This window comes from Pantoea sp. sgz302252, assembly GCF_042610525.1.
GTDB lineage: Bacteria > Pseudomonadota > Gammaproteobacteria > Enterobacterales > Enterobacteriaceae > Erwinia.
The window spans coordinates 55,354-111,978 of record NZ_JBHDVM010000012.1; the positions used below are offsets into that span (position 1 = coordinate 55,354).

The window sequence follows — 56,625 nt, forward strand, 5'->3', positions numbered from 1 at the left end:
ATAAATAATATGCAGCTGCTCTGGCGAGACGCTGCGCACGTCTGCTTCGACTATGCCTTCGTTGGCTTTGTAGCCGCGGAAGTAAATAGCCACCTCGCCGGTTTTCAGGCGCTGCACCATTTCGCCCGTGGTCAGGCCGATTTTAAGCTCGTCGAAATGAATCTCCGCGCGGGCGATATCGCGTCCCGCCGCATCCCAGACCACGCGCGCGCTGATACCTTCCAGAGCGTTAAGGTTCTCAATAAAAGGCGTCATTTTTTCTACCATCTGCGCGCCGGTTACTTTCGGCTGCTGCAAATAGTTTTCAATGGCCTGCGTCAGCCCCAGAATGCCCTCTTTGCCGACTTTCATCGCCCGGCCAATCCCTGACGACTGGCGCCTGACCCATTCTACGTACTGCTTGCGCCCCATCACCAGCCCGCTGGTCGGCCCTTCGATAGCTTTAGCGCCGCTGTAGATCACCAGATCCGCGCCGTATTGGTAGTAGCGCTGCAAATCTTCTTCCGCTGCCGCATCGACAATCAGCGGCACGTTGTGCTGGCGTGCCACGATAGCGGCCTGTTCGACGCTCAGATGACTTTTCTGCACGCAATGGTGCGATTTGATATAGAGAATGGCGGCCGTCTGCGGCGTAACGGCGGCGGCGAGCTGCGCGGGCGTACACTCGTTGGCATAGCCAGCCTCTACCAGGCGTCCACCGCCCAGCGCAACCATGGTGCCGACCGGCGCGCCGTAATTCACGTTATGGCCCTTAGGCGTCACGATATCGTGAGGCACGCTCAATGGCGCAGCATGAAGGTTATCCAGCAGCCAGTCGTTGTCTTTGACTATCACCGCCGCTACGGACTGCGCGATACCTGCCGAGGCGCAGGAAACCACTACCGCATCCTCGCAGCCCAACAGTCCGGCGATATAAGCACCGGTTTTCTCCACCAGATCTTTTATCTCGAAATAGTGGTCAAGACCGTATTTCACCGTTTCTACTACATCAGCAGCAGGGGTAGAAACGCCCAGAATGGTCATGCGTCCCGAAGCGTTAATGACCTGCTTTAAGCCATATTTCTCATAAATCGAAGACATGATGCTTTTTTCCTTCCTCGGTAATACGCCATTGCCCGCCGACGATGGCGGCCAGCGGCAGCAGCTGTTTCTCGCCCGTAACCGATTCGCCTTCCGAATCCGTAAACAGAACTGTGGAGTCGCGCAGGTCAAAAATAGTCAGATCCGCGTCATAACCTACGGCGAGACGTCCTTTTTGCGCCAGCCGCAGCCCTTGCGCCGCGTTGATAGTTACGCAATCGACAATCTGAGCCAGCGTCATACCAACGCTGAAAAATTTAGACATCACGTGCGCCAGCGAGCGAACCGGGCCGTTGAGCCGGTTGCGGCAATAGATATCGGAGCTGATAGTGTGCGGCAGAATGCCCTGCGCGATAGCTGCGCGCGCTACCTCGAAGCTGAAGCTGGCCGTACCGTGGCCTACATCCAGCCGTACGCCGCGCTGTAGGGCGCGATGGACAGAGGCGCGCAGCTCGCCTGCTGGCGTCAGGATACGGTTCGGCTTGCCGTTGTAGCAGTGGGTGATGATATCGCCGCTGCCCAGCAGATCGGCTATTTCATCCAGATCCGGCGGATTGTTGCCGATATGCACCATCAGCGGCAGCTCGTTGTTTTCCTGCTGGATCGCCTTAGCCTCCAGCAGCGGCCGCACGCCGTTTTTTCCTACCACGCTGCTGCTGATACGCGCTTTAATACCGAGAATAAAGCCCGGCAAACGCTGCACTGCATCACGAACGCCGACGCGATCTATTTGCGACATATCCGCCAGTTCGTTTTGCGTGACGATACCGGTGCGCGCGATATTTAGTAACGCATAGACCTGAGTGCTGGCGCTGCGGGTTAGCTGATAAAAATCGTCGATATCGTCTGCGCCAGTACTGCCCGCATCCACAACCGTCGTTACGCCAGTAGCAACGCCGATAGCGTCGGCCTCGTCGTGATAAATCGGCGATTTGGGATAGCAATGCACGTGCGAATCGATCCAGCCCGCGCTCAGGTAAAAACGCCCGGCTAAATCGTACTCGCGCGCTGCTGGCTCACTCACCTCGCCCAGCGCGGCAATTTTGCCAGCTTCAACGGCGATATCGGTCAGGCTGCCGTCCGCAAGGCGCGCGTGACGAATAATAAAATCATACATAACAGGCTCCTCTCACCAGCACTTAAAGCGCGACCGGGAAAAAAGCGCCCAGCAGCATGGCACCCAGAATAGCGCCGCCGGTAATCGGCTTGTTCCAGAGATAAAACAGCAGCGCGCCGATTAGCGAGCCGAGGCCGATAGGAATAGAGGCGCCCATCGCTGAGAGAATAATCAGCGGCCCCAGAAAGCGTCCGGAGGCGTTGCCTGCGCCCATCATCACATCGGCGCCATAGGTAGAGTCGCTGTTGTTGATGGTGAATTTACGCGCGAGGATAATCACGTAGCCTATTGCCAGGCCGAGGATCAGCCCGGTCAGCAGCGAGGCGGCAAAGTTCGACACGGGAAAAATAATGCCTGCGCCCAGCAGCAGCGCCGGCACGCCAAGCCCGACGCCGGTCTGGATAGCACCGCCGATATCCAGAATCCCTACCAGCGAGCCTTCGATAATACGGGCAAACAGAAAGCTCGCGCCGAAAGCCGCTACCGCGCCATAGACGCCGGTTTCCATGCCGGCACGCAGCATAGAAACAAAGGCAACCTCGTTAAAAGCGCCAAGCCCGTAGACGTAATACATATGCGTTCCGGCGAAAACCCCGGCGGAAAGCAGGCCGACAAAAATCGGGAAAGACCAGTCGGCGTACCAGAAACCGCTTTTTGACTCTTCCATCTTGTTTTCTCCTTATTTTCCGCTCAGGGAGTTGTGGATCAGCGACAGCCAGTCCGGCACGCCAAGCCGGAAGGATTCCAGCATTTTCATATCGAAACCGCGGAAGAAGCCGCTCAGCACAAACAGCAGCACGATGGCGAACATCATTATTTGGGTAACCCGGTTCCAGCCGCTCTCTTCTACGCCTTTGCCGATCAGGATCCCCAGCACCAGGCCCGGCACGGCGTTGCCCATAATCAGCTGCGCAAGGCCACCGAAGATGGTGGCCCAGAAGCCCGATTTTTTACCGGCGTCGATTGCCGCCAGCCAGAAGATCACCGGCATCACGGTGTTAACCAGCAGGTTTGCCGCAGGCACCAGAACTTTGACTGCCGTAACCTGCAACGCAGCCGGTACGGCCGAAGCGGTGGAGTTAAGGAAAGCGACTACGATCATGCCGATCAACCCACAGGCGATCGCCATCTTTTTAGGATCGTGTAGCGTTTCCGCCAGGTTGCGGTTTTTGATCATTAGCGCCGCCGCGCCCCAGTTGGGGATAATGCGGTGATCGACATCCTGGGTAAAAGATCCCGCTGCGACGGAAGAGGCCCAGGCGTTAAAAAAGAAGCCCAGGCCAAACGAGAAGTGAGAAGCCGGATCGCCTTCGCAGGAGTTAAGTTCGCCCAGCGTACGGAATGCGCCCATGCCCTGCGTGGTTGGCGCGTGAAACATGCGAGCGGCACCCGCGCCAACGCCTACGCCGACAAGGCCGCCGATAATCAGAGATTTAAAAAGAATAATTAAAAACATCACACTTTCCTTTCAGGCTTGCGCCAACGTTTTTAAGTTATGTTTGCCCGGCTAGCGCGTGAGGAAATTAATTTTATCGACGTCGATAGCGCTCACGCTGACGGTAATTTCCAGTTCGATGCTGTAACTCCGTCGTTCCCTCGCCAGAAAGAAGAACAGGAAGCGCTCTTTGCGTACGCTTTCCCGCGCCTGCACCACCCGGACTTCCTGCGGTTCAATGCGCAGCAGAACCTTGCCAATCGTCTTTAGCAGCGTGCTCTGAACCCGGCTCAGGGCATCGGCAAAAGCTTTTTCCTTGCTGTCGCCTTTGCCGCTGACGCTGACGCTGGTGGTAAATTGCTCTTTCATTGCTCAGGCGCCGTGCTTTTTATGCCAGGCCTGCACCAGCCGCTCGCCCAGCTCTTCTTTGTCCATAAAGCCGAAGCCGAGCACGTTCGCCCCTTCGTTGATGGCGGTAACGCCTTCATCTACCGAGCGCATGCCGTATTTTGCTTTGTAGCCATGTTTGGTCTGGGCGGTGATTGCGCCCGCGCCGCCGCTGCCGCAAAAAGAGATGCCGAAAGTGGCGTTTTCCGCTTTCATCACGTCGCCCAGCTTCATATCCGCCGCCACGCCCGGCACCACCACGGCTTTGCCGCCTGCTTTCTCTACGCCTGCCGCGACCTTCTGCCCTTTTCCTAAGCGATCGCCGATAACCACAATGATTTGCGACATGTTCTAATCTCCAGTGAGTGAAATTACCGTTCGTTTTCTTTTGCCACTTCGAAATGCACGGAGAGCAGCCAGGCCTCTTCCTGCGGCAGATTGCCGAAGAGATCCACCACCTGGCGGGCCAGCGCCATCGACTCAGGCGAAATATCTTCAAAGAGTTCAGCCTCGACTTCCGGCAGCGGTTCGCCGGTTAGCGAGCGCAGCGCCATCGCCCGCACGTGCGAAGTCAGCATTTGCTGCTGTACGGCGTTGGGATAGATATGACCGGCGGCAAACAGTTCGTTGATCTGCGCCATTACCCTGTCGGCCAGCGCCTGAATTGCGCGCTCCTCGTCGCCTTTTTCCATCGCCGCTGCTCCGTTGTTCACGCCATGCCCCTTATTTTTCCGTTCCGTACCAACCTTATTCACGAAAAAATAAATTAACGCCGGGAGGCGGCTCTTTGTAGCCCGCCTTTTTCCGCTTCGAAGCGGAAAGAAGTCCGCCACGCCCGTAACCCTTCACAAAACGGTTATTCGGCACGGTAAAAGCATAAAAATGGAAGGTAAATCACAGTACTGGCGGAAAAAGACCAGAGCGAGGCTGCGGCTAAAAAAGAAGTTTTACGTTATGTGGCGGGAAAATATAGGAATTAGTTATGACAGCAAGGCTGCCGGAAATAGATTGAAGCGCGCGTTTAAAAATCTGGCGGGATTATTTAATTACTGGAGTTTTTTAGGCGAAAGATAAAAAAGAGGCGCCAGCTGCGCCTCAGACTGCTGGCAAACCTAAACCGTTTCTGGACTTTGGCTTTTATCTACCGCAACACGGTAGTTCGATAGCGGCAGAGGCTGAGCGGATAAGCGGACCGTTTGGCGCATGGACACGCTAACCGAGCTTACACGGATGTATTTACAGCGTGTCCGTGTTCCGCTCTGCCTCTGCTGCTCTGCTACTGATTTAAACGCGACCTGGGGTTTGTCATCAACCTCAGGCGCCAGCTGCGCCTCCCGTTATGCGCTTACTGCCCGGCGATTTTCATTTCCGGGATCAGCACCGAACCACACTGAATATTGCTGCGGGTTTCGATATCGCTGCCGACCGTGACCATATTGCGCCACATATCCTTCAGGTTGCCCGCGATGGTGATTTCACTTACCGGGTACTGGATTTCGCCGTTTTCTACCCAGAAGCCCGCCGCGCCGCGCGAGTAGTCGCCGGTGATGCCGCTGACGCCCTGGCCCATCAGTTCGGTTACTACCAAACCAGTGCCCATTTTTTTCAGCAGTTGCTCAAAGCTGTCGCCCTGGCCGTTGATGCGCCAGTTATGGATACCGCCCGCGTGACCGGTACTTTTCAGTCCCAGCTTGCGCGCCGAATAGCTGGTCATTAGCCAGGTTTGCAGCACGCCATCTTTGATAATCTCGCGCTGTTCGGTGCGTACGCCTTCGCTGTCGAACGGCGAAGAGGCCAGCCCTTTCAGCAGGTGCGGCTGCTCCTCAATCGTCAGCCATTCTGGCAGGATTTGCTTGCCCAGCGAGTCCAGCAGGAAGGTTGATTTACGGTAGACGCTGCTGCCGCTGATAGCGCCGACCAAATGGCCGAACAGTCCGGTAGCCACTTCTGCCGCAAAAATCACCGGCGCTTTCATAGTCGAAAGCTTACGCGGCGAAAGGCGCGCCAGCGTGCGGCGGGCGCACTCTTCGCCGACCCACTCTGGCGATTTTAGATCTTCAATAGCGCGGCCAATGGTATAGGCGTAGTCACGTTCCATATCGCCGTTGGCTTCTGCGATTACGCTGCCGGAAATCGAGTGGCGGCTGGATGAATATCCCTGGATCATGCCGTGGCTGTTGCCGAATACCTTGATGCCGATATGGCTGTTAAAGCTGCCGCCTTCGGTATTGGTAATACGCTTGTCGGCTTTCAGCGCGGCCTGTTCAGCGCGCGCCGCCAGTTCGATCGCCTTGTCGGGATCGATATCCCACGGATGGTAAAGATCCAGATCTGGCGCATCAAAGGCCAGCAGCTCACGATCTGCTACGCCCGCGTAAGGATCCGCTGAGGTATAGCGAGCGATATCTATCGCCGCCTGCACGGTGCGTGCGATTGCTTCTGGGCTGAGATCGGTAGAAGAAGCGCTGCCTTTACGGTTCTGATGATAAACGGTGATGCCTAAAGCACCGTCGCTGTTGAACTCGACGTTTTCTACCTCGCCGTAGCGGGTGCTGACGCCAATGCCGGTGGTTCTGGTGACGGCCACTTCCGCCCCATCGGTGCCGGCTTTAGCCAGCTCGAGTGCTGTCGCGACCGCCTGTTCGAGGGTCTTACGCTGTTCTGCAACTTGGGAGAGTAATTTCATCGACCTACCATATAATTAACAGAGGGCTTCTCTGGGTATAAGCCACCAGATTTCCGAGCTCTTCAGGGGTTAAGGTTTACCTGAGTCTAACAGACTCAGCGAACAATTTCGCAGTAGCCTGAGTTTCCTGATAGCATTAGCCTCTTTTTTAGGGAGCCTCCCATGAGCAAACAGCCTGACGACTGGCTAGATGATGTACCGGATAATCAAGAAGAAGACGACGAAGAGATTATCTGGGTCAGTAAAAGTGAAATTAAACGCGATGCCGAGGAGCTTAAGCGCCTGGGTGCCGAGCTGGTGGAACTGAGCAGCAACTCGCTGGACAGAATTCCGCTGGATGAGGATCTGCGTGCCGCTATTGAGCTGGCGCAGAAGATCAAGAAAGAGGGACGCCGCCGCCAGCTACAGTTAATCGGCAAAATGCTGCGTTCGCGCGATGAAGATCCGATCCGCCAGGCGCTGGATAAGCTGAAGAACCGCCACAACCAGCAGGTTGCGCTGTTCCACAAGCTGGAGATGCTGCGTGACCGCCTGATTGCAGAAGGCGACGATGCGATGGCAGACGTGCTGCAGCTTTATCCGCAGGCCGATCGCCAGCAGCTGCGCTCGATGATCCGCAACGCCCAGAAAGAAAAAGCGACCAATAAGCCGCCGAAAGCCACCCGTCAGATCTTCCAGTATCTGCGCGAGCTGGCCGAAGCCTGATAACGCTGCGGGTTCGTTTACCCGCAGCGCTAAAGCCGACCCGCTGTTGCCTCAGGCCAGCCTGTCCAGCAGCTTCTGATGGATCCCGCCGAAACCGCCGTTGCTCATCACCAGAATGTAATCGCCTGGCTGCGCCGTTTTGGCGATCATCTCGACCAGAGTATCCACGTCTGCGCTCCAGTGCGCGGGCTGTACGCAGGCCTCTGCCACTTCCGCAACCTGCCACGGAATATGGTGCGGCTGTAGCAGGAATACTTCATCTGCCCGACCCAGTGCAGGCGCGAGATCGTCTTTGCTGACGCCCATTTTCATGGTGTTGGAGCGTGGCTCCAGCACCGCCAGAATACGCGCTCTGCCACCAACCTTGCTGCGCAGCGCGGTCATGGTCGCCAGGATAGCGGTAGGATGGTGGGCAAAATCGTCGTACACCTTGATACCGTTGGCTTCGCCGCGCAGCTCCAGACGGCGGCGCGCGTTAATAAAGTCGTCCAGCGCTTTGGCGGCATCTTCCGGCTTTACGCCGACGTGACGCGCGGCGGCGATAGCCATCATGCCGTTATGCATGTTGTGCTCGCCCACCAGCGACCAGTTTACTTCCCCTACACGTTCGCCATCCAGCCAGACTTCCCAGTGCGAGGCATCCGGCGTAAGTTTCTTCGCCTGCCAGCGCCCGTTTTCGCCCGCGCTCTCCTGCTCGCTCCAGCAGCCCATGGCGATCACCTGCTTCAGGTTGCTGTCGTGCTCCGGCACAATGATCCGACCCTGGCCCGGCACAATGCGCACCAGATGATGGAACTGACGCTGAATAGCTTTTAAATCGTCAAAAATATCCGCATGGTCAAACTCAAGGTTGTTGAGGATCAGCGTACGCGGGCAGTAGTGAACGAATTTAGAGCGCTTGTCGAAGAAGGCGCAGTCATATTCATCCGCCTCGATCACGAAGAATGGGCTTTTTCCTAAAGTTGCCGAAACTTCGAAGTTCCCCGGTACGCCGCCGATGACGAAGCCCGGCTCCAGCCCGCACGCCTGTAAGATCCATGCGGTCATGCCCGCCGTGGTGGTTTTTCCGTGTGTTCCCGCAACAGCAAGTACCCAGCGGTCGCGCAGCACGAAATCGTGCAGCCATTGCGGCCCGGAAAGGTAGGGAATATTACGCTCCAGCACCGCTTCGACACAGGCGTTGCCGCGGGTCATGGCGTTACCGATAATCACCAAATCCGGCGCGGGATCGAGCTGGGAAGCATCGTATCCCTGAATTAAATCAATGCCTTGCTTTTCTAAAAGCGTGCTCATCGGCGGATAAACGTTGGCATCGGCGCCGGTCACTTCATGGCCCAGCGATCGGGCCAGCATTGCCAGACCGCCCATGAATGTGCCGCAGATACCGAGGATGTGAATACGCATAAAAGGTCCGTTTACTGAAAGGGTCGGTGCACAGTGTAGCGTCCTCGTCGTGCGGAAGAAACGGAATTTGCCCTATGTTCTTTGCCCTTCATTCGGCTAAACTGCCCCGGTATACGTTGGCAGTTTGTTTAACAAGCTGCTGTTCAACCGCAGATTCAGGGATTGTGTTATGAAAACGTTAGGCGAATTTATCGTCGAGAAGCAACACGACTTTCCTCACGCCACAGGTGAGCTGACGGCGCTGATTTCAGCTATCAAGCTGGGCGCGAAGATCATTCACCGCGACATTAACAAAGCGGGCCTGGTGGATATTCTGGGCGCCAGCGGCGTGGAAAACGTGCAGGGCGAACAGCAGATGAAGCTCGATCTGTTTGCCAACGAAAAGCTGAAGGCGGCGCTGAAGGCGCGCGGCATTGTGGCCGGTATCGCTTCTGAAGAAGAAGACGAAATCGTGATTTTCGAAGGCGTTGAAAACGGCAAATATGTGGTGTTGATGGATCCGCTGGACGGCTCTTCCAACATCGACGTCAACGTTTCCGTCGGTACCATTTTCTCTATCTACCGCCGTATTACGCCGCCAGGCACGCCGGTAACGGAAGAAGATTTCCTGCAGCCGGGCAGCCAACAGGTTGCGGCAGGCTACGTGGTCTACGGTTCCTCTACCATGCTGGTTTATACCACCGGCTGCGGCGTTCACGCTTTCACCTACGATCCTTCGCTGGGCGTGTTCTGCCTCAGCGCGGAAAAAATGGCTTTCCCGGAAAAGGGCTACACCTACTCCATTAACGAAGGCAACTATATTCGCTTCCCGCAGGGCGTGAAAAAGTATCTTAAGTTCTGCCAGGAAGAAGATAAGCTGACCCGCCGTCCTTATACATCACGCTATATCGGCTCGCTGGTGGCGGATTTCCACCGCAACCTGCTGAAAGGCGGCATCTATCTCTATCCAAGCACCGCCAGCCACCCGCAGGGCAAGCTGCGCCTGCTGTATGAGTGCAACCCGATGGCGTTCCTGGCCGAGCAGGCCGGCGGCAAAGCCAGCGACGGCAAAAACCGTATTCTGGATCTGGTGCCGGAGACGCTGCACCAGCGCTCGCCGTTCTTTGTCGGCAACACCGATATGGTTGACGATACCGAACGTTTCCTGCGCGAATATCCGGACGCGTAAGGACGCAGCCAAAAGCTAGCCAGGGCGATCTCCGGATCGCCCTTTCTTTGTGCCGGATTTATAGCTAACACGCGCCGTTAACGGCCATACTGGAGCATTCCGAAAGCCCAAAAAGGGGGAATACTTTTATATCCAGTTGGCTATAATGTGCGTCACTTGATTTAAGACGATTAAAGGAATTCACCATGAGTTTAAACCAGGTTCCAGCGGGTAAAGATCTGCCAGAAGATATCTACGTAGTGATCGAGATCCCGGCCAATGCCGATCCAATCAAATATGAAGTAGATAAAGATTCCGGCACGCTGTTTGTTGACCGCTTCATGTCTACCGCCATGTTCTATCCGTGCAACTACGGCTACATCAACCACACGCTGTCTCTGGATGGCGATCCGGTAGACGTGCTGGTACCAACTCCTTATCCGCTACAGCCGGGCTCAGTGATCCGCTGCCGTCCAGTGGGCGTGCTGAAAATGACCGACGAGTCTGGCGAAGACGCCAAGCTGGTTGCGGTTCCGCACACCAAGCTGACCAAAGAGTACGATCACATCAAAGATGTGAACGACCTGCCGGAACTGCTGCGCGCGCAGATCACCCACTTCTTCGAGCAGTATAAAGCGCTGGAGAAAGGCAAATGGGTGAAAGTAGAAGGCTGGGATAACGCTGAAGCAGCGAAAGCGGAAATCGTTTCCTCTTTCGAGCGCGCTGCGCAGAAGTAAGCTTTCCGCTGCTAAAAAAACGCCGCTCAACGAGCGGCGTGAGGTTGATGGCGAAGTATGCCGGTGCAGGCTCAGGAGGGTCTGTGTCTTCCGCAAAGACGCAAAAAACGTCTTCCATGACAGCTCAGTACGGGCCGTCCATGGCCCGTAATGCTTTGCTCCAGCTACAGGCCCTCCATCGCTTCACGTTAGTCAGCAGTCTGACGCCGCTCAACGAGCGGCGTTTTTATTTGTGGCTGTCAGGAAAAAAATGCTCATCCATAAATTCCGCCCAAAGCCAGGGAAGCTTTTGCGGAAAATCGCTGATTTCGGTGCCTGTCTCGCGCGCGGCAGAGAGCAGCGCATCGCCCCAGGCGTCCGCCATCAGTTCAGGAAGTTCACTTTTCAGACTGGGGTTACGGTTCAGCCTGCGCACGATTTTACGGCGCTGTTCCGCTATCGTAAGCTGCCAGCTGCGCCCTCGATAAGCTGGTTGATATTGCCATTTCAGCAGGTGCATAAACAGCACCTCCAGGCGTGATTCCAGTTCACGGCGCTCGCTGTTTCCCATGCTTCTTATTTCCTCAAGCAGGTTCCTTGTGTCCAGCTGTTCCAGATTGCCAGCCTGCAGCAATCCTGCCTGTTCCAGCGTCCAGCCGTAAAAGTCACTTTCGTATTGAGAAGCCATGGTTTTCTCTGCTAAAGAATCAATATTGATAGCGGGAAGTTTGTCAGAGCCTGCTATTGCCGTCAAAACCTCTGTTCGTTTTTTGCGCGGCACGCCGCAGTAAACAGGCGAAAAAAAACGCCGCTCAACGAGCGGCGTTTTTATTTATATCAAGCGAGTCAGGCAGGATCCTGGTTATCCCGCAGCAGCCAGTCTCCGCTGGCTATCCGCTGCTTGCCTTCTACCGAACGCTGATAAACATAGAGCCAGGCGCTGCCGTAAGGCGTTTGCATCAGCTCGCGTTTATACTCGCCGCCTTTGGTTCTGAGCGCGTCCAGCTCGCCCAGCGTCGAGGCGTCTACCCGGTAGACCTCACAGTAAACCTGGCCGCTACCCGCGACGACGCCGGGATAGTGGCCCAGGTTGTATAACTCGTAGCCGTCGATCAGATGATCGCCCAGCCACTGCCCGTTGGTCATCCAGTGACTGTTGCCTTGCTTGCGTCTCAGGCTGCCGTAGACAATTATTCGCATTGCTAGAACTCAAACTGATAAAGCACATCGAGGGCCTGGTCTACGCCAGACACCGCTTCCAAATAGAGTTTAGGCATCAGGCGATAACGCAAGGTTAAAGTCGCCAGTGAATCAAATATGCCAACACCATATTTTACCTGTAGACCTGGCAGTACGTAGCCGCTGACCTGAACCTGCTGGCTGTCGCCGACGCCCGCCGTGTCCAGCGCCAGGTTACTTACGCCGAAGGTCTCCCCGATTTTACCCACAACCTGCCCACTTTGTGCAAGCCCTAATCCCACAAGCGCCGAGGTTAATGCGCTGCTGTCGCTGCCCGTGGCATCCAGGCCCTGTCCGCGCAGCAGATAAGAGAGCGCTTCCTGCTGCGACATGGCCGGATCGGAGAAGACCTCCGCTTTCGGCTCGTCGGCAAGGCCGGTAACGCGCACGCCTGCCGTAACGTCGTCTTCTGTGGCTTCCGGGTTACGAATTGCCTCGATATTAAGGTAAGGCTGATTCGCCGGGCCGGAGAACTGCAGCTCGCCTTTACGCACGATCAGATCCTGGCCGTAAGCGTGGAAGCGCCCGGAAGGAATGTTGATCTGACCGTTCAGGCCAAGCCCGCGCTTATCCTGCGCCAGCTTAAGATCGCCGTTCAGCTTCGCTTTCAGGCCAAAGGCGCTGAGCCGCACATCGTCGCCGACATGGATAATCAGGTTGCTGTTAATGGGAATAGCGGTGCTTTTCGGTGCAATTGGCTTGAGGTTCTCATCCAGCAGCACTTCGTCCGAAGAGACGCCCACTGCGCTTTCTGGTACTTCCTGCACCGTGACTCGCGCCCAGGGGATATCGACACGGCCGTTCAGGTTAAACGCCTGCGGCGTCGCCTCAAACTCCAGATCCGGCGAGACGTCCATCCGGATCATTGGCGGCACCGTCACGCGGATTTTACTGCCCTTAGCGGCAATGCGTGCGCGCCAGGCATCCAGCTGCGCCCAGTCCGCATCGCCGCTGAGCGCCAGCTGCCCTTGCGAAGTCTCAATCAATCCCTGTAGCGTCGAGCTCATGCCGTTAAACACCATATTCAGGTTGGCCCCGGTCAGATCGACCGGCATAAAGCTGCCGTCCACATCCACGTTCTTCAGGCCGAGCTGGCCGTAAACCTGCGGTTTTTGCAGGCTGCCGCCCAGGCGCAGCGCGCTGTTGAGCATGCCGGCCACTTTTTCGCCCTGCATCAGCGCCGGGTTAACCAGCGCCAGGTCGATGTTTTTGATATTGACGTTGCCGGACAAGCCGCGCTTGTTCTGCGGGTCGCTGATCTGCACGTTGCCGTCCAGCTGGCCGTTTTTCGCCAGGCGGATCAGCCAGTCCAGCTGGGCGCGGCCGTTACGCAGCGCCGCATTCAGGTTCAGCGTATCAAAGGCTAATGGCAGCGTGTTGCCGTCTACGTCCTGGGCAACCTTCACACCGTTACCCTTCAGCGAGACGCGGCCCTGCGGCAGGCCGCCCTCTTTTGTCCAGCTGACGTCTGCATCGCCGCTAAAGACGCCGCTGAGCTGGGTTTCCTCTGGCAGGAACGGCTTCACCATTGCCAGATCAAAGCGGTTCAGCGTCACTTTCGCATGGCCGGACGGGCCAGCCTCAATGGTTTGCGGCACGCAAAGCTCGGCGTTGGGGTTTTGCCAGCAGTGCGGGCCAACCGAAACCGTCTGGCTGCTGTTGAGATAGTCCAGCGCGATAGCGCGCGTCAGGCGCCATTCACCCACCGGCGTATCGAAACGGGTGTTGTTCAGCGTGCCGCGCCAGCGCTGCTGGCTGCGATCGAAGCTGCCGTTGAGCTGTAGCTGCCCGGAAACCGGCTCGCCGTTGACCGTTAGCTTCAGCTGGTGCGCTTTTTCATCGCCGCTGGCATCCAGATCCAGCCGGTCGATCGCCAGCGAATCCTGTTTCAGCCGATCCACTCGCAGCGCCACTTTGCCCTGGATTTGCTCGCCCGATTTCACATCGCCCTGTAGCAGCACGCGAGCGATGCTCATCGCTTGCCAGCGTAAGCCTGTGGCGGTGAGATCGGCCAGCAGCTGCGGAGTTTTCAGATCGCCGCGCGCCTTGATGGTGCCTTTTGCCACGCCGCCCAGGCCCGGCAGCGCGTTGTCCAAATGCTGCGCATCAATATCGGCGTCCAGCGCCAGCTTGTCGCCAAGCGAGCCTTTCAGATCGATATTGTTGCGACCAAGCACCAATTTAATGCCGGGAATATCCCACTGGTTATAGCTGTTGCCGTAGAGCGAGCCATCCGCGCTGACCGCGTTCTGCTTAACGTTGCCGCGCAGCTTCAGCTCCGGTACTCGCATCTGCCAGCTACCGCCATACAGGCTGCCGCGCGTGGTAATTTTGCCTTCCAGCTTCGCGGGCCAGTCCGGATATTGCCGTGCGGTGTTAATGCCGTTAAGCGTCAGCTCGCTGCGCCAGCTGATCGCCTTGCTCCAGTCCACCAGCGCTGTCAGATCCGTGGTGCCTTCCAGCGCCGCCAGCCGCAGCTTATCCAGCGAGAACTGCTCCACGTTGCCTTTGCCGTCCAGCGTCAATGTGGCAGGCGGGATCTGCTGGCCGCGCAGCGCGGTTTTCAGCGACATTACGTAGTCTGTGGCTTTGCCTTTAAAGCTAAAACTGAAGTTATCGGCCTGGTACTGCGTTTCACCCGTCAGCGGCCAGCGTAGCTGCGCGCTTTGCAGCGTCATCGCCAGTGGCAGACCCGCTTCCGCCAGCTGCGTCTGCGCATTCAGCTGCGCTCTGACCGGGCCGGAAAGGTTTAGCGCCAGATCCAGCTGCTCGCGCAGGCCGCCGCCTACGGTCATTTTGATCTTCTCGCCTTTGATCGGATCGACGTTAAGCGAGCTGGTCAGATTGAAGTTCACCGGCCAGTTGGCGGCAAGCTGCGCCTGGCCGCTGGCGTTAAGCTGGCCCTGCGGCGAATCCACATCCAGGGTCTCCAGCCGCAGCAGGCGATCCTGAGTTTGCGCCTTCACCAGCAGGCGCGTAATAGCGATATCGGTATCGCCCGTAATGCGTAGCTGCTCGCCGAGAATCTGCTGAATATTCACGTCCAGCGGCATTTTAAAGTCGGGCAGATCCGGCAGCAGCGGCTTAGCGAACATCTCCTTCAGCGTTTCGCCTAATGGCGGCTCTTCTGCTTTGGGCTGCTCTATTTTCGGCTGCACGACCTGTTCATCTGCTACTTTGGCCGCCTTCGGCAGCGCGATCAGCAGCCCCTGAATATGGGTCGGCGTTAAGGTCAGCGCGCGCTGCTGCCAGCCGAGGCCGGAAGTAAAGTCCGCCAGAGAGATCGCCGTATCGTCTACTTTGACCGTGATGTTATGCAGCGCCAGACGGCGCAGCGTAATGGGATAAGGCGTGCTGAGATCGCCGGATGACTCATCTTCTTTGCTTTCCGGCGCGGCCGGCCCCAGCTTTTTGCTGTCTACCACTACGCTGGCATCTCGTAGCGCCAGGTCGTTAACGCAGAAAGCTCTGTTTTTCAGGCAGCCCAGATTCAGCGCCAGATGAAATTCGCCGGCGTTCACCGTGACGCCCGGCATCTCATACTGCACGCCCTTCAGGGTCAGGTTGCGCCAGCCGCCGCTGACTTCTTTGATCGCCAGGCCCGGCACCCAGCGGGCCGCACCGTTCAGCACTAAATGCAGGCCGGTGGTGGTGCCGATTAAAAACGCCACGCCGCCCAGCAGGACGACCAGGAAAATCAGGATGCCAATAAGGACCTTTTTCCAAAGCTTCATAGTTCAGGCCCCAAACCGATATAAAACTGAATGTCACGATCTTCGCTGTCGCCGATCGGGCGGGCGATATCCAGCTTGATCGGCCCAACCGGCGACTGCCAGCGCACGCCGAAGCCTGCGCCGGTTTTAAAATTGCTCTGCTTGATGTCGTTAACCGCTTCGCCGGAATCCACGAATACCGCGCCCCACCATTTGCCGGTCACGTTGTACTGGTACTCTACCGAGCCTGTCGCCAGCTTTGAGGCGCCGGTCAGCTTGCCGTCATCGTCGCGCGGCGAGATGCCTTTGTACTTGTAGCCACGAATGCTGCGGTCGCCACCGGCGAAGAAGCGCAGATCGGGCGGTACGCGATCAAAATCATTGGTTTCTATCCAGCCAAGGTTGCCGCGCAGCACAAAACGGTGTTTATCCGCCAGCGTGCGGATCCAGACGTTTTGCGCCTGCACCACGGCGAAATCGATATCTGAAGCCCAGGTAGTGTCGGAGACATCCAGCGAGTAGCGCTGCGAGTCGCCCCATGTCGGCATCAGGCCGCCGCGCGAGCGGGTGCGGTTAATGCTGACGCCAGGATAGATCAGCATGGTGGTATTGGTGACGTTACCCTGAGTAAAGTGATCCAGGCTCCAGTGCAGGTTAATAGCGCGCTGCCAGCCGGTAGAGGATTCCCAGTAGCGCGAAGCGGCCAGCGTGGTGGAATCCGCTTTAGTATCGTTGAGATCCGTTCTTTTCAGGCCGCCCTGTAGCAGGTAGTACTGTTCCACCGGATTTTTCAGCAGCGGAATTTTATAGCTGAAGTCGAGCTGCTGCTCCGGCGCGGAAATATTGGCGCTGGTGGTGAAGCTGTGGCCGTAAGAGTTTACCCACGGCCTTTTCCACGTCGCTTTCACCCTTGGCCCGACATCGGTAGAGTAACCTACGCCTGTCTCGATGGTATTTTCCGTGCGCGGGCTGACCACACCGTGTAGCGGCAGGATTTTGCTTTTACGCGCCTGGTCGAACTGCGGCGCCACCACTACGGAGTTAAACCAGCCGGTTGAAGAGAGCCGACGGTTCAGCTCTGCCAAATCTCGCGAGCTGTAGTAGTCGCCCTTTTTAAAGGGCACCAGATTTTGCAGATACTCTTCGCGGATTTGCGAGCCTTCAAAGCTGACGTCGCCGAAGCGGTAGCGCTGGCCGCTGTCGTAATCGATATCCCAAAACGCCTCGCGCCGCTCGACGGAAACGCCCAGCTGGCTTTTACGGTAGTCGCCGTCGAAGTAGCCCTTGCGCAGCGCCAGGTTGCTGAGCGAGCTTTTAAAGCTGTCATAGTCGCCGTGATTAAGTACGCCGCCGATTTTGCTTTTACCGCTACGCACCAGCGTTTGATAATCTTCGTCGGTGCGGGCTTCGCCGCGAATAATCACCGTTTCGCCTGCCAGCTTCACCGGCTGGCCGGGATCGACTTTGGTCAGCAGCACCGGTCTTTTACCGCCCGCAGGCGGCGGCTGTAGCTCAAATTCAATATCCGGCTCGTAGTAGCCCAGCGCCTTAAGCCCTTCCTTAACCGCTTCGCTAACGCGCGCGCGAAAACGCCCATCGGAGGTGACTTCCTCGCTGGAGATGGTGGACAGTCTCGCCCGCACGTTTTTTTGTAGTTCCCCGGTCAGGCCTGTGACCTGCAGGCGCACCGTGGCCGCCTGAGCGACGGGTGCGGCTGCGATCAGACCTAACATGCAATAGACGTGAATTCGTGGCACGCTAACTCCTGATATTATTGCCGCCCTCCAGATGGGCGCAACGGCTGAATCTTCCCAATGGCCCGCTTAAGCATGGCAACTTTTTACGGGCTCAGCGGCTCTTTTTATTCGAAAAGCCGAAATTTGCGTTATTGTGTGCAAACAATCGCCAGGTTACAACCGGCTATCGTATGGGAATGTTACGCCAGGTCAGCTTAGTCCCCATACTCGGATAAATCTCACTGCACCGGCCGCGTAGCGCCGCAATTGTAAGCAATCTTCACCGCGGCTATAATCCACAGCAGCGGCCGGATAGCGGCCAGCTTAACAGTTTTCTGCTCCGGTTAACGGCGCAGACATTTTTGGCACGGATAGCCCGTCGCCGCCGAAGGATACAGGAAGTACGCCGCGCCATGCGCTGCCCAGGCCAAAAATGACAGGTAATCAACTTAAGGCCTGCTTTAGCGCGCTTTCCACCGAAAGCGCCCAAACCGGCCATTTAATGGATGTTTTATGTTAGACAGCTTGCTTGTCATCTTAATGCTGATAGCCATCAGCTCGTTTTTTTCACTTTCAGAAATCTCTCTGGCAGCCTCGCGCAAAATCAAGCTGAAGCTGCTGGCGGACGAAGGCAACATCAACGCGCAGCGCGTGCTGAAAATGCAGGAAACGCCCGGCATGTTTTTTACCGTGGTGCAGATTGGCCTCAACGCCGTCGCCATTCTCGGCGGTATCGTCGGCGATTCCGCTTTCTCGCCCGTGTTCCGCACGCTCTTCGACCGTTTTACCGGCCCGGTACTGGCGGAGCAGCTAAGCTTTATTGCCTCTTTTACCGTGGTCACCAGCCTGTTTATCCTGTTCGCCGACCTTTTCCCTAAGCGTTTAGGGATGATCGCGCCGGAAACCATCGCGCTAAAGATCATCAATCCTATGCGCCTCTGCCTGTTTATCTTCCGGCCGCTGGTGTGGTTCTTTAACGGCGGCGCCAATATTATCTTCCGCCTGTTTAAAATCCCGCTGGTGCGCAAGGACGATATTACTTCAGACGATATCTATGCCGTGGTAGAGGCTGGCGCGCTGGCGGGCGTGCTGCGCAAGCAGGAGCATGAGCTGATCGAAAACGTCTTCGAGCTGGAGTCTCGTACCGTACCTTCCTCCATGACCTCGCGCGAAAACGTAATATGGTTCAACCTGCACGAGGAAGAGGCAAGCCTGAAGGAAAAGATTGCCAATCATCCGCACTCCAAGTTCCTGGTCTGTAATGATGATATCGACCATATCGTCGGCTACGTGGATTCCAAAGAGCTGCTGCTGCGCGTGCTGGGCAACCAGAGCATGGCGCTGAACAGCGGCGTACAAATTCGCTCGGCGCTGATAGTGCCGGATACGTTAACGCTCTCAGAAGCGCTGGAAAGCTTCAAAACCGCTGGCGAAGACTTTGCGGTGATCATGAATGAATACGCGCTGGTGGTAGGTATCATCACGCTGAACGATGTCATGACCACGCTAATGGGCGATCTGGTCGGTCAGGGCATGGAAGAACAAATCGTGGCGCGCGATGAGAACTCCTGGCTGGTGGAAGGCGGCACGCCAATCGACGATGTAATGCGCGTGCTGGATATAGATGAATTCCCGCAGTCCGGCAACTATGAAACCATCGGCGGCTTTATGATGTATATGCTGCGGAAAATCCCCAAGCGCACCGACTTTGTGAAGTTCCACGGCTATAAGTTCGAGGTAGTAGATATCGACAGCTACCGCATCGATCAGCTGCTGGTCACCAGAATTGACGAAACCAGACAAGGCGCGGCCGCCGTGCTGAGCAAAATGGTGGAAGAATAAAACAGAAAAGGCGCGAAATTCGCGCCTTTTTCTTGATGCCCAACCTTAGTTGAACTCGGTCTGTAACCGCAGAACCTGGCGGTTCACTTCTGACATTACGCTGTAGTGCTGCTTATCTTTAATGCGTGGGATTAGGATTTTACCTTTATCAAACTCAAACGCGCCTACATCTTTGATGTAGATCCGGCCACGGAACAGGGTTTTGACGTATTTCGCTACCTGCAGCGGATTATAGCGCTGAAAAATCTTCATGTTACAACTCCTGAGAGAGAATACGTGCTGCGTCGTGTCCAGACTTGGTACGAAGCTTTGCAGCACAAAGTGGATACACTATAGACCAGGTTTCACTTCCAAAATTCTTAAAACCGAATTTTTTTACTGTTTTTACACATCATGACAGTAGGCTCTTTCATCCTGACGCAGGCGAACAGTATAAACCTTTGCATCTGGCGAAATTGTGCGTCGTGTTGCAAAGTTGTTATGCCCCGGCGACAGGTGCATCATCCACGTTTATTATTGCAGGAACATGACTAATGAGTTTTTTCGCGCCATGATAATTTTCCGCCTGCCGCTATTGCTGTTTACGCTGCTCTCTCCGCTGCTCGCCAATGCGCATAATTTTGTCGCGGGCGAGCGCGTGCCGCCCGTTGGCATCAGCGATCGGGGCGAACTGCGTTATCAGCAGGACGAGTTCGATTATCGCAACTGGAACAGCGCGGCGCTGACCGGCAAAGTAAGAATAGTGCAGCATATTGCCGGTCGCGCCTCTGCTAAAGAGAAAAATGCGGCGCTGATTGAGGCAGTCAAAGCTGCCGGTTTCCCGCGCGATCGTTACCAGACCACTACGGTGATCAACACCGATGATGCAATTCCCGGCACCGGCATGTTTGTGCGCAGCAGTATTCAGAGCAATAAAAAGCAGTATCCCTGGTCGCAATTCATTGTCGATAGCAAAGGTAACGCTAAAAAGGCCTGGGGGCTTAAGGATGAAGGCTCGGCAATCATTGTGCTGGATAAAGCGGGAAAGGTGCGCTTCGTTAAAGATGGCGCGCTGACGCAGCAGGAAGTGCCGCAGGTGATTGCCCTGGTAAGAGCTCTGTTACGTTAGGCAATAAAAGCGCCGCCTGAAGAGGCGGCGCCCGGCCTCAAAAGATTGAAACGCGGAAGCCCGGGTTCAGGAAAGACTCGCGCGGCGCATAGTCCAGCGTTTTCCCCTGCCAGTCATGCACGTGCGCGCCCGCCGCGATAGCTACGGCATGGCCTGCGCCGGTATCCCAAATGTTCGTCGGCCCAAAGCGGGGATAGAGCTGCGCTTTGCCTTCCGCCACCAGGCAAAATTTCAGCGAGGAGCCGATGGCGATGGTCTGGTGTTCACCCAGCTGGCTGAGATAATCCTCCAGCTCGCTATCTGAATGCGAGCGGCTGACCACCACCAGCGGCGGACGCGCTTCGCGTACGTGGATCTGCGTTTTTATACCGCCCTCTTCTTTCCATGCCTTGCCGTCGGCGGCCGAATACATCACCTGCATCACCGGCGCATAGACCACGCCCAGCACTGGCTTGCCCGCTTCAATCAGCGCAATGTTCACGGTAAATTCGCCGTTGCGCTTGATAAACTCTTTGGTACCGTCCAGCGGATCCACCAGCCAGTAACGCTGCCAGTGCTGACGCACTTCCCAGCCCGGAGGATCTTCCTCCGAAAGAACCGGTACTTCCGGCGTTAGCGCGGCAAGGCCCTGCAAAATGACTTTGTGCGCGGCGATGTCCGCTGCAGTCACTGGCGAATCATCGGATTTAGTGGAGACGTCAAGCGGCGCCTGACCATCGTAGATCTGCATGATGGCAACGCCTGCCTCTCGTGCCAGCTGGCATATATTCTCTAACATTTTCCACCCCTTGATTGGCGAGCTGACGCTGGCGCCAGCGCTCTCTTGATCATAGTCGATGGCGAAACCTGGATACCCCAGGATCCGTCAGCGCTTAGTTATCAATAGCATAAATTATTTTATAGCGCAGGCGCTGCTGTTTTTTCTCTGATTGACCCGGCATCGGGGTCAATGATTCAGCCTTTCGCCGGCATAAGAGGAAAATATTTGTAGCTGGTCACATATCTGTGAGACAGAAGGTATTAGTTTCACAAAACTTTGCGACGTTAGGAGCTCAATAAGGTAAGGAGAAAAAATGATTAAGCCCGTTATGACGCTTGGCGCTCTGCTGGTTAGCTGCGCGCTGCATGCAGCCACGGTGGATTTCCGCCTGCTGGAAACCACCGATCTGCACAGCAATATGATGGATTTTGACTACTACAAGGACACGCCCACGGAGAAATTCGGCCTGGTGCGCACCGCCACGCTGATTGAGTCGGCCCGCAAAGAGGCGACGAACAGCGTGCTGGTGGATAACGGCGATATTATTCAGGGCAGCCCGCTGGGCGATTACGTCGCGGCTAAGGGTTTGCAGCAGGGCGAAATCCATCCCGTTTATAAGGCGATGAATACGCTGGATTACACCGTAGGCAACCTGGGCAATCACGAGTTCAACTACGGCCTGGACTATCTGCAAAAAGCCATCAGCGGCGCCCGCTTTCCCTATATCAACGCCAATATTATCGATATCCACAGCGGCAAGCCGCTGTTCCGGCCTTTCCTGATTAAGACGGAGGAAGTCAGGGATCGCCAGGGCGGCAGCCATCAGCTAAAGGTCGGCTATATCGGCTTTGTGCCGCCGCAGATCATGATTTGGGATAAGCAGAACCTTAGCGGCAAAATTACCGTGGAAGATATTACCGAAACCGCCCGCAAGTGGGTGCCGGAGATGCGCAAACAGGGCGCGGATCTGATAGTGGCCATCCCACATTCCGGGCTTTCCAGCGAGCCGTGGCACGCGATGGCGGAAAACTCCGTTTACTATCTCAGCCAGGTGCCGGGCATCGACGCCATTTTGTTTGGCCACGCGCATGCGGTTTTCCCGAGCAAGGATTTTGCGGCGATTAAGGGCGCGGATATCGCTAAAGGCACGCTGAACGGCGTACCGGCGGTAATGCCGGGCATGTGGGGCAACCACCTCGGCGTAGTCGATCTGGTGCTTAACAATGATTCGGGCCGCTGGCGAGTAAGCGAGGCGGTCGCTCAGGCGCGCCCCATCTACGATACGGCGGCGAAAAAATCGCTGGCGGCGGAAGATCCGGCGCTACTTAAGGTGATGGCTCAGGATCACCAGGCCACGCGCGAGTTTGTCAGTAAACCGATTGGGAAAGCATCAGACGTGATGTACAGCTATCTGTCGCTGATTCAGGACGATCCCACCGTACAGATAGTGAATAACGCGCAGCGTGATTACGTAGAACATTTTATTCAGGGCGATCCGGATCTGGCTAATCTGCCGGTGCTCTCCGCCGCTGCGCCATTTAAAGCAGGCGGCCGGAAAAACGATCCTGCCAGCTATGTCGAGGTGGAAAAAGGCCCGCTGACGTTCCGTAACGCGGCGGATCTCTATCTTTATTCCAATACGCTGGCGGTAGTGAAAGCCAGCGGCAAAGAGGTCAAAGAGTGGCTGGAGTGTTCAGCCGGCCAGTTTAACCAGATCGATCCTGCCAGCGCAAAGCCGCAGTCGCTGCTTAACTGGGATTTCCGTACCTATAACTTCGATGTGATCGACGGCGTCAGCTATCAAATTGATGTAACCCAGCCCGCCCGCTATGACGCGGAATGCCAGCTCATCAATGATAAAGCCTCGCGTATCCGCGATCTGACTTATCAGGGAAAGCCCATAGATCCCGAGGCGACCTTTTTGGTGGCGACCAATAATTATCGTGCCTATGGCGGCAAGTTCGCCGGAACCGGCGAAAGCCATGTGGCTTTTGCTTCTCCGGATGAGAACCGCGCTATCGTAGCGGCCTATATTGCGGCGCAAACAAAGGCGCATGGTGAGGTTAATCCGCAGGCCGATAATAACTGGCGGCTGGCGGCTATCGGCACTAAAACGCCGCTGGATATTCGCTTTGAAACCTCGCCGGATAAAAAGGCGGAAGACTTTATCCGCGAGCGCGTGCTTTATCCCGTCAGCAAAACCGGTACGGATAGCATAGGCTTTGCTATTTATCGCGTGGACTTACAAAAGCAGTAAATTGAGGCGTACCGGAAAGCCCGCAGGCTTTCCGGTAGCCCTGGCTATTACAGGATTTCCAGCAGCTCGACTTCAAACACCAGGGTGCTGAATGGCGGGATAGAAGCCCCGGCGCCGCGCTCGCCATAGGCGAGGTTCTGTGGGATAACCAGCTCCCATTTTGAGCCTACCGGCATCAGGGTCAGTGCTTCGATCCAGCCTGGGATCACGCCGCTTACCGGGAATTCAGCCGGTTCGCCGCGCGCCACGGAGCTGTCGAAAACGCTGCCGTCAATCAGCTTGCCGGTGTAGTGAACGCGCACGCGATCCTGGCGGGACGGAATAGCGCCGTCGCCCTGTTTGATCACGCTGAACTGCAGGCCGGATTCGGTGCCGCTCACGCCATCGCGCTGCGCGTACTCTTCCAGGAATTTCTGGCCTTCTGCCGCCATCGCCTGCTGGCGCTCACGACGAACCACATCGGCACGCTCATGCACTTCGCGCAGCGCGCGGTGCACCACATCCACAGGCACAGCCGGAGAGTTCCCTTCCAGCGCGTCGCGCAGGCCAGCCAGTAACGCTTCTGGCTGCAGGCCCTGCAGTCCGGATTCCAGCAGCTGCTGGCCAACCTGTAAACCGATACCGTAGCTTGCCTGGGCTTCTACGCTGTCTAAAGAAGGGGTAGTCATGGATTTTCCTTTACTGGTGATAAAACTGAGCACGAAGCATAACAGCGCTGGCTACAGGGGTAAAACGCCATCTTCTCCGGATGACATTTTCAGCGTAAAAGGAAACAATACTGCCGTACCGTCAGCGGCATAAAAGCCGCACGGAGAGTGCGCTATCAGCTATATTTCAGTAGAGGTCAACATGGGGCATATTGCCCGTAGACGAAGGAAACGCCCGCCGCTTTCAGCTTTGTTACAGCGGTATATTTCATTCGCGCGAGGATCGCGCAAGGAGGACGACGCCATGCCTGCAACTAAAGCGTCATCAGCATCACGGTGGTTTAACCGGATCTGGCACCTGACGGACTCAGCGCGCTGGATGGATCCACTGCCGCCCTTTCACCGCCGCGGCATCGTTCTTGCCAGCGCGCTGGTGTTGCTGGCCTTTCTCTGGCCTTCGCCGCGCCAGCCGGAGCAGCCGTCGCGCCCCGTTAATATAGAGCGCACTACCACGGATGTGCCGCTGCAGGCGGAGCTCAGCGATCCTGCAGATACGCAGCCCAAAGGTGATGCCCAGGGCGAGTGGACGAACTATCAAATCGCTTCCGGGCAAACGCTGGCGCAGCTGTTCCGCGACCATAACCTGCCGGTTAACGATGTTTTTGCTATGGCTCGCGTAGAAGGCAGCGGCAAGCCGCTAAGCAACCTACAGGCGGGACAGGCGGTCAGGATCAGGCAGAATTCTCACGGCGTAGTAACGGGCCTGGCGGTCACCACCGATCAGGGCGAAATCCTCTTCACCCGGCAGCCGGACGGCGCTTTCCTGCAGGTTCACCAGGCCACAAAAACAAAAACGCCGGCACAGGGCCGGCGTTTTTAAGCAGCAGCGAAGCGATTAAGCTTCAGCAACCACGTTTACAGTCAGTTTAGCGAAAACTTCGCTGTGAACCTGGAAGTCCACTTCGTGCTCGCCAGTGGTGCGCAGAACACCGTTTGGCAGACGCACTTCGCTCTTGGCTACTTCAACGCCGGCTGCAGTTACAGCGTCAGCGATGTCGCGAGTACCGATGGAACCGAACAGTTTACCTTCGTCGCCTGCTTTAGACGCGATGGTAACGGTGCCCAGTGCATTGATTTTCTCAGCGCGAGCGTTAGCAGCGGACAGAACGTCAGCCAGTTTGGCTTCCAGCTCTGCACGGCGTGCTTCGAAGAACTCAACGTTTTTCTTGGTAGCAGGAACAGCTTTGCCCTGTGGTACCAGGAAGTTACGAGCGTAGCCCGCTTTAACGTTAACCTGGTCGCCCAGGGTGCCCAGGTTTGCTACTTTATCAAGCAGAATAACTTGCATTACCTTATCCTCTTAAAGTCGTTAAATGACAACAGCCGTTACTGATGACGATCGGTATACGGCAGCAGAGACAGGTAACGCGCGCGCTTGATAGCACGAGCCAGCTGACGCTGGTATTTAGCGCGAGTACCAGTGATACGGCTTGGTACAATCTTACCGCTTTCAGTAATGTAGTTTTTCAGCGTTGCGATATCTTTATAGTCGATCTCTTGAACGCCTTCCGCGGTGAAACGGCAGAACTTGCGACGACGGAAATAACGTGCCATTTGGCTAGTCTCCAGAATCTATCAATTCAATCTGCTCGGCATGCAGCACCGTTTTATTCAGTCCATTGCGCCCTTGATGGCTGCTGATGAAGCCTGAAACGGTGATCGGCGTGCCGACCGTTATACTTTGAGTAATGGCCTGATGGGCTTTGCCGCTGATAATCACCGGCATCCGACACCAGGCTTGCCGGGTAAAACCGGCTTCCACCTGCATAGATTTGTGCTCAAGCACGAACTGGCAGTGTGGAATACCTGAGGGGCTTACTTTACGCATCGGCGTCTTGCACACGGTGCCAGACAGCGTCAGCCGATTAGCCGCCACGGTAATTACTCTTCAGAATCCCCAGCATCTGCTTCTTCTGTGGTTTCGTTAGCAAAATCTTCACGACGCTCGCGGCGCTCGTCTTTCGCTTTAACCATTGGAGAAGCTTCAGTTACCGCGTGCTTAACGCGCATAACCATGCTGCGGATAACGGCGTCGTTGAAGCGGAAGTTAGTTTCCAGCTCATCGATCGCTTCCTGCGGCGCTTCAACGTTCAGCAGAACGTAGTGTGCCTTGTGCAGTTTGTTGATCGGGTAAGCCAGCTGACGGCGGCCCCAGTCTTCCAGGCGGTGGATCGTACCTTCTGCACCGGTGATGGTGGCAGAGTAACGCTCGATCATGCCAGGAACCTGTTCGCTTTGGTCAGGATGAACCATAAAAACGATTTCGTAATGACGCATCGAATTTGCTCCTTACGGATTATTCAGCCTCCTGTCAGGGTCAGCCGCGGCCCATGGAAGCAAGGAACGTGTTTGTGTGCGGCTGAAAAATTGACGCGTAATCATACTGACGGCGGTGGGGAAACTCAAGGTAAAGTCGCGGCTCAGCGTAAATTATTTGTCAGCTTTGGTCAGGCCGCGTCGAAAGAGAAAAAAATCAGCGATCTGGCCACATGAAGCGGGACGGTAAAAAGCAAGAATTACTAATACACTTTATCGCCAGCCGCGCTAAACTTAACAGGTTATGACAAGACCCTGACGCCCGGCGCCAGATTTGTTACCTGATTGTGGAGTTGGATCATGAAAACCATCGCAATCGCCACCTTACTCGGACTCGTACTTTCCACCCCCGCTCTCGCCAGTGATGCTGGCTGCGCGCAGCAAGTGAAAAGCCTTACCAGCAAAGCGGCGAACAGCTACGTCTATATTAACCGGATCGATACGCCAGCAAGCCAGCCGACGGACAATCCCTCGGTAACCGCTCCTGCGACGCGGCGGCTGGTTCAGCAGCTCTGATAAGGACGCTATAAATGACGTTTGAAAAATGCCGTCGCGGCCTCCAGCGCCAGCGGCGTGATGCGATGCCCGACGCCCGGCTCCGTTAAAAACGTCAGCCGGGCATCGAGCTTCGCCTCTTTTAGCGCCCGTTCCAGCCGCAGGCTTTCCGCCGCAGGCACCACTTCATCCGCTTCGCCATGCCAGACCAGCAGCGGCCGATCGGCGAGTTTTTCCAGCTGATGGCTAACCTCGTACGCCGCCAGCGGCGCTATTCTCTGCGCAAAAGCCTCCTCTGGCGCATCGCTCGCCAGCGGCGGAAATAGCGTATGGGCCAGCGACATATAATAGCCCGATCCCATCAGACAGGCGACGCAGGTAAATTGTGGATAGCGCGCCATAGCGCCCAGCGCTGTCATACCGCCCATTGAAGCGCCCGCCGCCGCGATACGCGTTCCTTCGATAAGGTTCTGCTGGCGTAGCGCAGCTTCCAGCAGCGGTGCCTCATCAATATTGCTTTTGAGGATTTCCCAAAAGCGGGTAAGACGCAATTCGCTGTCGTCGTTGTAGCGCGCGCCGTGCATATCCGCATCAGGCAAAATAACGCGGAATCCCGCCTGCGCCAGCGCTACGCCGAAATAGCTGTAGACCTCTTTTGACGAGGCGAAGCCATGCCAGAAAATAACCGTAGGCAGCGGCTGCGCGCTTTTACCTGCTGGCGCGGCATGCAAACACTCAATACCAGCGAAAAATTCCGTACTGACTTCAATCATCGCTTTCCCCTTAAGTTATTGCGCTACAGGTTATAAATACAAATAGCCAGCTAATCATGCTGTTATTTGAGTTTATTGCTTATTTCGTTGATCTGTCTGCTGAATTCGCCACTAAATATTTCCTGGCGCCCGCCGTTAACCGTTATGACCCCTTCTTTTAATTAACAGGCTTTATTATGAAATTTCTCGCATTTGGGCGCTGGAGCCTCGGCGTTAAGCTATCGGTGATTACCTCACTGAGCGTCGCCGCGCTGTTTTTAGTTTTAACCCTGGCGCTAACCAATAACGCGTCAAATCAAATGCAGGCATTAACGCTGGAAAATATGGAAAACCAGGTCGACGGCATCGGCGATATGGCGACTATGTTTAACAGCACGCTGAGTGAAGAAGTCGCCAACTATACCGCGCTTTTCCAAAGCTTTTTGCCAAAACAGTTTACGCTGGATACTACGCAGCGCGTTGCTATAGGCGCAGAGCAGGCACCAGTGCTGCGCGCCGGAGACAAAACGCTTAACCTTGATGAAACCCTGGTGGATGATTTTTTCCAGCGTACCGGTGCAATTTCGACGATTTTCGTCCGTGACGGCGATGATTTTCTGCGCGTATCGACTTCATTAAGAAAAGAGAACGGCGATCGCGCCATCGGCACCCGTCTCGATCGTAACGCGCCCGCCTGGAAACTGGCACAGCGCGGAGAAATTTTCCAGGGCGTTGCCATGCTATTCGGCAAGCGCTATATCACTCAGTATCAGCCGGTAAAAGACGCCAGCGGCCAGGTTGTCGGTATTCTGTTTGTCGGCGTCGACATCACCAAACAATATGCGCTAATCCGCGAAAAAGTGCTGTCGAAAAAGCTGGGCGAAAGCGGCCATTTTTCGGTGCTGAACGATGCCGAAGGTAAAAGCCGTGGCCAGTACGTATTCCATCCTGAACGCGAAGGCCAACTGCCAGCCTGGTCGGAAGCGACCCGCCAGCTGCTGCTAAGCCAGAACTCTGGCAAGGTAGAAGTTCAGGGCGCAAATGGTGAAACGCAAATCATGGCCTGGCACCATTTGTCGGACTGGCACTGGGTGATCCTGGGCGAGGTGAATAAAGCCAGCCTGCTGGCGCCGATTGAGCACACCCGTAATCTGTTCCTGACGCTGGGCGCGGCGCTGGTAGCGCTCTTCGCGCTGGGCTTTATCACTACTACGCACCGCTGGGTCAGCAAGCCGCTACAGCAGGTCATTGAACTGGCCGAGCACTATTCCGCAGGCAACCTGCAGGCGACGCTGGAAACCCAGCGCCATGATGAAGTGGGTAAGCTGATTGTGGCTATCAACGGCATCGGCGACGGTTTGGATCGCATCGTTTCCCAGGTGCGCGAGGCCGCCCAGGATATCAGCAGCGGCACCGACGCTATTGCTTCCAGCAGTGAAAACATCAGCGAGCAGATCACGCGCCAGGCGGCCAGTGTCGAAGAGACTTCTGCCAGCATGGAGCAGCTAAGCGCTACCGTAGCGCAAAATGCCGCTAACGTTTCCCAGGCACTGACGCTGGTCGGCGAGGCGGCAGCGGCGGTCGGCAAAGGCGGCGAAACGGTTTCACGCTCTGTGGTGACCATGACCGATATCAAGAGCGCTTCACAGAGCATTGCCGATATTACCCATGTGATTGAGTCTATTGCTTTCCAGACTAACATTCTGGCGCTTAACGCTGCGGTAGAAGCTGCTCGCGCAGGCGAACACGGCAAAGGCTTCGCGGTGGTTGCGGCGGAAGTCCGTGCGCTGGCGCAGCGCAGCGCCACGGCGGCTAAAGAGATCGATGGCCTGATTGAAAACTCGCTGAGCAAAGTCGTTCAGGGCCATAACCTTTCCGAGCAAACGCGCCAGTCGATGGAGGATATCGTTGGCCGTATCGAGCAGGTTAAAGTGCTGATGAGCGAAATCAACGTTGCTTCCAAAGAGCAGTCGGCGGGCATTGGTCAGGTGAATATCGCCATGAACCAGATTGGCCAGGCGACGCACGAAAGCACCGAACTGGTCGCCACCTCGGAATTAACGGCGCAGGAGCTGAGCCGCAAAGGGCATCACCTCACCGACCTGGTGCAGGTTTTCCGCGTTAAGGCGTAAAACGGTGGGATAGCTTACACTTGAGGCAGTCCATCCGGAGGAGCTGCTATGCGTAGGTTATCCCTGTTTTTCCTGCTGCTGCTTGCAGGCTGTAGCCAGTTTCAGACCAGGCCGGAAGCGCCGCCGCCGGTAAAAGCACAGGCGCAGGAAATTAACCGCGCGCAGAGTATGACGCTAACGCGGCTCGGTACCGTCAGCGTCTCAGTACGCGGTTCGCCGGATGATGCCGAACGGGCTATCGCCGCGAAGGCCAACGAGGCTGGCGCGAAGTTTTATCTGATCCAGATGGTCAGCGAAACGGTGATGCCAGGCCGCTGGTACTCCACGGCGATCCTGTATGGCCCATCAGCTTCCGCCGGTAGCGCGCAGTAGCAAACGCTGGCAGACTTTTTCCGGCAGCGGCGAAGGCCCGCGCAGCTGGCGGCACCAGGCATCGGCGAGGCAAGGCTCCAGCTGAGTCATGACCTGCACGCCGCAGGCCAGGTTGAATAAGCTTTCACACAGCACGCGCGCCTGCGCCTCCTGCGGATGGCGCAGCAGCAGCTTCAGCTGTCGCCAGGCGCTGTCAAAGTAGCGGCTCTGCCCTTTTACCGCCTCAAACTCTTTAGCCAGCAGCTCAATGGCGGCTGGCTGCTTGCTCAGGACGCGCAGCACATCCAGGCACATGACGTTGCCCGCGCCTTCCCAGATACTGTTGACCGGCATTTCACGATAGATCCTCGGCAGCTCGCTCTCTTCACAGTAGCCAATACCACCCAGCGCCTCCATCGCCTCCGCCACAAAGCTGATACCGCGTTTGCAGACCGTGTGCTTCGCTGCTGGCGTAAATAATCTGCTGAAAAGCCTGCCCGCCTCGCCGCTTTCCGCTGACCAGACGCCCGCCAGACGCATCAGCATCGCCGTTTGCCCTTCCAGCAGCAGCGCCTGAGAGCAGAGCTGCTGGCGCATCAGCGGCTGATCGATCAAATTTTTGCCCTGTACCTGCCGTTGATGGGCATGATAAAGCGCGATGGATAAGGCGCGCCGCATCATGCTGTGGCTCGCCAGCGCACAGTCGAAACGCGTGTAGCCGCCCATTTTTAAAATCTGCCTGACGCCTTCACCTTCTTCGCCAATCAGCCAGCCGCTGGCGGCGAAGAACTCTGCCTCGCTGCTGGCGTTGGAACGGTTGCCCAGCTTCTCCTTCAGTCTTTCCAGCCGTATCGCATTGCGGCTGCCGTCCGGCAGCAGGCGCGGCAGGAAAAAGCAGGAAAGGCCGCCTTTAGCCTGCGCCAGCACCAGATGCGCATCGCTTTGCGGCACCGAGAAAAACCACTTATGGCCGGTAAGGTGGTATTCACCGTCGCCAACGAATTCAGCGCGCGTGGTATTGCTTAGCACATCGGTGCCGCCCTGTTTTTCGGTCATGCCCATGCCGATCAGCAGGCCCCGCTTTTGCTCGCCCGGCTGCGAATGCGGATCGTAACGATCGGAAAGCAAAGGTGCCAGCCAGCCGCGAAAAGGTGCGGGAAGCTGCGCTTTTAGCAGCGGAATGGCGCCAAAAGTCATGGTGACGGGGCAAAGCGTGCCCGCTTCCACCTGGGCATGCAGCATAAAGCGGGCGGCGCGGGCGACAAAAGCCGCTGGCGGCGCGTTCTCCTGCCACGGCAGATTGTGCACGCGATTGCTGCACAATCCCTGCATCAGCAAATGCCAGGCGGGATGAAAGCGCAGCTCGTCCAGCCTTTCGCCGCGCGGATCGTAACGCAGCAGCTCTGGCGGATAGCTATTGGCCAGCCTGCCCAGCTCCAGCGATTCGGCACTGCCCAGCTGCTGCCCGACCGAAGCCAGCAGATCGCTGTCCCAGCCCGCGCCTTCGCGCAGCACGGCTTCGCGCAGCGGCGTGTCGGAGAGAAAAAGGTTGCTGTTAGCCAGCGGTCGGGGCTGATTGAAAACGCTATGGGTGCTTTCCATCCTGACCTCCTTCTTTAAGCACACCCTCAGTATGCGAAACAGAGCCGGAGAGGCGAGAGGCAGAAGAGAATTTCGGGGCGCGGATCACGCCCCGGAGAGATTATTTCGCGCGCTGGCGTACAGCCTCGAACAGGCAGATGCCGGTGGCGACCGACACGTTCAGCGAGGAAACGGTGCCCGCCATAGGGATGCTGATCAGCTCATCGCAGTGTTCACGGGTCAGGCGGCGCATGCCTTCGCCTTCCGCGCCCATCACCAGCGCCATCGGGCCGGTCATTTTGCTCTGGAACAGCGTATGGTCAGCTTCGCCCGCCGTGCCGACGATCCAGACGTTGGCTTCCTGCAGCATACGCATAGTGCGCGCCAGGTTAGTGACGCGGATCAGCGGCACATGTTCCGCCGCGCCGCAGGCCACTTTTTTCGCCGTCGCGTTCAGCTGCGCAGAACGGTCTTTCGGCACGATCACCGCATGGACGCCAGCAGCATCGGCGCTGCGCAGGCAGGCGCCCAGGTTATGTGGATCGGTGACGCCGTCCAGGATCAGCAGGAAAGGCGTTTCCAGCTTCTCCAGCAGATCCGGCAGGTCGTTCTCCTGATACTGGCGGCCAGCCTTAACGCGCGCCACTATCCCCTGATGCACGCCGCCTTCGACCTGGCTGTCCAGCCACTGGCGGCTGGCGACCTGGATCACAATACCCTGGGCTTCCAGCGCTTTTACTACCGGCTGCAGGCGACGATCGTCACGGCCTTTAAGGATAAAGACTTCCTGAAAGCGCTGCGGATCGCTGTCGAGCAGCGCCTGCACGGCGTGGAGTCCAAAAACTATTTCACTCATTCACTGTTACTCAACTGGTCATTTCATGCCGCATCTGGGATGCGGCGAGGTTATACGCCTAGGACGTTGCGCCATCGTTCTTTTTCGCCGCGCGTTTGGAGCGGGTCGCTGCAGCGATTTTACGGGTTTTTTCCGACGGCTTGCGCGGTTTTTTCTCGCTTTTCGCGGTCGCTTCGGCAGGCTTGCCCTTGTTGCTGCGGAAAGCGCTGTCCGGCTCGAAGTTCGCTTTCTTGCCCTGATCGCGGCGGCGCTTGCCGCTGTGCTGCGCGGCCGGTTTTTTCGCGCGGTCGCGTTCGGTTTTGCCTTCGCCACGCGGTTTGCGCGAGCTGGAAATCAAAGCGAAGTCGATTTTGCGCTCGTCCATATGCACCGCTTCCACTCGCACTTCTACCGTATCGCCCAGGCGATAGGTTTTGCCGCCGGACTCGCCAATCAGGCGCTGGCCGACCGCATCAAAGCGGTAGTAGTCGTTATCCAACGTAGAGACATGTACCAGACCGTCGATAAACAGATCGTTCAGGCGCACAAAGAAGCCGAAGCCGGTCACGCTGGAGATAACGCCGGTGAAGTTTTCACCCACGTGATCGTGCATAAAGTCGCACTTCAGCCAGTCTGCAACGTCTCTGGTTGCTTCGTCCGCGCGGCGCTCGGTCATGGAACAGTGCTGGCCGAACTGCAGCATTTGCTGCATTTCATAGTGGTAGCCGCCAGTCGGCGTAGTATTGCCCTGTAGCGTATTGTTCTCTTTCGCCAGCAGATATTTGATGGCGCGGTGCAGCAGCAGATCGGGATAGCGGCGGATCGGCGAGGTAAAGTGCGCATAGGAAGCCAGCGCCAGACCGAAGTGCCCACGGTTCTCTGGATCGTAGACCGCCTGCTTCATGGAGCGCAGCAGCATGGTTTGCAGCATCTCTGCATCCGGACGCGAGGAGATTTTGTTCAGCAGCTCGGCATAATCCAGCGGGTGCGGTTTCGCGCCGCCGCCCAGCGTCAGGCCCAGCTCGTTCAGCACCGAGCGGAAGCTCTTGATGCTCTCTTCGGTTGGGCGATCGTGGTCGCGGAACAGCGCCGGCTCGTGGTTTTTCTCCACAAAGCGCGCCGAAGCGATGTTTGCCAGGATCATGCACTCTTCGATCAGCTTGTGGGCGTCGTTGCGCGCCACCTGCTCTACGCGTTCGATACGGCGATCGGCGTTAAAGATAAACTTGGCTTCTTCGGTTTCGAAAGAGATGCCGCCGCGCTGCTCGCGTGCTTTATCCAGCACCAGATACATGCGGTGCAGCTCTTCCAGATCTTTTACCAGCGGCTGGTACTGTTCGCGCAGCTCCTGGTTGCCCTGCAGAATACTCCAGACCTTGTTGTAGGTCAGTCGCGCCCAGGAGTTCATTACCGCTTCATAATGCTTGTAGCCGGTAAGCTTGCCGGTAGCGGAGATGGTCATCTCGCACACCATGCAGAGGCGATCCACCTGCGGGTTCAGCGAGCAAAGGCCGTTGGAAAGCACTTCCGGCAGCATCGGCACCACCTGCGAAGGGAAGTAAACCGAGGTGCCGCGATTGACCGCTTCGTCATCCAGCGGCGTGCCCGGACGCACGTAGTAGCTGACATCCGCAATCGCTACCCACAGACGCCAGCCGCCGCCGCGCTTTCTTTCACAGAAAACGGCGTCGTCGAAGTCGCGGGCGTCTTCGCCATCAATGGTCACCAGCGGCAGATCGCGCAGATCCACACGGCCCATTTTGGCTTCTTCAGGCACTTCTTCTTTCAGTTTAGCGATTTGGCGCTCCAGCGCCTCCGGCCAAACGTGCGGAATATCGTGTGTACGCAGCGCCATTTCTACGGCCATGCCGGTGCCCATGTTGTCGCCCAGCACTTCCACTACTTTGCCGACGGCTTTGCTGCGGCGCGTTGGGCGCTGCGTCAGCTCTACCACCACTACGTAGCCCATGCGAGCGTTCATTAGCTCTTCCGGCGGGATCAGGATATCGAAGCTCAGGCGGCCATCGTCCGGCACCACAAAGCCGACGCCCGCTTCAGTAAAGTAGCGGCCAACGATTTGGTTGTTGCGCGGCTCAAGTACGCGCACTACTCGCGCTTCGCGGCGGCCTTTACGATCCGCGCCCATCGCCTGAGCCAGGATTACGTCGCCGTGCATGCACATTTTCATCTGCTCGGCAGACAGGTAAAGATCGTCTTTGCTGCCTTCAATGCGTAAAAAGCCAAAGCCGTCGCGGTGGCCGATAACCTTGCCGCGCAGCAGATCCAGGCGCTCCGGCAGCGCATAGCACTGGCGGCGGGTGAAGACCAGCTGGCCGTCGCGCTCCATGGCGCGCAGGCGGCGACGCAGCGCTTCGGTCTGCTCTTCGCCGGAGATAGAAAGTTCGGCCGCCAGCTCTTCACGGCTGGCGGGTTTTTCGCGTTTATCTAAATGGGAAAGAATAAATTCGCGGCTGGGAATGGGGTTCTCATATTTTTCAGCCTCCCGTTCCTTAAAAGGGTCTTTTGACATAGCGGTTCCTCCGTTGTCATCAGCTGCGGACTGAAGGCTGTTCAATCTGCAGCAATTGGTAGAGCGGATGGTTGTCGGCAACCAGATCGGCCAGCGTATAGCCATCCAGCACGGCGAGAAAACTCTGCACCGCCTGATGCAGCGCGCTTTTCAGACGGCAGGCTGGCGTTATGTGGCAAAAGTCACTGTGGCAGTTCACCAGCTGGAGCGGCTCCATATCGCGAACAACCTGGCCTATTACAATCTCATCGGCCGGTTTTCCCAGCCGGATGCCGCCATTCTTGCCGCGCACTGCGGCAATGTAGCCGGCCCGACTTAGCTGATTGATAATTTTGACCATATGATTACGCGATACGCCGTAAGTCTCGGTGACTTCCGTAATGCTGGTCATTCTGCCCGTGGGCAGAGCGGCCATAAAAATCAGCGCGCGTAAGCCATAATCAGTGAAACTTGTTAGCTGCACGGTTACCTCAACGGCACAGCGCCAACAGCGCCGCTATCCGCTCAAAAATGAGTGTGTTGTCAATGATGATAAACCAGCCATCGCGTTCGAGGCCATTTTATTTCAGTAAGCGCTGATAAAGAGAAGGCGGGACAAAACGGCGGGAGAGGGAATCAGGCCGGGCAATGCCCGGCCAGGATAACATCTTAGGCGTCAAATGGGTCACGCAGGATCATCGTTTCGCTACGGTCAGGGCCGGTAGAGATGATGTCCACCGGTACGCCGGTGACTTCTTCTACGCGCTTGATATAGTCGCGCGCCGCCTGCGGCAGGCCATCCAGCGTTTTCACGCCGAAGGTGGTTTCGCTCCAGCCCGGCAGGGTTTCGTAGATTGGCTCAATGCCTTCCCAGCCTTCTGCAGCCAGCGGCGTGGTAGTCACTTCGCGGCCGTCCGGCATGCGGTAGGCGACGCAGATTTTCACTTCTTTCAGGCCGTCCAGCACGTCCAGTTTGGTCATGCAGAAGCCAGACAGGGAGTTGATCTGCACCGCGCGGCGCACCGCAACCGCATCCAGCCAGCCGGTACGACGGCGACGGCCGGTGGTCGCGCCGAACTCGTTACCCTGCTTGCACAGGAACTCGCCGGTTTCGTCAAACAGTTCAGTCGGGAACGGGCCTGCGCCAACGCGGGTGGAATAAGCTTTGACGATGCCCAGCACATAATCCACGTAGCGTGGGCCGATGCCGGAGCCGGTAGCTACGCCGCCTGCGGTAGTGTTAGAGGAAGTGACGTACGGGTAAGTACCGTGGTCGATATCCAGCAGCGTGCCCTGCGCGCCTTCGAACATGATCAGCTCGCCTTTTTTACGCGCGCCGTCCAGCAGTTCGGAAACGTCCACCACCATGCCGGTCAGGATATCGGCAATGGCCATGATATCGTTCAGCACTTTGTCGTAGTCGACCGCTTCTTCTTTGTAGAAGTTCACCAGCTGGAAGTTATGGTAATCCATGACTTCTTTCAGCTTGGCGGCGAACGTCTCTTTATTGAAAAGATCGCCAACGCGCAGACCACGGCGGGCGACTTTATCTTCATAGGCCGGGCCAATGCCGCGACCGGTGGTGCCGATCGCTTTTGCGCCGCGCGCTTTTTCGCGCGCTACGTCCAGCGCGACGTGGTATTCAAGGATCAGCGGGCAGGCTTCGGAAATAAACAGGCGGTCGCGTACCGGAAAGCCGCGATCTTCCAGACCCTTCATCTCTTTCATCAGCGCGGCCGGCGAAAGCACCACACCGTTGCCGATGATGCTGGTGACGTTTTCACGCAGAATACCAGAGGGAATTAAATGGAGGACGGTTTTTTCACCGTTGATGACCAGCGTGTGGCCAGCGTTATGACCACCCTGATAGCGAACCACGTATTTCGCACGTTCGGTCAGCAGGTCAACAATCTTTCCTTTACCTTCGTCACCCCATTGGGTGCCCAGTACGACGACGTTCTTACCCATTTCTAAAATCACCGATTGCTTAAAAATGGATTCTACCACCGTAAAACACGTCTTTCAGCCCTTTTAGCACACGTTTGCGTACTTTTTTTCCCGCCGTGCCGTTGCGGCCCGGCGGAGGCTTTTTTGCGCCGTCAGCCGCCGCCGTGAGCGCTGACCATATACCAAATCACCAGCCCAGCCACCACCAGCCCGCCGCCGAAACGACGCAGCAGCCGGTCGGGGATCTGTGCCAGAGTAAGGATAAAGCGCCGCCAGATGCGCGGCAGCAGCATCGGGCCAATTCCTTCTAAAATCAGCACTAACGCCAGTGCCAGCCAAACAGTTGCATTCATAAGTGACGATCCGGGAAAAAGAGCCGTAGTATGCCACGGCTTTTTGCCGGTTGAAGCGGGAAATGAAAAGAATTGTTGTGCCTCTCAGAAACGCGCTTCGGCCTTCAGCCACCACGAGCTGGCACTGCCTGCGCGCGGACTGCGGCTTTTGGTGCCGTTGTAAAAACGCGAGGAAGGCGCAAACCAGGCGGCGCTGGCCTCCAGCCTGAACTGCGAGTTTATCCGCCAGCCCGCGACGATATCCAGCGCTGAGCCCAGTTTCTTCGTGGTCAGGCGATCGTATTTCGCATCCAGTTCCGTGCTGTTTTTCACCAGCCTGGCCAGATGGTGCTGGCGATAGTAGTGACCAATAACGTCCAGCGAGAAGCGATCGTCAAAAGTGACGCCCGCGCCGGCGGTCAGGATATGGATATTGCTGAGTTCAGGATCCAGCGTATCGCCATAAATTTTGTACTTGCTCAGGCCGCCGGTCCAGGCTTCGTTGCCCTGTAATCCGGTTTGCCGATAGCGTCGGGAGACTTTGCCATTATTGTCATCGCCGCTGCCCCAGGCATAGCCCAGCAGCAGCCTTGGCCGCAGCGGCACCTGTTCAAAGGTAGTAATGACGCCGCCGTCCAGCGCGTAGCCCCGCAGCGCCTGCTGGTCTTTATGCCCGCGCACCGTGCCGATATCCAGCCAGTGGCTGAAAGCCTGCCGCGGCGGCGAGTAAGAGCGCAGCCCAAAATTGAGCTGGCGCTCGCTGTTCTTTGCCCGGTTGTATTGCCAGAAAGCATAGCCGCCTATCCGCCACTGCTCGTCCATTTTATAACGCGAAAACAGGGTCACCAGATTGGTTTTATCGCCGCGCGTATGGCTGTCTAACAGGTTGCGCTGCCAGTAATTGATGCGGCCCGCGCCCACCTCCGTTTTCAACTCATCGCCAAAACGGGCGTAAACGCCATCGACGTTTTCGTCTATTAGCCATTCCCTTTCGTCGCGTAGCAGCCAGCGCCCGAGCCGCAGATCGGTATCCGGCAGCAGCGACTCGTCGAAGCGCAGCCAGAGCTGGTTAAAGTTCAGCGTCTCTGTAATAGCGGCGGCGCTTCCCGTCTGGCGCTTTTCTTTACGGATAAACTCCAGCTCGCCGAAAAAAGAGACCGGCTGGTCTTTATAGCCCCGGATGTTCAGCCGCAGCGTAGGCTCGGTTTCAATTTTATTGCTGCGGTCTTCGCCATACCTGAGCTTGCTGTTTTTCAGCTCCTTCGCCTCATAAATAGCCCGCAGATGAAAAGTGACCGGCGGCTCAGGCTCTGCGACGGGCGCTGGCTCTGCCCGGGAATTCGCGGCCAGCAGCACCAGCAAGGCAAGCGCACTGCATAGCTTCATCAGCGCACCTCCCGGACAATAAAACGTTTTAGCCTCGCCTCGCACAGGGTTATCAGTGCTTCCGTGATGCGGTAACGGTCGGGAAACTGCAGGCTGATAGCGATATGGCGCGCCAACGCCAATGTGGTGAAGATACCCAGATTGGCGATATCGCCCTCGTCCGCAGTCGCCAGCCATGCGGCGACAAAAGCGTCTTCATGCGCCACCAGCGCCCCAGGATCGCCATAGTCGCGCAGCGCCTGCTCGCGCAGATGGGCTACGTAGTTGCCCGCATCCAGCGCTGCCGGCCCGCAGGCGGCCAGATCGAAGTCCAGTAGAGTAAGCCGTCCTGGCCGGTCTTCCGTTATCAGCAGCTGGGCGGGATAAAAATCGCGGTGAAGGAACAGGCTGGTGCCTGCGATCAAAGTCTGCGCCAGCTGTTCGCAGGCCCGGCTGACCTCGGCTATTCTTACCGCCCATGCAGGCCTGGCCGCCGCAGACTGCTCCAGCTTCTGCTGCAGCATTGCCAGCTCGTGGGTGATGGTCCAGCTTTTGCCCGCTACCGCGTTCTGCGCCGCCGTGCTGTGCTGGATGCTGCCCAGCGCCTTGCCAACCAGCTCGCCGATCTCCGCCAGCCGCTCGCTGCCGGGAGAAAGCACATCGGTCACCCGCTTTCCGGCCGCCTTGTGCTGTAGCCAGAGCTTGTACGGCTTCAGGACGGCCAGCGGCTCCGGCACCACAATGTCGCTCTCGTGGCTAAAGCCGTCGCGCCATAGTGCCTGCTGCACGACAAAACCATGCGCTTCGAATCCCTTATGCCGATATTTGCCGATAACGTTCAGCTCGCCAGACGCCAGCTGCCAACGATACGCCAGCACCGCGCGGCGCCCAGGCTTGCAGGCAAGCCTGGCCGTTTCCAGCAGCGTCGCCGAAGCTGGCAGCCCCAGCGCCTGCCGCAAAGGCGCCGCCATTTGCTCTTTGCTCAGAAGCGCGGACAAGGCCGCCGCTGGCTCAGCCTCTGGCGGCGGCTTTTCGTCTTCCGCTATCAGTTCATCGGCCCGTTGCAGCAGCGCGGTAATCTGCCATAGCCATTCAGGCGCACGCTTGCGGAATGGCTCGACGGCCAGCCGCAGCAGCGCCAGCGCCGCGTGGCTGGCCAGCAAAGCGGGAAGCTCGCCGCGCTGCCGCTGATAGCCCGCCTGCAGCAGCGCTACCACGCGGCCAACCTGCACAGGCGTCAGCGTGCGCTCAATTGCCTGAAGCTCAAGCCTGGCCTGGAAAGTGGCTAAATCGCTGGCCGCCTCGCCCGCTCTGGCCCTGTCCCAGTCGATTAGCCGCAGCCGCCCGCATGCATCACGCCGGACCACCTGATCGATAGTGAAATCGCCGTGGATCGGCACCAGCCGGGATACTCGGTTGGTAAGTTTTTTTTCCAGCCGCGCCAGCAGCAAACTGAATGGCTCTACCTGCCCGGGCGCAACAGCGCGCAGCGTGTTCAGTACCTGGCGTGCCTCGTCAAAGCCGTTTTGCCTGTTCGCTTCCGGCAAGGGAATCGACAGGGCGTGTACGCCAGCCAGCCTGCAACCCAGCTCAAAGACGGCCTGCTCCGGCAGGCTGCAGCCCTGCTCCGGACACAACGATTCGCCTTCGATCCAGCGGGTAATCAGCAGTTGCTGCTCAGGAAGCATCGCCAATAGTTCTATCTCGCCGGTGGCGTGCCCCAGCCGGTTCCCGGTCAGCATTGCCCCAAAGCGTTCCGCGCTGGCGAAACGTAGCGTGGCGTAAGCTTTGCCGCCGCCGCTCAGTAGCGCCAGCAGCCTGCGCTCCGGCTTATAGCGTAAAATTTTCAGCTCAAGGGGCGCATCTGCTTTTATCTCCGGTAGCCAGCCGCGCAGCTGTGCATCCCGTTCCGGTGAGGCTTTCAGCAAAGAGAGGCCGGGCAGCGCACGATCGTGCTGTGGGTAGCTCAGGATGATCCCCAGTTCCGGGATCGCCAGCGGGGCATGGGGATCGCGTTCGATCACCAGCTTTTGCCGTTTAGGGTGTCGCCAGGAGACTTCAAAACGTGCCAGCGTCAGCGCTTTGGCCGCCAAATAGCGCTGCCCCTCGGCCAGCTCCAGGATCAGCGTGGCAACGCAGCTGGTGGCAGGTTTATAGCGTATATAGTCGATGGTCAACGCACGCAGCCCGGCAAAAGGCGGCATCGTTCGTAGTTGCTTTGCCAGAAGATCCGCATCCAGCAGCGCTGCCAGTCCCGGCAGATCGGGGTCTCTGATTGTCAGCGCCGCATTTTTATCCTGTAACATGTAATACTTCCCTGTTGTTGCGCTGCTGTAAGGCCCACAGCTCGGCGTAGCGTCCCCGGCTTGCCAGCAGCAGCGCGTGAGTTCCCTGTTCCACGATTTCGCCATCTTCGATTAAAAGGATCCGCTGCGCCCGCGCAGCAAGCGAAAGATTGTGCGTAACCATAATCGTGGTGCGTTCGGCCATTAGCTGAAACAGCGCTTCCATCAGCAGATGTTCGCTTTCGCTATCAAGGCCGCTGCCCGGCTCGTCCAGCAGCAGCACCGGACTTTGCCTGATAGCGGCGCGCGCTACAGCGATACGCTGGCGCTGGCCGCCGGAAAGCGATCCGCCTCTTTCGCTGAGCACGGTGTCGTAGCCCTGCGGCAGCTGCATAATAAAATCATGCGCTCTTGCCAGCTTCGCCGCGGCTTGTACCTGCTCATCGCTAACCTCCCTCAGCGCTGCGATGGCGATGTTTTCACGAACGCTCAGGCCAAACAGCAAACTCTCCTGGGGAACATAGCTGATGTGTTGCCGCACGCTTTGAACCGTACATTGCCGCAGATCTTTTCCGTCCAGCAGGATACGACCGGCCTGGGGATCGTACAGCCGCAGCAGCAGGCTGAGTAGCGTAGATTTTCCCGCGCCGGACGGGCCGACAACGGCCAGCGACTCGCCCGCGCCAAGATGAAAGCTGACGTGCCGCAGCGCGCCGTGCGCATCTGCCCGTGGATAGCTGAAACAGAGATTTTCACAGCAGATTTCGCCACGGATATGTTCTGGCTGACGCGCGCCGGGCCGATCGGTAATAGTCGGCTGCACATCCATCAGATCGGTAATGCGTTCGCCAGCGGCCAGCGCTTTCGAGAGACGTCCGGCGTATTTGGCGTACTCGCGCACCGGCCGGAAAGAATTTTTTAAATAGGAGACGAAAATCAGCAGATCGCCGGGCGACATACGGTTTTTTAGTACCTCGCTGGCGCCATAATAGAGCACGGCGGCAGTGGCGAGGGCGATGAGGAGATCGACCTTGCGTTCCAGACCAGCCAGCAGACGACGCGATCTGACGTTCTGCTGCAGGCTTTTGCCGTCGTCGGCGGCAAAAACTTTTGCCGCGACCGGCTCCAGCGATAGCGCCTGCACCACGCCGATCGCGCCAAAGAATTCGGCGGCGTTAGCCGCCAGTGCGCCTTCGCGTTTGCGCTGGTCGCGGCTGACTTTGTGTACTTTCGCGCTGGCCCGGCGGGTGCTGAACAGCAGCAACGGCATCAGTAGCAGCGACAGCAGTGTCAGCTTCCAGTTGATGTAAAGCATCATGCTGAACATGCCGGTCAGGATCAGGATATTGGCCAGCATCGGCACCATTGCTGTGACTATCGCCTCGCGCAGCATGCCGATATCGTTAATCAGTCGCGTGGTGAGATCGCCGGTTTTCGCCTGCTGGTGGAAATTCAGCGACAGGCTTAGCAGGTGGCCGAACAGCGCCAGCCGCACCCTACTGATAATGCGGCTGCCGGCGATCGCCAGGCCGATGGTGCTTAAATAGCTCAGCCCGGCTTTTACGGCGGCGATCAAAATGACGCTGCCCGCACAAATTAGCAGCAGATTTTCTACGTTGAACTGCGCGACCAGCGCATCCAGCTTGCCTTCCACCGGCGAGGTATGCTGCGCCAGCAGATCGTCAATAATAAACGCCAGCGGCCACGGCTCCAGCAGCCTTGTGCCTGTCGCTAACAGCAGCAGGATCAGCGATCGGGCGATTAGAATGCGCTGTTGCCGCAGCCAGGGAGAAAAGCGGGAAACAACCCGCAGCCAGTGCAGTCGCATTACGGCACGCTCCCTGACGAAAAAGCTATCCGCAGGATCTCTTTAGCTACCCCATCCCAGCTATGGTGCTGCTCGACAAAACGGCGACCGGCTTCGCCCAGCCGCTGGCGCAGCAGCGGGTTGTCCGCCAGCTGCAGCAGGCAAGCGCACAACGCTGCAGGATCTTCCGGCTCGACCAGCATCCCTGTCACTTTGTCGTTTACCACCTCAGCAAGATGGCCGACGCGCGTGGTCACAACCGGCAGCTGCGCGGCCATATATTCGTAGATTTTCAGCGGTGAGAAGTAGAAGTCCGCCAGCTGCGGATAGGGCGCGACGGCGATATCCATTTTGCCCAGCCACTCTGGCACCGCCGCCGGAGCGACGGCGCCGGTAAAAACGACGTTGCCGATTGCCCGACGTTGGGTCAATGCCTGAAGCCGTTCGCGCTCCGGGCCGTCGCCTACTATCAGCAGCCAGCTCTCTGGCCGCTGCGCCTGCAGTAGCGCGAACGCCTCCAGCAGGTTTTCTACGCCGTGCCAGGGCTTCAGCGAACCAACAAAGCCAATGGTCAAAGCATTATCTACACGGTTTGCCATGAGCCGAGGTGCAAAACGCTGTGGGTCGACGCCGTTAGCCACAACGTGGATGCGCTTCGCCGAGGCTGGTGCAAAGGTGGTTAGCCACTTTTTTACGCCTGGCGACACCGCAATAACGGCCGTGGCGCTGGCGAGCAGGCTGCGCAACACCGCTTCGGCTTTTTCTTCCGCCGCCAGCTCGCGATAGCGCTTTTGCTCTTCGATCAGCGGCGCGTTGACTTCCAGCACCGCAGGCCAGCCCTGCCGGTGCGCGTACGCCAGACCAGCAAAGCTCCACAGCGAATAGCGCTCATAAACCAAATCAAACGGCTCTTCCGCCCGCAGCGCCTGCTCCAGCTGCGCGTTGGCCGCCAGCGCTGCCTCCGCTCGGGCCACCGCGTCTCCTGACGGCAGCGGATCGAGCGCCACCAGTTTGATCGGCTGAAGATCTTCAGGCGGCTTTTCGATGCGGCGGGCAAACAGCACGATTTCCGCGCCCTGTCTCAGCAGCGCACGTAGCACCTCCTGAACATGCACGGCAGCGCCTTTGCTGCCAAAAACAGGGATGCCGCTGTCGGCACAGATAAAGGCAATACGCATAGATGAAAATCCTTTTTCCAGAGGCAAAGCTCATTTTTGCCCGGCGTTAAATATTTCTCTCATTTTCAGGGTGTTGAGATCGACGTCATAATCGCGGACGATCAGCTTGCGCGCCTGGCGCGCCAGCTTTTCCCGCAGATCCGCGCTGTCCAGCAGCTTCGCCATCGCCGCCGCCAGTTCGCCAACGCTGTTCGCGGCGACGCACAAACCGGTCTGCTCATCTACCACCAGCTCGGGGATCCCCGCCACCCGCGTAGAGATCACCGGCGTACCCAGCGCCATCGCCTCGACCAGAATCGTCGGCAGGCCGTCGCGGTCGCCATCCTCGCTGATAACGCAGGGTGCGACCAGCATGGCGCTCTGCTGGATCATCGTCGCTACCTCCTGACGCGGCAGCAGCCCGGAAAAACTTACCCTGGCCTGCAGCCCTGCAGCGACAACAGCGGCCTGAAGCGCCTCCCGTTCGGGGCCATCGCCGACCAGCTCACAGTGAAACGGGATATTTCTGGCCTGCAGATGCGCCAGCGCCTCAATCAGTACCCGAAATCCTTTTTTCGCCACCAGCCGCCCTACCGCCAGAATCTTCGCCGGACGCTTAAAGGGGGAAAGCCACGGAAACTGCCGTAGATCCAGGCCGTTATAGAGCCTGCTGACTTTTTGTCTGTCGCCGCCGTAATGTTCACACAGCCAGGCGAGGTTATAATCGGACACGGTGATCGCGTGGCTGGCATCCTGTAGCTTGCGGGGCAGTTGGATATCGGTTTCATAGCGATAGTAGATATCCTTGGCGTGCGCGGTAAAAGTCCAGCTGATGCCGCTAAATTTTGCGGCAAGCCGCGCGACCGTAGCCGCCTGGGTGGCGAAATGCGCATGCAGGTGCCGCAGCCCGAGCTCCCTGACGGCCAGCGCGATTTCTGTTCCCTGCGCGAGATCGTGGACGCTGTGTCCCTGCTCTTCCTCCAGCCGCCTGGCATAATCAGGCAGCGCTGCCATGCCCTTTTTAACAACTGCCCAAAAATGCTCAGCGCTGCGCTGTTTCTCCGGCAGGCGCGTAACCGGCGCTTTTACCGTGCCGATATCCGGCTGAAAGTAGGCCTCCATGACCGGGCCGAGCGCAAAAATAGCGAGGCAAAGACCCGCGCGCTCGTGAGCCAGGATTTCATTGACGATAAAGGTCTCTGAAAAGCGCGGATAGCGCTTCAGCACATAGCCTACGCGCGGTGATTCTGACGGCATGAGGCGCTCTCCCTGGCGGCTGCTCTGTTGAAAATCTGCCTTACGCTGACGGCGACCTGCTCCAGGCCGTTGAAGCTGAGTTTTTCGCGCGGATCAATAAAACGGTGCGGCTGCGCCAGCCAGCCGCTGAGCCGCTCTGGCGTCAGGCTGGCGGGATGCAGCACGTCCGTCAGCCCCAGTTCGGCCAGCCTGGCCGCTCTGATCCACTGCTCCTCGCGAGGCTCGACGCGCGGCACTATCAGCGCGGGCTTATTGCAGGCTAAAATTTCCATCAGGGTGTTGTAGCCGCCCATGGCAACGACGCAGCTGGCATGCCGCAGCAGCGTCAGCGGTTCCGCGACGAATTCCAGCACGTTTTTTTCAGGGAAGGCAACGGCAAGTTGCTTAAGCTGCTGACGCTGCGCCTCCGGCATCATCGAGCCGGTGACCAGCAGCCCGCGCAGGCCAGCCGGTAGCGCGGCTTTCACAAAAGCTTCCGCCAGGCGAAATCCATCCTGGCCGCCGCCTACCACGCAGAGTGCATAAGGCTGTGCGGGGACGAGGGCAGCCTCGTCGGGATGGCTGATACGACGCGCCGCATCCAGATAGCCGGTAAACGTTACCTTGTTTTTTATCGCCGCTTCGAGATTATATTCCTTGCGTAGATCGTAGAGCCGTCTGTCGCCGTAGACCCAAATGTCGGAATAAAACTCCCTGAGCGCGGCGCTGTTTTCCTGCTTATGCCACTGCTGCTTAACCGCTTCAGGATCGTCCAGGATATCGCGCAGGCCCAGCACCAGATGCGTTTTTTTCGCGGCGAGCAGCGGCAGGCTGAGATCCAGCTCGCGCATGGCGCCGCGCGGCACGTTGTCCACCACCATTAAATCCGGCGAAAAAGCGTTGATGGCCGCATAGATAATTTGCGCGCGTAGCCATACCAGCGGTTTGATTTTTTTCCCTAAGGCGCGGGGCTGGTATTTGCCTTCCGGAGTTTTGTGCCAGGAAGGCAGGATCAAACTGTCCGCGCCGGGCGGCAGCGTAAAGACTCCGGCCTCGCGCACGCCGGAAATAAGCAGGATTTCGGCTTCAGGACAGGCAGCGGTGACCGCCTGACAGAGCAGCATATTGCGGCGAATATGCCCGAAGCCCATGGTGTCATGAGAATAAAAGACACAGCGGGGTTTTCTGGAAGAGTCCATTCCATTTTCCTGTGACTGACGCAACTTCATGTCAAAAGTCCATCGGCCTGTTTATCCATTAAGCCGACGGGCGGTTAATAACGGCCCGATTTCTGGTGCGTTTTAATTAATGTTTAATGCGATTAATTAAAGGAAAAAAGCTACACAAAGCTAAACTCAAGGTCAACGACCAGCGGGAAAAAACGGAATATTCACATTTTTGCCCGAGCATTACTTAATAAAGTCGTAACAAAAACATTACGCTTTCGCGGGCAAAAAAAAAGGCCGGGAATTATTTCCCGGCCTGATAGCTGTTTTTCCGTTAGCGCGTGGCTTTGGAAGGCGATTGCATAAAGCGGAAGAAGTCGCTGTCCGGGCTTAGCACCATCACGTCCTGACTGCTGTTAAAGCTGCTGTCGTAGGCGCGCAGGCTGCGGATAAAGGCATAGAAATCCGGGTCCTGGCTAAAGGCATCGGCAAACAGCTTCGCTGCTTCTGCATCGCCTTCGCCTCGCGTCATTAGCGCGGTACGCTGCGCCTCTGCCAGCGTGCGGGTTACTTCGTAGTCCGCCGCCGCACGCAGTTTCTCCGCCTCTTCCTGGCCCTGCGAGCGCTGGCTACGGGCAACCGCTTCACGCTCGGCGCGCATGCGGTTGTAGATGGCATCGGAAACTTCCGTCGGCAGGTTGATCTGCTTGATACGCACATCCACAACCTGAATGCCCAGCGCCGCCATGCTGTTCGGGTTTACCGCAGGCTCTTTGCTGCTGGTTTCACGTTCAACCCGCGCGGCAGCAGAAGCGATAGCGTCATCTGCCGCTGGCGTGGCGATCTCGTCATCCTGGCCCGCGCTGCCGGTGTTCAGGGCATCGCGCACGTCGGTAGTCAGACGACCACGAGAATCCGTTACGATATCCTTCACGTCCAGGCGGCCTATCTCAGAGCGCAAACGGTCGCTGAACTTACGCTTCAGCAGCACTTCTGCCTGCTGCACATCGCCGCCGCCCGTTGCCAGGTAGTAGCGGCTGAAGTCGCTGATGCGCCATTTGATGTAGGAATCCACGATCAGATCTTTCTTCTCTTTGGTGACGAAGCGATCGGCCTGGTTATCCATGGTCTGCAGGCGCGCGTCCAGCGACTTCACCGACTCCAGGAATGGGATCTTGAAGTGCAGGCCTGGCGCATAGACCAGCGGTTTGTTTTCATCATCGCGCAGTACCTTGCCAAAGCGCATAACGATGCCGCGCTCGCCTTCCTGTACTACAAACAGCGAGGCATAGAGCGCGACCAGCACCACAATAACTATAATGATTAACGGCTTACGCATCCTTAATCTCTCCCTTCGCGCTGGGTGTCGTTACGCTGAGCGTTTACCCGGCGCTGATCCATAATGCTCTCCGGGCTGAACGGCGCGCTGTTGCTCGCGCGTTCATTGCTACCCGAAGCTGGCGGCAAACGCAGCAGGTTGGCGCTGCTGTCCTGGCCGGACGCTGGCGTAGCGCTCTGGCCGCGCATCAGCTGATCCAGCGGCAGCACCATCAGGTTATTGCCCTTGTCGTTAACCAGCACCTTGCGGGTATGGCTAAGTACGCGTTCCATAGTTTCGATATAAAGACGCTCGCGGGTAATTTCCGGCGCGGCTTTATATTCCGGCAGCAGCTTGGCGAAACGAGCCACTTCACCCTGTGCCTCCAGCACCGTACGGGTTTTATAAGCGCGGGCCTCTTCCAGGATGCGCTGTGCCTGACCGTTAGCCCGGGGCTGGACTTCGTTGGCATAGGCTTCCGCCTCACGCACGTACTGCTCGCGGTTTTCACGGGCGGCAATGGCATCGTCAAACGAGGCTTTTACCTCTTCCGGCGGACGGGCCGCCTGGAAGTTAACGTCCAGCAGCGTGATGCCCATATCGTACGGGCGAATAGTTTCTTCCAGCTCGCGCTGGGTTTCGCTACGCACCACGGTACGGCCTTCGGTCAGGATACGATCCATAGTCGAACGGCCAATCACGCCGCGTAGCGCGCTATCCGTAGCCTGTCTCAGGCTGTCATCCGCGTTGGTTACTGCGAACAGATAACGTTCCGGATTCGTCACGCGGTACTGCACGTTCATCTCTACGCGCACCACGTTTTCGTCAGAGGTCAGCATAGTGCCGGAAGCGGCCAGTTCGCGTACCGCCTCGATGTTGACGGCGCGTACGCGATCGATAAAGGTCGGTTTCCAGTTAAGGCCCGGCTCCACCTGGCGATCGAATTTGCCGAAGCGTGTCACTACGCCGCGCTCCGCTTCTTTAATGGTATAGAAGCCGCTGCCCGCCCAGATAACCACGGCGGCAGCCGCGACAATGCCGATTACGCGGCCGCTGCGTCCCGGCGCCTGCTGGCCGCCATCGTTTTTACCACCGCCGAAACCGCCAAGCTTCTTGCTCAGCTTGCGGAAAATATCATCCAAATCAGGAGGCCCTTTATCGCGCCCTCCTTTGTTTCCCCCGGAGTTGCCGCCTTGATTATTGCTGCTCCCCCACGGGTCGCGGTCCTGTCCGTTATTTCCGGGCTGATTCCACGCCATGTTTCTGCTCCATTAAATGTGTATGCGGTGTTATCCCAGAGCCGGGATACGCGAGTCGGGCGTCAAACAATGTACTCCGCCAGCTCCGGTTCCTGCTTGCACAGGCGGCGCCAGTCGACCACAGGCATGCGCACATGTAAACCTACGCTGCCGTCATCTTCGTTCCACTCTTTTTCTATCGCCTGCAGCTGATAAAAACGGCTGCGCAAGCGCCCCGCTTCCGGCGGCAAACGCAAATCGTACTGGGCGATTTCGCCTGCCAGACGCTCGGTCAGCGCCTGGAAAAGCAGCGGAATGCCTTCGCCCGTTTGCGCGGAAAGCCAGACGCGCACGGGCAGATTTTCTTCGTTGCGATCGATGCGCGGCGTAAAATCCTCCAGCGCATCTATCTTGTTCATTACCTGGAGTACCGGAATATCGTTTGCTTCGATCTCTTCCAGCACTTCCTCGACGGCCTCGATATTTTCATCGACCCGCAGGTCGGCGGCATCGATGACATGCAGCAGCAGCGCGGCCTGACGGGTTTCCTGCAGCGTTGCTTTAAACGCCGCCACCAGATCGTGTGGCAGATGGCGGATAAAGCCTACCGTATCCGCCAGCACCACTTCGCCTACGTCTGCTACGTCCAGCCGACGCAGCGTGGGATCCAAAGTAGCGAACAGCTGGTTCGCCACGTAGACCTCGGCAGAAGTAATGCGGTTGAACAGAGTCGATTTCCCGGCGTTGGTATAGCCAACCAGCGACAGTGTAGGAACATCGGCTTTATTACGCGCCTGTCTGCCCTGCTCACGCTGCTTTTCTACTCTTCCGAGCCGGGAAAGGATAAGGGTAATGCGGTTGCGCAGCAGACGACGGTCAGTTTCCAGCTGGGTTTCCCCTGGGCCGCGCAAACCAATGCCGCCTTTCTGGCGCTCAAGGTGAGTCCAGCCGCGTACGAGGCGCGTGGCGAGGTGGCGCAACTGGGCCAGTTCTACCTGCAGCTTACCTTCATGAGTACGCGCGCGCTGGGCGAAGATATCCAGGATCAGGCCGGTGCGGTCGATAACGCGGCATTGGCACAGTGCCTCCAGATTACGCTCCTGGGCCGGGCTCAGGGCGTGATCGAACAGCACCACGGACGCGCCGCTGGCTTTAACCGCCTCGGCTATCTCTGTGGCTTTACCTTCGCCGACAAAATATTTCGGATGTGGCGCCTTGCGGCTGCCGGTCACTACGCGTAATGCTTCGACACCAGCGGAAGAGACAAGAGTTTCGAACTCCTGTAAATCTTCCATATCTCTGTCCTGGGAGAAATAGATGTGTACCAGTACGGCCTGCTCACCGGCATCATAACGGTCAAACAAACTTAAAACCTCTCAGTACCTTGTTGAACCTGCTTTACGATGGCCATACTGCCTGGAATCAGGTGCGAAATGCACATTTGCGCCAAAGATAAGGGCGCGCCGCCCGCTTCGGCTTAGTGATAAGCGCGGGTCGGCATGTCATTGCCAGGACGGGCGGGCTGGCCCGTCCTGAAAGAAGAGTGATTACTCTGCGTCGTCACTTTCCTGCTGAGGCTGCGATGAAGCCCCCTGATTACTGCCACCGTGATGATAGTTGCTGCTTCCGCCACCCGCGTTGTTGCTGTGATGGGAGACCGGACGGGACGGAACAACGGTAGAGATAGCGTGCTTATACACCATCTGGCTAACCGTGTTTTTCAATAAAATTACAAACTGGTCAAAAGATTCAATCTGACCCTGTAGTTTAATGCCATTCACCAAATAAATCGAAACCGGAACACGTTCGCGACGCAGTGCGTTCAAGAACGGATCTTGCAATGATTGCCCCTTAGCCATTCTATCTTTTCCTTATATGCTTGTTGTTTACTACTCAAAATACTACGTAAAATTTGCGCACGATAACGCACCAATTGTACACAATCACCCGGCCTTCGCACTAAGAACCTGTAACACTTCTGCCAGTGCCGCCTCAGGCTGTTCGCTATCCAGCCAGTGAACGCCCTGCCAGCCGCGTAGCCAGGTTATCTGGCGCTTGGCCAGCTGCCGTGTCGCGCAAATTCCCCGATAAACCATTTCATCATAATCTGTCTCGCCCTGCAGATATGACCACATCTGGCGATAACCGACACAACGAATGGAAGGCATATCCGTATGCAAATCACCTCGTGCGAAAAGCGCCCGAGCCTCCGCTTCAAATCCTGACGCCAGCATTTGCTGAAAACGTAGAGCGATGCGCTGATGAATTAGTTCCCGACTTTTAGGTGCAATCGCAAACTGCGCCACATCATAGGGTAAGGCTTCGCCCGCCGTTTTCGTCAGTTCTGTTAAAGTTTTACCTGAAATAAAAAAAACTTCCAGTGCTCGCGAGAGTCTCTGGGGATCATTCGGATGAATACGATTCCCTGCAACGGGATCTATTTCACATAATTCACGGTGAAGCGCTTCCCAGCCTTCTTCACTTGCTCTTTGCTCTATACGCTGGCGCACTGCAGAATCGGCCGGGGGCAGCGGCGATAATCCTTCCAGCAGCGCCTTGTAATAGAGCATGGTGCCACCAACAAGCAGCGGAATGCGCCCGCTTTGGCTTATTTCCGCCATTTCCGCCAGCGCGTCGCGGCGGAACTCCGCCGCCGAGTAGGTCTCTGCCGGATCGCGAATGTCCAGCAAACGGTGGGGCGCGAGCCGCCGTTCCTCTGCTGAGGGCTTGGCGGTGCCGATATCCATACCGCGATAAATCAGGGCGGAATCAACGCTAATCAGCTCTACCGGTAGCTGCTGGCGCAGGGCTATCGCCAGCGCCGTCTTGCCGGAGGCCGTAGGCCCCATCAAAAAAATTGCCTTAGGCCGGCCAGCCGTGGATAAGTCACTCATGCTTCAGGGCATTCATCGCCAGTTCAGTATCAATATACTGTAAGAGTCCGGAAGGCGGCGCTTTAATCAGCTGCGGACAAAGTCTTTCGACCTCCGCCAGCAGCGCGATCGCCTGTGAGTGATTCCAGTGCGGACGCTCGGTTACGGTATGGCGCGCTAACCATTGCGCCGCCTGCGTAACGGAAACCTCCGGCTGTTGGGCAAGATAGCCTAACAGTTCAGGAATCAAGATTTGTAAATTTTGTTGGCGCAATGGTAAAGGTACGGCGCGCAGCGTCACGTGCTGCCCTTCCGCCTCCAGCTCTACGCCCATTTGCTTTAATAAAGCCGCATAGCGGCTGGTCGCTTCACGCTCTGGCTTCGCCATTTTTATCCTGACCGGGATCAGCAGCGGCTGCGGCTTCAGGGCTTCTTCGCCAGGCGTTAGCTGCGCCTGTTTTAACCAGCGCTCCGCCACGGGCAGCGAAATCAATGCCAGACGCTCGCCCGCTTCCAGCAGCGCAAATTCGTTGTGCAGCACGGTCAGCACGCGGCCAAAGCTTTCGCTGTGGCCACTGAGCACGGGCCCGTGCTCCTCATGTACGCTTCTATCGGAAGCTTGTGGCTTTTCTTCTTTCTGCGCGGCAGGCAGATCGGGCGTTTGCAATAGCTGGCGATAGAGTGCGCCTTCTTTCTTCTGATAGCCCGGCGTCTGGTGCTGCCAGCTTGCCGCTGCTCCGCCGCCGTGGCCGCCACGGTTTTCCCGGCTGCCGCTTTCTCTACTGCCGTAACCACTCTGGCTTTCCCTGCTGCCGCTGTAACTGCTCTGGCTTTCTCTGCCGCCGCTTTCCCTTTCTCCGGCGCTTCCAGCCTGCGCAGGCGCGGAAAAATGATTACCGCCAGCCGCCTGACGGTTTTCCGGCTGCCAGCGCTCGCCCGGCTCCTCTGCGGCCATACCCGGCAGCGATTCCGCACCGGCTTCTTGCAGCACGCTAATCACGCCCTGATAAATAAAGTCGTGCACCAGGCGAGACTGATGAAAACGCACTTCGTGTTTAGCAGGATGTACGTTGACGTCTACCTGATGCGGGTCGATGGTCAGGTAAAGCACATAGGCTGGCTGGTGATCGCCCAGCTTATCCTGATAGGCCTGTCGAATAGCATGGTTGATCAGGCGGTCGCGCATCATGCGGCCGTTGACATAGCAATATTGCAGATCGGTAACGGCACGCGCGCCAGCCGGATCCGCCACCCAGCCCTGTAAAGCGAGGTCGCCGTGCTGCCACTCAATCGCCAGCGCGTGACTGAGGAAAGCGGTACCGCAGATAGCGCCCAGCCGCCGCTCGCGCTGCTTGCTGTCGCTGACGCCGCGATACTGGCGAATCAGCTTGCCGTTATGAGTCAGCGAAAAGGCCACGTCAAACCTTGCCAGCGCGATGCGGCGGATCACCTCGTCGATATGGGTGAATTCGGTCTTTTCCGTACGCATAAACTTGCGGCGGGCTGGCGTGTTATAGAAAAGGTCCAGCACCTCCAGCGTGGTGCCAACCGGATGCGCCGCAGGCTTAATAGTGACGTCCATATCGCGGCCTTCCGCATAGGCCTGCCAGGCTTCCGCCTGATCCGCCGTACGCGAGGTTAAGGTCAGGCGCGAAACCGAGCTGATACTGGCCAGCGCTTCGCCACGAAACCCCATGGTCATAATAGCTTCCAGATCGTCAAGCGTAGTGATCTTACTGGTAGCGTGGCGGGCCAGCGCCATTGCCAGCTCGGCCTTGTTGATACCGCAGCCGTTATCGCGGATGCGGATCAGTTTGGCGCCGCCTTTGTCTATTTCTATATCTATTCTTGTCGCGCCAGCGTCCAGGCTGTTTTCTACCAGTTCCTTCACTACCGACGCCGGACGCTCCACAACTTCACCTGCTGCGATCTGGTTGGCAAGCTGTGGTGGCAGTACCTGAATCGGCATAGAGAATCCTTGTTTACGAAGTTGGAATAGTTAAGGTCTGGCCCAGCATAACATTTTGCGATTTCATGTTATTCGCCTGCTGAATGGCTTTTGGGCTGACGCCGTAATGCGCGGCGATGGCGGTCAGCGAGTCGCCGCGCACCACTTTATGCCGCTGCGGACGATTTGCGCTGAGCTTCACGCCCGAAGCGGGCACCTTCAGCCGCTGCCCGACCCAGACCACATCTCTTTTCAACGTATTCATTGAGCGCAGCATTGCCATACTCACGCCATAATGCGCGGCGATACCGGAGAGCGTTTCGCCCCTTTTCACTACGTGGCGCGTAACCGCACCGGTATAGCTTGTGCTGGCTGGCGCCGGGTTAGGCTGCACATCAACCGCCGTTGCGGACTGCAACGGTCGGTTTTCCTCCTTTGGGACGGATTGCAGCGGATGCGCCAGGAAGTAATTGCGCAGGCCTTTGTAAATCGACTCGGCAATCTTCTGCTGGTAAGCGCTACTGCCAAGCAGTCGCTCCTCCGAAGGGTTACTGATAAAGCCGGTTTCCACCAGCAGTGAAGGGATATCCGGCGAGCGTAAGACCCCAAGGCTGGCATGTTCCGGGCGACGTTTATGCAGCGAGCCGACGCGCTGTAGCTGCGCGATAACTTTCACGGCAACATCGTAGCCAACGCGCTGCGAATGGCCGAACTGGAGATCCAGCACAGCCTGGCTCAGATAAGGATCTGCCTGGCTGTTCGCCAGCAGATCGCCCGCCCCGCCCAGCAGCTCAGATTGCTTCTCGTGCTGTTCCAGCCAGCCCGCCATTTCGCTGTTGGCGCGACGGTTAGAGAGCACCCATACCGATGCGCCGGAAGCGCTGCGGTTCGGCGCGGCGTCGGCATGAATCGACACCAGCAAATTAGCGTTCTGCTTACGCGCCACGTCCGAACGGCCCATAACAGAAATAAAATAGTCGCCGTCGCGGGTCATTACGCCTTTAAACATCGGATCGTCGTTAAGCAGCGCTTTTAGTTTACGCGCAATGGCGATAGTGACGTTTTTCTCTTTCAGCCCGTTTGCGCCGATAGCGCCCGGATCCTGGCCACCGTGACCGGCATCTATCGCCACGATAATAGCCTCGTCCACCGCGCGAACTCTTTTGCCTGGCACAGCGACCTCATTGCCATTGCTGACCGCAGTTACCGGATTCCCTTTAAAGGGATTATCTGCCGGAGCGGGACGCGATACGCTGCTGACGGCAGCCGAACGCGACGCCGGACGCTCACCATCAATGGTGAAGACCACGTTGTAGTCGTTGCCGTTGCGCTGGGTAACGGCGCGGGTTTTACCGGGCTGCGTTAGCTCAAAGACCAGGCGAATGCTCTGCTTGTCTTTTGGCGTACTGGAGCGGATGCGCTTAACCAGGTTATCGCCGCTAAAGGTCAACGGCAGCCCTTTGATCACGCCGCTCTGGCGGATATCCAGCACCACGCGATCCGGATTGTGCAGCGGGAAGAAGCCATACACCGGCTGCCCGTTGAAGCTCAGCGTCACCGTCGCTTTGTCATTGCCGTTGGAAACCTGGATATCCGATAAATTCGCAGCCAGCGTGGAAAACGTACTCAGTAGAGCAACCAGCAGTAAACCCAGTCTCATCATGATCCCGTTTTCTCCATGCGGGCCAGAATCTCTTCGCCCATGGCCGAACAAGCCTCCAGTTCCGCCTGACGCGCCTCGCCCTGGTAGCTGAGATGCAGTTTGATATCCGGCTGCGGCAGAAAGCCTGCGCCCTGCTGCGGCCATTCGACCAGACAGAGGCTGTAGCCGCCGAAATAGTCGCGGATCCCCATAAACTCCAGTTCTTCGGGATCGGCCAGACGATAGAGATCGAAATGATATACCTGGCGATCCGGCAGCAGATAAGGTTCCACCAGCGTATAGGTTGGGCTTTTCACATTGCCCTGATGGCCCAGCGCCTGTAAAAAGCCGCGGCTGAACGTGGTTTTCCCCGCGCCCAAATCGCCATATAAATAAAGAGTTGCCGCGCCGTGACAGGCGCGGGCCAGGCTGGCTCCCAGTGCGAGAGTGGCAGCCTCGTCGGACAGTGCGATTGCGGTCTTCATTCTTTTCTGTTCAGGATCTCTGGGTTAACAAACAGGTACAGCTCGGAAAACAGGTCGGTCGCCAGCATGCCGCGCGTGCCCACGCGCTGCGACACCGCTTCCGCCGCCGCGCCGTGCGCCACGCAACCGGCGCAGGCCGCATCATACAGCGAGAGCTTTTGGCCTGACAAACTGCCGATAATGCCGGAAAGCACGTCGCCCATGCCGCCGGTCGCCATACCGGCATTGCCGACATCCGCGATAGCGATTTCGCCCGCCTCGCTGGCGATAACGGTGCCAGCGCCTTTTAGTACTGCGACGCCGCCATAGCGTTCAACCAGATTACGTGCGGCAAGTAAGCGGTCACTTTCTATTTCGCTGGTTTTCACGTTCAGCAGCCGGGCCGCTTCGCCCGGATGGGGCGTGATTATGCGATTTTGACGTTTATCGTCTGCGATTGCCAGCAGGTTAAGCGCGTCGGCGTCCCAAAGCATGGGTTTAGTGGATTTTTTTACTTTTCCCAGGGCTTTCTTCCCCCAGTCGCGCTGCCCCAGGCCTGGGCCGATAACGATAACATCCGCCCAGTCCAGCGCCTCGTCGAGCGCCTGCTCACTCAATTCCTGTGCCATTAACTCCGGCCTTGCCGTCAGCAGCGCCGTAAGATTGTCTTTGTGAGTAAGTACTCGCACTAATCCTGCGCCCGCGCGCAGCGCTGCTTCGCCAGTCATGCGGATCGCGCCCGCCGTCCCCTGATCGCCGCCGATAATTACCAGCTTGCCATGGTCGCCTTTATGCGAGGTCGGCTTGCGCGGCGGCAACCAGTTTTCCAGAGCCGAA

53 protein-coding genes (2 of these 53 cut by a window edge) are annotated in these 56,625 nt (G+C 57.5%); 11 read left to right on the plus strand and 42 right to left on the minus strand.

Translation table 11 applies throughout. From position 1 onward, the window contains the following. The 8 genes from ACETPC_RS19095 to pmbA all read right to left on the minus strand — a co-directional run. A protein-coding gene (locus ACETPC_RS19095) for a DgaE family pyridoxal phosphate-dependent ammonia lyase (RefSeq protein WP_380184069.1) crosses the window boundary here: on the minus strand, window positions 1-1,080 show its 5' portion. Its footprint begins 42 nt before the window's first position; only the first 1,080 of its 1,122 coding nucleotides appear in the window; it begins with the start codon at window positions 1,078-1,080; its stop codon lies beyond the left edge, outside the window. Continuing rightward, entirely contained in the window at window positions 1,064-2,197 is a 1,134-nt protein-coding gene (locus ACETPC_RS19100; protein WP_380184070.1) for an amidohydrolase/deacetylase family metallohydrolase, read from the minus strand. The genes ACETPC_RS19095 and ACETPC_RS19100 overlap by 17 nt, the downstream gene beginning before the upstream one ends. Window positions 2,198-2,219: 22 nt before the next feature. Then, window positions 2,220-2,864 (minus strand): DUF4310 family protein, encoded by a 645-nt coding sequence (locus ACETPC_RS19105; protein ID WP_380184071.1) that lies wholly within the window; start codon window positions 2,862-2,864, stop codon window positions 2,220-2,222. A 12-nt stretch (window positions 2,865-2,876) separates the two neighbouring features. Next, on the minus strand, window positions 2,877-3,653 hold the full coding sequence (locus tag ACETPC_RS19110; protein WP_380184072.1) for a DUF4311 domain-containing protein: 777 nt from the start codon (window positions 3,651-3,653) through the stop codon (window positions 2,877-2,879). 51 nt (window positions 3,654-3,704) lie between these two features. After that, window positions 3,705-4,001 (minus strand): DUF4312 family protein, encoded by a 297-nt coding sequence (locus ACETPC_RS19115; RefSeq protein WP_380184073.1) that lies wholly within the window; start codon window positions 3,999-4,001, stop codon window positions 3,705-3,707. Window positions 4,002-4,004: 3 nt separating this feature from the next. Further along, a complete protein-coding gene (locus ACETPC_RS19120; protein ID WP_380184074.1) occupies window positions 4,005-4,367 on the minus strand; it encodes an SFCGS family glycine-rich protein in 363 nt (120 codons plus the stop codon). Between the two features lie 23 nt (window positions 4,368-4,390). Further along, window positions 4,391-4,711 (minus strand): glycine dehydrogenase, encoded by a 321-nt coding sequence (locus tag ACETPC_RS19125; RefSeq protein WP_380184125.1) that lies wholly within the window; start codon window positions 4,709-4,711, stop codon window positions 4,391-4,393. Window positions 4,712-5,364: 653 nt separating this feature from the next. Next, a complete protein-coding gene (gene pmbA, locus ACETPC_RS19130) occupies window positions 5,365-6,705 on the minus strand; it encodes a metalloprotease PmbA (protein WP_380184075.1) in 1,341 nt (446 codons plus the stop codon). Between the two features lie 162 nt (window positions 6,706-6,867). Between pmbA and yjgA the strand changes: the two genes are divergently transcribed. Then, a complete protein-coding gene (gene yjgA, locus ACETPC_RS19135) occupies window positions 6,868-7,410 on the plus strand; it encodes a ribosome biogenesis factor YjgA (protein WP_380184076.1) in 543 nt (180 codons plus the stop codon). A 51-nt stretch (window positions 7,411-7,461) separates the two neighbouring features. Here the strand turns inward: yjgA and mpl are convergent, their stop codons facing one another. Further along, entirely contained in the window at window positions 7,462-8,814 is a 1,353-nt protein-coding gene (gene mpl, locus ACETPC_RS19140) for a UDP-N-acetylmuramate:L-alanyl-gamma-D-glutamyl-meso-diaminopimelate ligase (RefSeq protein WP_380184077.1), read from the minus strand. Window positions 8,815-8,983: 169 nt separating this feature from the next. On the opposite strand from mpl, the gene fbp reads away from it, so the two are divergent. Both fbp and ppa read left to right on the plus strand, forming a co-directional pair. Next, entirely contained in the window at window positions 8,984-9,982 is a 999-nt protein-coding gene (gene fbp, locus ACETPC_RS19145) for a class 1 fructose-bisphosphatase (RefSeq protein WP_380184078.1), read from the plus strand. A gap of 185 nt (window positions 9,983-10,167) precedes the next feature. Further along, a complete protein-coding gene (ppa, locus tag ACETPC_RS19150; protein ID WP_380184079.1) occupies window positions 10,168-10,698 on the plus strand; it encodes an inorganic diphosphatase in 531 nt (176 codons plus the stop codon). Between the two features lie 226 nt (window positions 10,699-10,924). On the opposite strand, the gene ACETPC_RS19155 is transcribed toward ppa, so the two are convergent. From ACETPC_RS19155 to ACETPC_RS19170, 4 genes are all read right to left on the minus strand, one after another. Continuing rightward, window positions 10,925-11,365, minus strand: a complete 441-nt coding sequence (locus ACETPC_RS19155) for a DUF29 domain-containing protein (RefSeq protein WP_380184080.1) — start codon at window positions 11,363-11,365, stop codon at window positions 10,925-10,927. A gap of 158 nt (window positions 11,366-11,523) precedes the next feature. After that, complete coding sequence (locus ACETPC_RS19160) at window positions 11,524-11,877, minus strand: gamma-glutamylcyclotransferase (RefSeq protein ID WP_380184081.1); 354 nt, start codon at window positions 11,875-11,877, stop codon at window positions 11,524-11,526. Window positions 11,878-11,879: 2 nt separating this feature from the next. Then, window positions 11,880-15,650, minus strand: a complete 3,771-nt coding sequence (locus tag ACETPC_RS19165) for a translocation/assembly module TamB domain-containing protein (protein WP_380184082.1) — start codon at window positions 15,648-15,650, stop codon at window positions 11,880-11,882. Beyond that, window positions 15,647-17,362, minus strand: a complete 1,716-nt coding sequence (locus ACETPC_RS19170; RefSeq protein ID WP_380184126.1) for an autotransporter assembly complex family protein — start codon at window positions 17,360-17,362, stop codon at window positions 15,647-15,649. The genes ACETPC_RS19165 and ACETPC_RS19170 overlap by 4 nt, the downstream gene beginning before the upstream one ends. Window positions 17,363-17,878: 516 nt before the next feature. Here ACETPC_RS19170 and ACETPC_RS19175 point away from each other — a divergent pair. After that, window positions 17,879-19,207, plus strand: a complete 1,329-nt coding sequence (locus ACETPC_RS19175) for a hemolysin family protein (protein WP_380184083.1) — start codon at window positions 17,879-17,881, stop codon at window positions 19,205-19,207. Window positions 19,208-19,252: 45 nt separating this feature from the next. Here the strand turns inward: ACETPC_RS19175 and ACETPC_RS19180 are convergent, their stop codons facing one another. Continuing rightward, window positions 19,253-19,459 carry a DUF1107 domain-containing protein gene (locus ACETPC_RS19180; protein WP_246760837.1) on the minus strand — a complete coding sequence of 69 codons (207 nt, stop codon included), beginning with the start codon at window positions 19,457-19,459 and terminating at the stop codon, window positions 19,253-19,255. 298 nt (window positions 19,460-19,757) lie between these two features. Here ACETPC_RS19180 and ACETPC_RS19185 point away from each other — a divergent pair, with 298 nt between their 5' ends. Next, a complete protein-coding gene (locus tag ACETPC_RS19185) occupies window positions 19,758-20,315 on the plus strand; it encodes a YtfJ family protein (RefSeq protein WP_380184127.1) in 558 nt (185 codons plus the stop codon). Window positions 20,316-20,352: 37 nt separating this feature from the next. On the opposite strand, the gene cysQ is transcribed toward ACETPC_RS19185, so the two are convergent. Next, a complete protein-coding gene (cysQ, locus tag ACETPC_RS19190) occupies window positions 20,353-21,093 on the minus strand; it encodes a 3'(2'),5'-bisphosphate nucleotidase CysQ (RefSeq protein WP_380184084.1) in 741 nt (246 codons plus the stop codon). 295 nt (window positions 21,094-21,388) lie between these two features. Between cysQ and ACETPC_RS19195 the strand changes: the two genes are divergently transcribed. Beyond that, window positions 21,389-23,332, plus strand: a complete 1,944-nt coding sequence (locus ACETPC_RS19195) for a bifunctional 2',3'-cyclic-nucleotide 2'-phosphodiesterase/3'-nucleotidase (RefSeq protein WP_380184085.1) — start codon at window positions 21,389-21,391, stop codon at window positions 23,330-23,332. A gap of 47 nt (window positions 23,333-23,379) precedes the next feature. Here the strand turns inward: ACETPC_RS19195 and fklB are convergent, their stop codons facing one another. After that, a complete protein-coding gene (fklB, locus tag ACETPC_RS19200) occupies window positions 23,380-24,000 on the minus strand; it encodes an FKBP-type peptidyl-prolyl cis-trans isomerase (RefSeq protein ID WP_380184086.1) in 621 nt (206 codons plus the stop codon). Between the two features lie 283 nt (window positions 24,001-24,283). Here fklB and ACETPC_RS19205 point away from each other — a divergent pair, with 283 nt between their 5' ends. After that, the gene (locus ACETPC_RS19205) at window positions 24,284-24,859 is read left to right on the plus strand and encodes an OapA family protein (protein ID WP_380184087.1); all 576 of its coding nucleotides are present in this window, start codon (window positions 24,284-24,286) and stop codon (window positions 24,857-24,859) included. A 15-nt stretch (window positions 24,860-24,874) separates the two neighbouring features. Here ACETPC_RS19205 and rplI read toward each other — a convergent pair whose 3' ends face one another. Genes rplI through rpsF form a run of 4 tightly spaced genes read right to left on the minus strand, consistent with a single transcriptional unit; the run spans window position 24,875 to window position 26,316 of the window. After that, window positions 24,875-25,327: a 50S ribosomal protein L9 gene (gene rplI / locus ACETPC_RS19210; RefSeq protein WP_380184088.1), complete on the minus strand. Its 453-nt coding sequence runs from the start codon at window positions 25,325-25,327 to the stop codon at window positions 24,875-24,877. Window positions 25,328-25,365: 38 nt separating this feature from the next. Next, entirely contained in the window at window positions 25,366-25,593 is a 228-nt protein-coding gene (rpsR, locus tag ACETPC_RS19215) for a 30S ribosomal protein S18 (protein WP_000135199.1), read from the minus strand. A 4-nt stretch (window positions 25,594-25,597) separates the two neighbouring features. Next, window positions 25,598-25,915, minus strand: coding sequence for a primosomal replication protein N (gene priB / locus ACETPC_RS19220; RefSeq protein WP_380184089.1), 318 nt, complete (start codon window positions 25,913-25,915; stop codon window positions 25,598-25,600). 5 nt (window positions 25,916-25,920) lie between these two features. Beyond that, window positions 25,921-26,316, minus strand: a complete 396-nt coding sequence (gene rpsF / locus ACETPC_RS19225) for a 30S ribosomal protein S6 (RefSeq protein WP_380184090.1) — start codon at window positions 26,314-26,316, stop codon at window positions 25,921-25,923. Between rpsF and ACETPC_RS19230 the strand changes: the two genes are divergently transcribed. Both ACETPC_RS19230 and ACETPC_RS19235 read left to right on the plus strand, forming a co-directional pair. Continuing rightward, window positions 26,308-26,532: a hypothetical protein gene (locus ACETPC_RS19230; RefSeq protein ID WP_380184091.1), complete on the plus strand. Its 225-nt coding sequence runs from the start codon at window positions 26,308-26,310 to the stop codon at window positions 26,530-26,532. The two genes, rpsF and ACETPC_RS19230, sit on opposite strands and share 9 nt — an antisense overlap. A 123-nt stretch (window positions 26,533-26,655) precedes the next feature. After that, window positions 26,656-26,871, plus strand: a complete 216-nt coding sequence (locus ACETPC_RS19235; protein ID WP_380184092.1) for a hypothetical protein — start codon at window positions 26,656-26,658, stop codon at window positions 26,869-26,871. 8 nt (window positions 26,872-26,879) lie between these two features. Here ACETPC_RS19235 and yjfP read toward each other — a convergent pair whose 3' ends face one another. Continuing rightward, a complete protein-coding gene (yjfP, locus tag ACETPC_RS19240; protein ID WP_380184093.1) occupies window positions 26,880-27,623 on the minus strand; it encodes an esterase in 744 nt (247 codons plus the stop codon). A gap of 176 nt (window positions 27,624-27,799) precedes the next feature. Between yjfP and ACETPC_RS19245 the strand changes: the two genes are divergently transcribed. Together ACETPC_RS19245 and bsmA are read left to right on the plus strand one after the other, a co-directional pair. Continuing rightward, window positions 27,800-29,734: a methyl-accepting chemotaxis protein gene (locus ACETPC_RS19245; RefSeq protein WP_380184094.1), complete on the plus strand. Its 1,935-nt coding sequence runs from the start codon at window positions 27,800-27,802 to the stop codon at window positions 29,732-29,734. 48 nt (window positions 29,735-29,782) lie between these two features. Beyond that, window positions 29,783-30,106, plus strand: coding sequence for a biofilm peroxide resistance protein BsmA (gene bsmA / locus ACETPC_RS19250; RefSeq protein WP_380184095.1), 324 nt, complete (start codon window positions 29,783-29,785; stop codon window positions 30,104-30,106). Here bsmA and ACETPC_RS19255 read toward each other — a convergent pair. The 21 genes from ACETPC_RS19255 to nnr form a co-directional block, all read right to left on the minus strand. Then, the gene (locus tag ACETPC_RS19255) at window positions 30,080-31,687 is read right to left on the minus strand and encodes an isovaleryl-CoA dehydrogenase (protein ID WP_380184096.1); all 1,608 of its coding nucleotides are present in this window, start codon (window positions 31,685-31,687) and stop codon (window positions 30,080-30,082) included. The genes bsmA and ACETPC_RS19255 overlap by 27 nt on opposite strands. 100 nt (window positions 31,688-31,787) lie before the next feature. Next, window positions 31,788-32,522 (minus strand): 23S rRNA (guanosine(2251)-2'-O)-methyltransferase RlmB, encoded by a 735-nt coding sequence (gene rlmB / locus ACETPC_RS19260; RefSeq protein WP_380184097.1) that lies wholly within the window; start codon window positions 32,520-32,522, stop codon window positions 31,788-31,790. Window positions 32,523-32,580: 58 nt separating this feature from the next. Next, window positions 32,581-35,031, minus strand: coding sequence for a ribonuclease R (gene rnr, locus ACETPC_RS19265; RefSeq protein ID WP_380184098.1), 2,451 nt, complete (start codon window positions 35,029-35,031; stop codon window positions 32,581-32,583). 19 nt (window positions 35,032-35,050) lie between these two features. Then, window positions 35,051-35,494 (minus strand): nitric oxide-sensing transcriptional repressor NsrR, encoded by a 444-nt coding sequence (nsrR, locus tag ACETPC_RS19270; protein WP_380184099.1) that lies wholly within the window; start codon window positions 35,492-35,494, stop codon window positions 35,051-35,053. Between the two features lie 185 nt (window positions 35,495-35,679). Continuing rightward, the gene (locus ACETPC_RS19275; RefSeq protein ID WP_380184100.1) at window positions 35,680-36,978 is read right to left on the minus strand and encodes an adenylosuccinate synthase; all 1,299 of its coding nucleotides are present in this window, start codon (window positions 36,976-36,978) and stop codon (window positions 35,680-35,682) included. Window positions 36,979-37,109: 131 nt separating this feature from the next. After that, window positions 37,110-37,310, minus strand: a complete 201-nt coding sequence (locus tag ACETPC_RS19280) for a DUF2065 domain-containing protein (protein ID WP_380184101.1) — start codon at window positions 37,308-37,310, stop codon at window positions 37,110-37,112. An 84-nt stretch (window positions 37,311-37,394) separates the two neighbouring features. After that, complete coding sequence (locus ACETPC_RS19285; RefSeq protein ID WP_380184102.1) at window positions 37,395-38,675, minus strand: alginate export family protein; 1,281 nt, start codon at window positions 38,673-38,675, stop codon at window positions 37,395-37,397. After that, on the minus strand, window positions 38,675-40,960 hold the full coding sequence (locus tag ACETPC_RS19290; RefSeq protein WP_380184103.1) for a phosphotransferase: 2,286 nt from the start codon (window positions 40,958-40,960) through the stop codon (window positions 38,675-38,677). Before ACETPC_RS19290 ends, ACETPC_RS19285 begins: the two co-directional genes overlap by 1 nt. Further along, a complete protein-coding gene (locus ACETPC_RS19295) occupies window positions 40,947-42,767 on the minus strand; it encodes an ABC transporter ATP-binding protein (protein WP_380184104.1) in 1,821 nt (606 codons plus the stop codon). The genes ACETPC_RS19290 and ACETPC_RS19295 overlap by 14 nt, the downstream gene beginning before the upstream one ends. Next, window positions 42,767-43,924, minus strand: coding sequence for a glycosyltransferase family 4 protein (locus ACETPC_RS19300; RefSeq protein ID WP_380184105.1), 1,158 nt, complete (start codon window positions 43,922-43,924; stop codon window positions 42,767-42,769). The genes ACETPC_RS19295 and ACETPC_RS19300 overlap by 1 nt, the downstream gene beginning before the upstream one ends. Before the next feature lie 30 nt (window positions 43,925-43,954). Then, a complete protein-coding gene (locus tag ACETPC_RS19305; protein WP_380184106.1) occupies window positions 43,955-45,160 on the minus strand; it encodes a glycosyltransferase in 1,206 nt (401 codons plus the stop codon). Further along, window positions 45,136-46,338 (minus strand): glycosyltransferase family protein, encoded by a 1,203-nt coding sequence (locus tag ACETPC_RS19310; RefSeq protein ID WP_380184107.1) that lies wholly within the window; start codon window positions 46,336-46,338, stop codon window positions 45,136-45,138. The genes ACETPC_RS19305 and ACETPC_RS19310 overlap by 25 nt, the downstream gene beginning before the upstream one ends. Before the next feature lie 301 nt (window positions 46,339-46,639). Further along, window positions 46,640-47,644, minus strand: coding sequence for a protease modulator HflC (gene hflC, locus ACETPC_RS19315; RefSeq protein ID WP_380184108.1), 1,005 nt, complete (start codon window positions 47,642-47,644; stop codon window positions 46,640-46,642). 2 nt (window positions 47,645-47,646) lie between these two features. Then, window positions 47,647-48,882 (minus strand): FtsH protease activity modulator HflK, encoded by a 1,236-nt coding sequence (hflK, locus tag ACETPC_RS19320; protein ID WP_380184109.1) that lies wholly within the window; start codon window positions 48,880-48,882, stop codon window positions 47,647-47,649. 62 nt (window positions 48,883-48,944) lie between these two features. Next, on the minus strand, window positions 48,945-50,225 hold the full coding sequence (gene hflX, locus ACETPC_RS19325; RefSeq protein ID WP_380184110.1) for a ribosome rescue GTPase HflX: 1,281 nt from the start codon (window positions 50,223-50,225) through the stop codon (window positions 48,945-48,947). Between the two features lie 183 nt (window positions 50,226-50,408). Next, the gene (gene hfq, locus ACETPC_RS19330; protein WP_246760812.1) at window positions 50,409-50,720 is read right to left on the minus strand and encodes an RNA chaperone Hfq; all 312 of its coding nucleotides are present in this window, start codon (window positions 50,718-50,720) and stop codon (window positions 50,409-50,411) included. Window positions 50,721-50,804: 84 nt separating this feature from the next. Beyond that, complete coding sequence (gene miaA / locus ACETPC_RS19335) at window positions 50,805-51,755, minus strand: tRNA (adenosine(37)-N6)-dimethylallyltransferase MiaA (protein WP_380184111.1); 951 nt, start codon at window positions 51,753-51,755, stop codon at window positions 50,805-50,807. Further along, window positions 51,748-53,703, minus strand: coding sequence for a DNA mismatch repair endonuclease MutL (mutL, locus tag ACETPC_RS19340; RefSeq protein ID WP_380184112.1), 1,956 nt, complete (start codon window positions 53,701-53,703; stop codon window positions 51,748-51,750). Before mutL ends, miaA begins: the two co-directional genes overlap by 8 nt. Window positions 53,704-53,716: 13 nt before the next feature. Next, on the minus strand, window positions 53,717-55,342 hold the full coding sequence (amiB, locus tag ACETPC_RS19345) for an N-acetylmuramoyl-L-alanine amidase AmiB (protein ID WP_380184128.1): 1,626 nt from the start codon (window positions 55,340-55,342) through the stop codon (window positions 53,717-53,719). Next, complete coding sequence (gene tsaE / locus ACETPC_RS19350) at window positions 55,342-55,809, minus strand: tRNA (adenosine(37)-N6)-threonylcarbamoyltransferase complex ATPase subunit type 1 TsaE (RefSeq protein ID WP_380184113.1); 468 nt, start codon at window positions 55,807-55,809, stop codon at window positions 55,342-55,344. The genes amiB and tsaE overlap by 1 nt, the downstream gene beginning before the upstream one ends. Beyond that, window positions 55,806-56,625 carry the 3' portion of a bifunctional ADP-dependent NAD(P)H-hydrate dehydratase/NAD(P)H-hydrate epimerase gene (gene nnr, locus ACETPC_RS19355; protein ID WP_380184114.1) on the minus strand. It continues 704 nt past the right edge of the window, so only the last 820 of its 1,524 coding nucleotides appear in the window; its start codon lies off the right edge, out of view; the stop codon is at window positions 55,806-55,808. The genes tsaE and nnr overlap by 4 nt, the downstream gene beginning before the upstream one ends.

Excerpts from the sequence above, each read along its gene's own strand:
- hflC (WP_380184108.1), bottom strand. The coding sequence starts at position 47,644 with ATGCGTAAGCCGTTAATCATTATAGTTATTGTGGTGCTGGTCGCGCTC.
- cysQ (WP_380184084.1), bottom strand. The coding sequence starts at position 21,093 with ATGTTAGAGAATATATGCCAGCTGGCACGAGAGGCAGGCGTTGCCATC.
- ACETPC_RS19175 (WP_380184083.1), top strand. The coding sequence starts at position 17,879 with ATGTTAGACAGCTTGCTTGTCATCTTAATGCTGATAGCCATCAGCTCG.
- tsaE (WP_380184113.1), bottom strand. The coding sequence starts at position 55,809 with ATGAAGACCGCAATCGCACTGTCCGACGAGGCTGCCACTCTCGCACTG.
- ACETPC_RS19300 (WP_380184105.1), bottom strand. The coding sequence starts at position 43,924 with ATGCGTATTGCCTTTATCTGTGCCGACAGCGGCATCCCTGTTTTTGGC.
- mutL (WP_380184112.1), bottom strand. The coding sequence starts at position 53,703 with ATGCCGATTCAGGTACTGCCACCACAGCTTGCCAACCAGATCGCAGCA.
- ACETPC_RS19115 (WP_380184073.1), bottom strand. The coding sequence starts at position 4,001 with ATGAAAGAGCAATTTACCACCAGCGTCAGCGTCAGCGGCAAAGGCGAC.
- hflK (WP_380184109.1), bottom strand. The coding sequence starts at position 48,882 with ATGGCGTGGAATCAGCCCGGAAATAACGGACAGGACCGCGACCCGTGG.
- ACETPC_RS19285 (WP_380184102.1), bottom strand. The coding sequence starts at position 38,675 with ATGAAGCTATGCAGTGCGCTTGCCTTGCTGGTGCTGCTGGCCGCGAAT.
- ACETPC_RS19305 (WP_380184106.1), bottom strand. The coding sequence starts at position 45,160 with ATGCCGTCAGAATCACCGCGCGTAGGCTATGTGCTGAAGCGCTATCCG.
- ACETPC_RS19185 (WP_380184127.1), top strand. The coding sequence starts at position 19,758 with ATGATAATTTTCCGCCTGCCGCTATTGCTGTTTACGCTGCTCTCTCCG.
- bsmA (WP_380184095.1), top strand. The coding sequence starts at position 29,783 with ATGCGTAGGTTATCCCTGTTTTTCCTGCTGCTGCTTGCAGGCTGTAGC.
- ACETPC_RS19290 (WP_380184103.1), bottom strand. The coding sequence starts at position 40,960 with ATGTTACAGGATAAAAATGCGGCGCTGACAATCAGAGACCCCGATCTG.
- ACETPC_RS19205 (WP_380184087.1), top strand. The coding sequence starts at position 24,284 with ATGCCTGCAACTAAAGCGTCATCAGCATCACGGTGGTTTAACCGGATC.
- ACETPC_RS19105 (WP_380184071.1), bottom strand. The coding sequence starts at position 2,864 with ATGGAAGAGTCAAAAAGCGGTTTCTGGTACGCCGACTGGTCTTTCCCG.
- rplI (WP_380184088.1), bottom strand. The coding sequence starts at position 25,327 with ATGCAAGTTATTCTGCTTGATAAAGTAGCAAACCTGGGCACCCTGGGC.
- rnr (WP_380184098.1), bottom strand. The coding sequence starts at position 35,031 with ATGTCAAAAGACCCTTTTAAGGAACGGGAGGCTGAAAAATATGAGAAC.
- ACETPC_RS19165 (WP_380184082.1), bottom strand. The coding sequence starts at position 15,650 with ATGAAGCTTTGGAAAAAGGTCCTTATTGGCATCCTGATTTTCCTGGTC.
- ACETPC_RS19195 (WP_380184085.1), top strand. The coding sequence starts at position 21,389 with ATGATTAAGCCCGTTATGACGCTTGGCGCTCTGCTGGTTAGCTGCGCG.
- mpl (WP_380184077.1), bottom strand. The coding sequence starts at position 8,814 with ATGCGTATTCACATCCTCGGTATCTGCGGCACATTCATGGGCGGTCTG.
- ppa (WP_380184079.1), top strand. The coding sequence starts at position 10,168 with ATGAGTTTAAACCAGGTTCCAGCGGGTAAAGATCTGCCAGAAGATATC.
- miaA (WP_380184111.1), bottom strand. The coding sequence starts at position 51,755 with ATGAGTGACTTATCCACGGCTGGCCGGCCTAAGGCAATTTTTTTGATG.
- fklB (WP_380184086.1), bottom strand. The coding sequence starts at position 24,000 with ATGACTACCCCTTCTTTAGACAGCGTAGAAGCCCAGGCAAGCTACGGT.
- ACETPC_RS19295 (WP_380184104.1), bottom strand. The coding sequence starts at position 42,767 with ATGCGACTGCACTGGCTGCGGGTTGTTTCCCGCTTTTCTCCCTGGCTG.
- ACETPC_RS19100 (WP_380184070.1), bottom strand. The coding sequence starts at position 2,197 with ATGTATGATTTTATTATTCGTCACGCGCGCCTTGCGGACGGCAGCCTG.
- pmbA (WP_380184075.1), bottom strand. The coding sequence starts at position 6,705 with ATGAAATTACTCTCCCAAGTTGCAGAACAGCGTAAGACCCTCGAACAG.
- ACETPC_RS19275 (WP_380184100.1), bottom strand. The coding sequence starts at position 36,978 with ATGGGTAAGAACGTCGTCGTACTGGGCACCCAATGGGGTGACGAAGGT.
- rlmB (WP_380184097.1), bottom strand. The coding sequence starts at position 32,522 with ATGAGTGAAATAGTTTTTGGACTCCACGCCGTGCAGGCGCTGCTCGAC.
- ACETPC_RS19110 (WP_380184072.1), bottom strand. The coding sequence starts at position 3,653 with ATGTTTTTAATTATTCTTTTTAAATCTCTGATTATCGGCGGCCTTGTC.
- yjfP (WP_380184093.1), bottom strand. The coding sequence starts at position 27,623 with ATGATTGAAGTCAGTACGGAATTTTTCGCTGGTATTGAGTGTTTGCAT.
- ACETPC_RS19255 (WP_380184096.1), bottom strand. The coding sequence starts at position 31,687 with ATGGAAAGCACCCATAGCGTTTTCAATCAGCCCCGACCGCTGGCTAAC.
- ACETPC_RS19230 (WP_380184091.1), top strand. The coding sequence starts at position 26,308 with ATGACGCATCGAATTTGCTCCTTACGGATTATTCAGCCTCCTGTCAGG.
- rpsR (WP_000135199.1), bottom strand. The coding sequence starts at position 25,593 with ATGGCACGTTATTTCCGTCGTCGCAAGTTCTGCCGTTTCACCGCGGAA.
- ACETPC_RS19310 (WP_380184107.1), bottom strand. The coding sequence starts at position 46,338 with ATGGACTCTTCCAGAAAACCCCGCTGTGTCTTTTATTCTCATGACACC.
- ACETPC_RS19155 (WP_380184080.1), bottom strand. The coding sequence starts at position 11,365 with ATGGCTTCTCAATACGAAAGTGACTTTTACGGCTGGACGCTGGAACAG.
- ACETPC_RS19245 (WP_380184094.1), top strand. The coding sequence starts at position 27,800 with ATGAAATTTCTCGCATTTGGGCGCTGGAGCCTCGGCGTTAAGCTATCG.
- yjgA (WP_380184076.1), top strand. The coding sequence starts at position 6,868 with ATGAGCAAACAGCCTGACGACTGGCTAGATGATGTACCGGATAATCAA.
- ACETPC_RS19160 (WP_380184081.1), bottom strand. The coding sequence starts at position 11,877 with ATGCGAATAATTGTCTACGGCAGCCTGAGACGCAAGCAAGGCAACAGT.
- ACETPC_RS19125 (WP_380184125.1), bottom strand. The coding sequence starts at position 4,711 with ATGGAAAAAGGCGACGAGGAGCGCGCAATTCAGGCGCTGGCCGACAGG.
- amiB (WP_380184128.1), bottom strand. The coding sequence starts at position 55,342 with ATGAGACTGGGTTTACTGCTGGTTGCTCTACTGAGTACGTTTTCCACG.
- ACETPC_RS19170 (WP_380184126.1), bottom strand. The coding sequence starts at position 17,362 with ATGTTAGGTCTGATCGCAGCCGCACCCGTCGCTCAGGCGGCCACGGTG.
- rpsF (WP_380184090.1), bottom strand. The coding sequence starts at position 26,316 with ATGCGTCATTACGAAATCGTTTTTATGGTTCATCCTGACCAAAGCGAA.
- ACETPC_RS19235 (WP_380184092.1), top strand. The coding sequence starts at position 26,656 with ATGAAAACCATCGCAATCGCCACCTTACTCGGACTCGTACTTTCCACC.
- ACETPC_RS19280 (WP_380184101.1), bottom strand. The coding sequence starts at position 37,310 with ATGAATGCAACTGTTTGGCTGGCACTGGCGTTAGTGCTGATTTTAGAA.
- ACETPC_RS19180 (WP_246760837.1), bottom strand. The coding sequence starts at position 19,459 with ATGAAGATTTTTCAGCGCTATAATCCGCTGCAGGTAGCGAAATACGTC.
- ACETPC_RS19120 (WP_380184074.1), bottom strand. The coding sequence starts at position 4,367 with ATGTCGCAAATCATTGTGGTTATCGGCGATCGCTTAGGAAAAGGGCAG.
- hfq (WP_246760812.1), bottom strand. The coding sequence starts at position 50,720 with ATGGCTAAGGGGCAATCATTGCAAGATCCGTTCTTGAACGCACTGCGT.
- fbp (WP_380184078.1), top strand. The coding sequence starts at position 8,984 with ATGAAAACGTTAGGCGAATTTATCGTCGAGAAGCAACACGACTTTCCT.